50 protein-coding genes and 1 pseudogene (2 of these 51 cut by a window edge) are annotated in these 57,671 nt (G+C 68.0%); 22 read left to right on the top strand and 29 right to left on the bottom strand.

Annotated elements, in window-relative coordinates:
• On the bottom strand, nt 1–897 hold the 5' portion of the coding sequence (locus tag HF886_RS14485; RefSeq protein WP_169652657.1) for a hypothetical protein. 303 nt of this gene lie to the left of the window's left edge; only the first 897 of its 1,200 coding nucleotides appear in the window; its start codon is at nt 895–897; its stop codon lies beyond the left edge, outside the window.
• Between the two features lie 770 nt (nt 898–1,667).
• On the opposite strand from HF886_RS14485, the gene HF886_RS14480 reads away from it, so the two are divergent.
• Nucleotides 1,668–7,145: a carboxyl transferase domain-containing protein gene (locus HF886_RS14480; RefSeq protein ID WP_169652692.1), complete on the top strand. Its 5,478-nt coding sequence runs from the start codon at nt 1,668–1,670 to the stop codon at nt 7,143–7,145.
• A 191-nt stretch (nt 7,146–7,336) separates the two neighbouring features.
• On the top strand, nt 7,337–7,813 hold the full coding sequence (locus HF886_RS14475; RefSeq protein ID WP_169652656.1) for a hypothetical protein: 477 nt from the start codon (nt 7,337–7,339) through the stop codon (nt 7,811–7,813).
• 161 nt (nt 7,814–7,974) lie between these two features.
• Here HF886_RS14475 and HF886_RS14470 read toward each other — a convergent pair whose 3' ends face one another.
• The 4 genes from HF886_RS14470 to HF886_RS14455 all read right to left on the bottom strand — a co-directional run bounded on the left by HF886_RS14470 (nt 7,975) and on the right by HF886_RS14455 (nt 11,529).
• On the bottom strand, nt 7,975–8,688 hold the full coding sequence (locus HF886_RS14470; RefSeq protein WP_169622674.1) for a maleylpyruvate isomerase family mycothiol-dependent enzyme: 714 nt from the start codon (nt 8,686–8,688) through the stop codon (nt 7,975–7,977).
• A 13-nt stretch (nt 8,689–8,701) separates the two neighbouring features.
• A complete protein-coding gene (locus tag HF886_RS14465) occupies nt 8,702–9,523 on the bottom strand; it encodes a fumarylacetoacetate hydrolase family protein (protein ID WP_169652655.1) in 822 nt (273 codons plus the stop codon).
• Between the two features lie 6 nt (nt 9,524–9,529).
• Nucleotides 9,530–10,591, bottom strand: a complete 1,062-nt coding sequence (locus HF886_RS14460) for a cupin domain-containing protein (protein ID WP_169652654.1) — start codon at nt 10,589–10,591, stop codon at nt 9,530–9,532.
• Between the two features lie 107 nt (nt 10,592–10,698).
• Entirely contained in the window at nt 10,699–11,529 is an 831-nt protein-coding gene (locus tag HF886_RS14455) for an IclR family transcriptional regulator (RefSeq protein WP_169622671.1), read from the bottom strand.
• A gap of 99 nt (nt 11,530–11,628) precedes the next feature.
• Between HF886_RS14455 and HF886_RS14450 the strand changes: the two genes are divergently transcribed.
• Complete coding sequence (locus HF886_RS14450) at nt 11,629–12,834, top strand: aromatic acid/H+ symport family MFS transporter (protein ID WP_240952712.1); 1,206 nt, start codon at nt 11,629–11,631, stop codon at nt 12,832–12,834.
• Between the two features lie 31 nt (nt 12,835–12,865).
• Nucleotides 12,866–14,062, top strand: coding sequence for an FAD-dependent monooxygenase (locus HF886_RS14445; protein ID WP_169622669.1), 1,197 nt, complete (start codon nt 12,866–12,868; stop codon nt 14,060–14,062).
• Nucleotides 14,063–14,142: 80 nt separating this feature from the next.
• Here the strand turns inward: HF886_RS14445 and HF886_RS14440 are convergent, their stop codons facing one another.
• Nucleotides 14,143–14,484 carry a winged helix-turn-helix domain-containing protein gene (locus tag HF886_RS14440; RefSeq protein ID WP_169652653.1) on the bottom strand — a complete coding sequence of 114 codons (342 nt, stop codon included), beginning with the start codon at nt 14,482–14,484 and terminating at the stop codon, nt 14,143–14,145.
• A 92-nt stretch (nt 14,485–14,576) separates the two neighbouring features.
• On the opposite strand from HF886_RS14440, the pseudogene HF886_RS14435 reads away from it, so the two are divergent.
• The 5 genes and pseudogenes from HF886_RS14435 to HF886_RS14415 form a co-directional block, all read left to right on the top strand.
• Nucleotides 14,577–14,753 (top strand): annotated as a pseudogene (locus HF886_RS14435) (L-2-hydroxyglutarate oxidase); the annotation flags it as partial.
• Between the two features lie 76 nt (nt 14,754–14,829).
• The gene (locus HF886_RS14430; RefSeq protein WP_169622667.1) at nt 14,830–15,489 is read left to right on the top strand and encodes an SDR family oxidoreductase; all 660 of its coding nucleotides are present in this window, start codon (nt 14,830–14,832) and stop codon (nt 15,487–15,489) included.
• A gap of 81 nt (nt 15,490–15,570) precedes the next feature.
• Nucleotides 15,571–16,104, top strand: coding sequence for a DUF1772 domain-containing protein (locus HF886_RS14425; protein WP_169622666.1), 534 nt, complete (start codon nt 15,571–15,573; stop codon nt 16,102–16,104).
• A gap of 167 nt (nt 16,105–16,271) precedes the next feature.
• On the top strand, nt 16,272–17,495 hold the full coding sequence (locus HF886_RS21425) for a sensor histidine kinase (RefSeq protein ID WP_169622665.1): 1,224 nt from the start codon (nt 16,272–16,274) through the stop codon (nt 17,493–17,495).
• Complete coding sequence (locus HF886_RS14415; RefSeq protein ID WP_169622664.1) at nt 17,492–18,151, top strand: response regulator transcription factor; 660 nt, start codon at nt 17,492–17,494, stop codon at nt 18,149–18,151. The genes HF886_RS21425 and HF886_RS14415 overlap by 4 nt, the downstream gene beginning before the upstream one ends.
• A 10-nt stretch (nt 18,152–18,161) precedes the next feature.
• On the opposite strand, the gene HF886_RS14410 is transcribed toward HF886_RS14415, so the two are convergent.
• The 3 genes from HF886_RS14410 to HF886_RS14400 all read right to left on the bottom strand — a co-directional run bounded on the left by HF886_RS14410 (nt 18,162) and on the right by HF886_RS14400 (nt 20,845).
• A complete protein-coding gene (locus HF886_RS14410; RefSeq protein WP_169652652.1) occupies nt 18,162–19,508 on the bottom strand; it encodes a permease prefix domain 1-containing protein in 1,347 nt (448 codons plus the stop codon).
• The gene (locus HF886_RS14405) at nt 19,508–19,864 is read right to left on the bottom strand and encodes a PadR family transcriptional regulator (protein WP_169652651.1); all 357 of its coding nucleotides are present in this window, start codon (nt 19,862–19,864) and stop codon (nt 19,508–19,510) included. Before HF886_RS14405 ends, HF886_RS14410 begins: the two co-directional genes overlap by 1 nt.
• Nucleotides 19,865–19,939: 75 nt before the next feature.
• Complete coding sequence (locus HF886_RS14400) at nt 19,940–20,845, bottom strand: hypothetical protein (RefSeq protein WP_206038788.1); 906 nt, start codon at nt 20,843–20,845, stop codon at nt 19,940–19,942.
• A gap of 178 nt (nt 20,846–21,023) precedes the next feature.
• On the opposite strand from HF886_RS14400, the gene HF886_RS14395 reads away from it, so the two are divergent.
• A complete protein-coding gene (locus tag HF886_RS14395) occupies nt 21,024–22,388 on the top strand; it encodes a wax ester/triacylglycerol synthase domain-containing protein (RefSeq protein ID WP_346765372.1) in 1,365 nt (454 codons plus the stop codon).
• A 27-nt stretch (nt 22,389–22,415) separates the two neighbouring features.
• Here the strand turns inward: HF886_RS14395 and HF886_RS14390 are convergent, their stop codons facing one another.
• A complete protein-coding gene (locus tag HF886_RS14390; RefSeq protein ID WP_346765371.1) occupies nt 22,416–24,560 on the bottom strand; it encodes a hypothetical protein in 2,145 nt (714 codons plus the stop codon).
• A gap of 109 nt (nt 24,561–24,669) precedes the next feature.
• Nucleotides 24,670–24,867 carry a hypothetical protein gene (locus HF886_RS14385; protein WP_169652649.1) on the bottom strand — a complete coding sequence of 66 codons (198 nt, stop codon included), beginning with the start codon at nt 24,865–24,867 and terminating at the stop codon, nt 24,670–24,672.
• Between the two features lie 162 nt (nt 24,868–25,029).
• Here HF886_RS14385 and HF886_RS14380 point away from each other — a divergent pair, with 162 nt between their 5' ends.
• Both HF886_RS14380 and HF886_RS14375 read left to right on the top strand, forming a co-directional pair.
• Nucleotides 25,030–25,977 carry a hydroxymethylglutaryl-CoA lyase gene (locus HF886_RS14380; protein ID WP_277351045.1) on the top strand — a complete coding sequence of 316 codons (948 nt, stop codon included), beginning with the start codon at nt 25,030–25,032 and terminating at the stop codon, nt 25,975–25,977.
• Between the two features lie 34 nt (nt 25,978–26,011).
• Entirely contained in the window at nt 26,012–26,968 is a 957-nt protein-coding gene (locus HF886_RS14375) for a glycerate kinase (RefSeq protein WP_169652648.1), read from the top strand.
• Nucleotides 26,969–26,982: 14 nt separating this feature from the next.
• Here the strand turns inward: HF886_RS14375 and HF886_RS14370 are convergent, their stop codons facing one another.
• The 6 genes from HF886_RS14370 to HF886_RS14345 form a co-directional block, all read right to left on the bottom strand.
• The gene (locus HF886_RS14370) at nt 26,983–28,080 is read right to left on the bottom strand and encodes a hypothetical protein (RefSeq protein ID WP_240955136.1); all 1,098 of its coding nucleotides are present in this window, start codon (nt 28,078–28,080) and stop codon (nt 26,983–26,985) included.
• Between the two features lie 102 nt (nt 28,081–28,182).
• Nucleotides 28,183–28,671 carry an LppA family lipoprotein gene (locus HF886_RS14365; protein WP_169652647.1) on the bottom strand — a complete coding sequence of 163 codons (489 nt, stop codon included), beginning with the start codon at nt 28,669–28,671 and terminating at the stop codon, nt 28,183–28,185.
• Nucleotides 28,668–30,272 carry an alpha/beta hydrolase gene (locus HF886_RS14360; protein ID WP_240955135.1) on the bottom strand — a complete coding sequence of 535 codons (1,605 nt, stop codon included), beginning with the start codon at nt 30,270–30,272 and terminating at the stop codon, nt 28,668–28,670. Before HF886_RS14360 ends, HF886_RS14365 begins: the two co-directional genes overlap by 4 nt.
• A gap of 117 nt (nt 30,273–30,389) precedes the next feature.
• Nucleotides 30,390–32,915 (bottom strand): FtsX-like permease family protein, encoded by a 2,526-nt coding sequence (locus tag HF886_RS14355; protein ID WP_169652645.1) that lies wholly within the window; start codon nt 32,913–32,915, stop codon nt 30,390–30,392.
• 13 nt (nt 32,916–32,928) lie between these two features.
• Nucleotides 32,929–33,690, bottom strand: coding sequence for an ABC transporter ATP-binding protein (locus HF886_RS14350; protein ID WP_169652644.1), 762 nt, complete (start codon nt 33,688–33,690; stop codon nt 32,929–32,931).
• 108 nt (nt 33,691–33,798) lie between these two features.
• Nucleotides 33,799–34,560 (bottom strand): SDR family oxidoreductase, encoded by a 762-nt coding sequence (locus tag HF886_RS14345; protein ID WP_169652643.1) that lies wholly within the window; start codon nt 34,558–34,560, stop codon nt 33,799–33,801.
• 147 nt (nt 34,561–34,707) lie between these two features.
• Between HF886_RS14345 and HF886_RS14340 the strand changes: the two genes are divergently transcribed.
• Nucleotides 34,708–35,478 carry a deoxyribonuclease IV gene (locus HF886_RS14340; RefSeq protein ID WP_169652642.1) on the top strand — a complete coding sequence of 257 codons (771 nt, stop codon included), beginning with the start codon at nt 34,708–34,710 and terminating at the stop codon, nt 35,476–35,478.
• A 160-nt stretch (nt 35,479–35,638) separates the two neighbouring features.
• Here the strand turns inward: HF886_RS14340 and HF886_RS14335 are convergent, their stop codons facing one another.
• The 3 genes from HF886_RS14335 to HF886_RS14325 are packed head-to-tail and all read right to left on the bottom strand — an operon-like array spanning nt 35,639 to nt 37,718.
• Nucleotides 35,639–36,232 (bottom strand): TetR family transcriptional regulator, encoded by a 594-nt coding sequence (locus HF886_RS14335; protein ID WP_169622653.1) that lies wholly within the window; start codon nt 36,230–36,232, stop codon nt 35,639–35,641.
• Complete coding sequence (locus tag HF886_RS14330) at nt 36,229–36,984, bottom strand: ABC transporter permease (protein WP_169622652.1); 756 nt, start codon at nt 36,982–36,984, stop codon at nt 36,229–36,231. The genes HF886_RS14335 and HF886_RS14330 overlap by 4 nt, the downstream gene beginning before the upstream one ends.
• A complete protein-coding gene (locus HF886_RS14325; protein WP_169652641.1) occupies nt 36,981–37,718 on the bottom strand; it encodes an ABC transporter ATP-binding protein in 738 nt (245 codons plus the stop codon). The genes HF886_RS14330 and HF886_RS14325 overlap by 4 nt, the downstream gene beginning before the upstream one ends.
• 123 nt (nt 37,719–37,841) lie before the next feature.
• Here HF886_RS14325 and HF886_RS14320 point away from each other — a divergent pair, with 123 nt between their 5' ends.
• From HF886_RS14320 to HF886_RS14310, 3 genes are all read left to right on the top strand, one after another.
• The gene (locus tag HF886_RS14320; RefSeq protein WP_169652640.1) at nt 37,842–38,429 is read left to right on the top strand and encodes a hypothetical protein; all 588 of its coding nucleotides are present in this window, start codon (nt 37,842–37,844) and stop codon (nt 38,427–38,429) included.
• Nucleotides 38,430–38,537: 108 nt separating this feature from the next.
• Complete coding sequence (locus tag HF886_RS14315; protein ID WP_169652639.1) at nt 38,538–40,439, top strand: ABC transporter ATP-binding protein; 1,902 nt, start codon at nt 38,538–38,540, stop codon at nt 40,437–40,439.
• On the top strand, nt 40,436–40,951 hold the full coding sequence (locus HF886_RS14310) for a DUF664 domain-containing protein (RefSeq protein WP_169621696.1): 516 nt from the start codon (nt 40,436–40,438) through the stop codon (nt 40,949–40,951). Before HF886_RS14315 ends, HF886_RS14310 begins: the two co-directional genes overlap by 4 nt.
• An 8-nt stretch (nt 40,952–40,959) precedes the next feature.
• Here the strand turns inward: HF886_RS14310 and HF886_RS14305 are convergent, their stop codons facing one another.
• Nucleotides 40,960–42,798 (bottom strand): DEAD/DEAH box helicase, encoded by a 1,839-nt coding sequence (locus HF886_RS14305; RefSeq protein WP_169652638.1) that lies wholly within the window; start codon nt 42,796–42,798, stop codon nt 40,960–40,962.
• Between the two features lie 143 nt (nt 42,799–42,941).
• On the opposite strand from HF886_RS14305, the gene HF886_RS14300 reads away from it, so the two are divergent.
• From HF886_RS14300 to HF886_RS14290, 3 genes are all read left to right on the top strand, one after another.
• On the top strand, nt 42,942–44,216 hold the full coding sequence (locus HF886_RS14300; RefSeq protein ID WP_169652637.1) for a TrpB-like pyridoxal phosphate-dependent enzyme: 1,275 nt from the start codon (nt 42,942–42,944) through the stop codon (nt 44,214–44,216).
• A gap of 69 nt (nt 44,217–44,285) precedes the next feature.
• A complete protein-coding gene (locus HF886_RS14295) occupies nt 44,286–44,924 on the top strand; it encodes a phosphoribosyltransferase family protein (RefSeq protein ID WP_169652636.1) in 639 nt (212 codons plus the stop codon).
• Nucleotides 44,925–45,097: 173 nt separating this feature from the next.
• Nucleotides 45,098–46,900, top strand: coding sequence for a long-chain fatty acid--CoA ligase (locus tag HF886_RS14290; RefSeq protein WP_169652635.1), 1,803 nt, complete (start codon nt 45,098–45,100; stop codon nt 46,898–46,900).
• 115 nt (nt 46,901–47,015) lie between these two features.
• Here the strand turns inward: HF886_RS14290 and HF886_RS14285 are convergent, their stop codons facing one another.
• Genes HF886_RS14285 through HF886_RS14275 form a run of 3 tightly spaced genes read right to left on the bottom strand, consistent with a single transcriptional unit; the run spans nt 47,016 to nt 49,553 of the window.
• Complete coding sequence (locus HF886_RS14285; RefSeq protein WP_169652634.1) at nt 47,016–47,630, bottom strand: alpha/beta fold hydrolase; 615 nt, start codon at nt 47,628–47,630, stop codon at nt 47,016–47,018.
• 34 nt (nt 47,631–47,664) lie between these two features.
• Complete coding sequence (locus tag HF886_RS14280) at nt 47,665–48,840, bottom strand: amino acid deaminase/aldolase (RefSeq protein ID WP_169652633.1); 1,176 nt, start codon at nt 48,838–48,840, stop codon at nt 47,665–47,667.
• Between the two features lie 44 nt (nt 48,841–48,884).
• A complete protein-coding gene (locus tag HF886_RS14275; protein ID WP_169652632.1) occupies nt 48,885–49,553 on the bottom strand; it encodes a TetR/AcrR family transcriptional regulator in 669 nt (222 codons plus the stop codon).
• Between the two features lie 75 nt (nt 49,554–49,628).
• Between HF886_RS14275 and HF886_RS14270 the strand changes: the two genes are divergently transcribed.
• Entirely contained in the window at nt 49,629–50,936 is a 1,308-nt protein-coding gene (locus HF886_RS14270) for a D-arabinono-1,4-lactone oxidase (protein WP_169621688.1), read from the top strand.
• A 15-nt stretch (nt 50,937–50,951) separates the two neighbouring features.
• On the opposite strand, the gene HF886_RS14265 is transcribed toward HF886_RS14270, so the two are convergent.
• The 4 genes from HF886_RS14265 to HF886_RS14250 all read right to left on the bottom strand — a co-directional run bounded on the left by HF886_RS14265 (nt 50,952) and on the right by HF886_RS14250 (nt 55,512).
• Nucleotides 50,952–51,929: an adenosine deaminase gene (locus tag HF886_RS14265; protein ID WP_346765156.1), complete on the bottom strand. Its 978-nt coding sequence runs from the start codon at nt 51,927–51,929 to the stop codon at nt 50,952–50,954.
• A 43-nt stretch (nt 51,930–51,972) separates the two neighbouring features.
• The gene (locus HF886_RS14260) at nt 51,973–52,734 is read right to left on the bottom strand and encodes a crotonase/enoyl-CoA hydratase family protein (protein ID WP_169652631.1); all 762 of its coding nucleotides are present in this window, start codon (nt 52,732–52,734) and stop codon (nt 51,973–51,975) included.
• Between the two features lie 113 nt (nt 52,735–52,847).
• Nucleotides 52,848–53,906 carry an AMP-binding protein gene (locus HF886_RS14255; protein ID WP_206037057.1) on the bottom strand — a complete coding sequence of 353 codons (1,059 nt, stop codon included), beginning with the start codon at nt 53,904–53,906 and terminating at the stop codon, nt 52,848–52,850.
• Between the two features lie 94 nt (nt 53,907–54,000).
• On the bottom strand, nt 54,001–55,512 hold the full coding sequence (locus HF886_RS14250) for an MFS transporter (RefSeq protein ID WP_346765370.1): 1,512 nt from the start codon (nt 55,510–55,512) through the stop codon (nt 54,001–54,003).
• Between the two features lie 38 nt (nt 55,513–55,550).
• Here HF886_RS14250 and HF886_RS14245 point away from each other — a divergent pair, with 38 nt between their 5' ends.
• A complete protein-coding gene (locus HF886_RS14245; protein ID WP_169652629.1) occupies nt 55,551–56,243 on the top strand; it encodes a GNAT family N-acetyltransferase in 693 nt (230 codons plus the stop codon).
• A 33-nt stretch (nt 56,244–56,276) separates the two neighbouring features.
• On the top strand, nt 56,277–57,335 hold the full coding sequence (locus HF886_RS14240) for a glutathione S-transferase C-terminal domain-containing protein (RefSeq protein WP_169621683.1): 1,059 nt from the start codon (nt 56,277–56,279) through the stop codon (nt 57,333–57,335).
• On the opposite strand, the gene HF886_RS14235 is transcribed toward HF886_RS14240, so the two are convergent.
• Nucleotides 57,317–57,671, bottom strand: the 3' portion of a protein-coding gene (locus tag HF886_RS14235; protein WP_169652628.1) for a VOC family protein. It continues 95 nt past the right edge of the window; only the last 355 of its 450 coding nucleotides appear in the window; its start codon lies beyond the right edge, outside the window; it ends in the stop codon at nt 57,317–57,319. The two genes, HF886_RS14240 and HF886_RS14235, sit on opposite strands and share 19 nt — an antisense overlap.

Genomic DNA, 57,671 nt, shown 5'->3' with positions numbered 1-57,671 from the left:
CAGCGCAGCCCGTGCGCCGGCGCCCCGTTCGCCCGGGATACTCCCGATCGCGGCGCCCAATTCCGCGAGCAGTCCGCGCAACGACACCGTATCGACGGCGATCTGAGTGATTTCCTCGGCCAGATCGAGCTGGGCCCGCTGTACCGCGAAGTACTCGGAGCGCCACGCCGCCGACGACTCGATCCGGTCGTAGAGGGAGCCCGCCAGGAACAACAGGGTGTCGTACCGGTCGACGAACCGGTCGTCGTCCTCCGGCATCCGGCGCGCGAGGAGATCGGCCGCTCGACGGCCGGCGTCTGCGGCGGGGGTGCGCTCCGACCACCGCGACACACGGTCCACCGCCACGGACAGGGCGGCACCTCGGGCCTGTTCGGCGGGCGCGACCGGCAGCGGCGCCGGAGTCTGCCGCAACGCCGCGAACAACGCTTCTCGCTGATCGAGTTCGAGGTGGAGCCCATCGCGGCGATCCCTGCGAACCGCACGCACACCCTGCGCGTAGTGCGACGGCGAATGCACGATGGTCTGCTCGGCAGCGCGGAGGCGCTTGGCGAGTTCGTTCGCGCGGTATTCGAGGACCAGGCGGGCGGCCCCGGGACGCTGCTTGCCCAGGCGGGCCACGAGATGAGCATGCTCGTCGGAGAGAAGGCGCAACGCTCCGAAACCGTCGACGGTGGGGAATCGCCGACCGGCACGCCGCCGGTTCGCGAGGACCGTGCGTGCCGATTCGTCGAGATGACCCGCGGCCAGCGCGAGTGCCGCCGCATCCGAGAGCGGGCCGTGCCTGCCGTCGATGGCACACCGGTCGCACCAGCGGCGCACCTGTCCCGCGATGCGTTTCCGTCGCAGGCCGGGCGTTTCGAACTCGTCGGATACTTCGGGTCGGTCTGAGCCGGGCATCGGGGCCTCCTCGTCGCCTTACTGTCTTCCACTGTCCCAGAAAACCGCGGTCTTCGATCGGCCCGGCGACGGACCTCGCACTGCCCGGACGAGACTTCGGCACGCGCGTGCGGGCGCATCAGTTCGATTGAGCGGACGCCGTATTCACCATTCGTGATCGATGTCACAGAAAGAGCCGGGCACGATCCTCCATCGGTCCACATGCGCTCGTGGATTGTCAAAATCGTTGCGGCACAAACGCCTACCCGGCGGTACGACGAGGGCAGTCGGCCCCGCTGCAAGTTACCCACCGGTGTTACCGCGCGGTACGAGCGAACGAGCCCACCGCAGCCGGCCTTCTTTCCCGCGGACGACCCCCGAAAAGCCCTGTACGGCAACGTTCGAGACCCGAAAAAGGAACGGTTTCCGCAGGTCACGCCGATTCGGGAAGCCAAACGTGACAAAGCCTCATGTTTCGGCCATGCTGTTACCCGTACGGGGCGTTTCCATCCGCACGGGGGTGTGTGTCGTCGATGGCGACGGCCACCGGATGAGGACAGGGGCGCGTTCGCACCGCCTTGACGATTCGGTTCGACAGAACCACAGCGTCGGCGATCGACACACGCATGCCCACCACACAGCACGAGGAGCCGACCGATCGATGTTCCCGCTCACGTTTACCGATCCGTGACGTAGGAACCGAAGACCGGATAAATTGTCTTCCTCATCGGGGTGGAGCTTTCGACGCGCGGCACCCACGCGCACAACCATGGAGAACGGTGGCAACGAGTATGTTCAAGCGGATCGCAGTGGTCAACCGGGGTGAGGCGGCAGTCCGCCTCATCCGGGCAGTCCGGGAGCTCAACTCCGAACACGGCTACGGCATCAAGACGATCGCTCTGCACACGGACGCCGAACGCCGTGCCATGTTCGTCCGTCAGGCCGACGAAGGCGTCACCCTTCGCCCTTCGACGACGGCCGCGACTTCCTACCTCGATCACGCAGAACTCGAGCGCGCACTCCTCGAAGCGAAAGCCGACGCAGTCTGGGTCGGCTGGGGATTCGTGGCGGAAGATCCCGTCTTCGCCGACCTGTGCGCGCGGCTGAACATCACATTCATCGGTCCGTCCGCGGATGCGATGCGTCTCCTCGGTGACAAGGTCGAAGCCAAACTGCTCGCCGAGAAGGTCGGGGTGCCGGTCGCCCCGTGGTCCGGCGGACCCGTGGAGTCCCGCGCCGATGCGCGTCGTCATGCCCAGGCCATCGGTTACCCGCTCATCATCAAAGCGCGCTCCGGCGGCGGCGGTCGCGGCATCCGCAAGGTCTACGCCGAAGACGAACTCGAACTGGCACTCGAGCGCACGCAGGGCGAAGCCGAACGGTCCTTCGGCGACCCCGTGGTCTTCATCGAACGCCTCGTCACCGACGCGCGCCACGTCGAGGTGCAGGTCATCGCCGACACGCACGGCAACGTGTGGGCTCCCGGCGTGCGTGACTGCTCCATCCAGCGCAAGAACCAGAAGGTCATCGAGGAATCGGCTTCCCCGCTGCTCACCGCGGAACAGTCCGACCACCTGCGCTCGGTGTCCGCCGACCTCGTCCGGGCCGCGGGATACTGCGGCGCCGGAACCGTCGAGTACCTCTACCAGCCGCACTTGAAGACGTTCACCTTCCTCGAGGTCAACACCCGCCTGCAGGTCGAACACCCCATCACCGAGGTCACCACCGGCATCGACCTCGTCAAACTCCAGATCCTCGTCGCCTCCGGAGAGCCCCTCGTGGGTGACTGCCCGCCGGAATTCGGCCACGCGGTCGAGGCACGGCTCAACGCCGAGGATGCCGCCAACGGCTTCGCGCCCGCGCCCGGCACGGTGCAACTGCTCAAATTCCCGCTGGGGTCCGGCCTGCGGGTGGACACGGGCATCGCGCAGGGAGACGTGATTCCTCCCGACTACGACTCGATGGTCGCCAAGGTCATCGCTTGGGGACGGAACCGCGGCGAAGCGCTCGCACGCCTGCGCACCGCCCTGCGAGAAACCACGGTCGTCCTCGACGGAGGCACCACGACCAAATCGTTCCTGCTCGACCTGCTCGACCGCCCGGAGGTCGTCGACGCGTCCGCCGACACCGGCTGGCTCGACCGCTCCGGTGCCGGCAGCGAGTCCGGGCCGACGCGAGTCGCCGACATCGCACTCGTCGCAACCGCCGTCGATGTCTACAACGCCGACGAAGCCCGCGAGCGCACCGCGTTCCTCGCGTCCGCACGCGGCGGCCGGCCACGCGCCGGACATGCCGTCGGCCGCAAGATCGAACTGAGCTACCAGGGTCAGGCGTACGAACTCGTGGTCGGCCAGGTCGGACCGCACCGCTACCGGCTCGACACCGGAGTGACCGAGTTCGACGTCGAACTCGAACGTCTCGGAGACTACGAATCGCGGCTCACGCTCGACGGTCGCCGCCACCACGTCGTCTCGATAGCCGGGCCCGCCCATTTCCTCGTCGAGGTCGACGGGATCAGCCACCAGATCAGCCAGGACGAGGCCGGAGTCGTCCGCACTCCGGCGCCCGCTGTCGTCGTTGCCGTCCCCGTCGCGGTCGGCGACGAGGTCGAAGCCGGGCAGACGCTCGTCGTTCTCGAGTCGATGAAGATGGAGACCGCGGTCCGCGCTCCGTTCGCCGGTAAGGTCCGCGAGATCCTCGCCGTCGTCAACGCCCAGGTGGACGCCGGCGCCCCGCTGCTGCGCGTCGACCAGATCGTCGAAGAAGTCGTCACCGAAGCCGTCGAGCGCGTGGAGTTCCCCACCCCCGGACCGGCGCTCAGCGACGATCTCGCTGCGGATGCGCTGGCGCGGCTCGATTCGCTCGGAGCGCTCATCACCGGGTACGACGTCTCGGCCAAACGGACCGCGGCGCTTCTCGCCGAGTACGAGCGTCTCTCGGCAGGTGTGCGGTCGTGTGATCTCGTGCGCGCCGAACTCGCTCTGCTGACCACGTTCGCAGACGTCTGCGACCTTTCGCGCAACCGTCCGACCGACGAAGAGCGGAACACCGAAGACCGCGTGCACAGCCCCCGCGAGTTCTTCCACGGCTATCTGCAGTCGCTCGACGTCGAAGTAGGCGGTCTGCCCGACAGCTTCCGTGCTCGCCTCTCGCGCGCGTTGCGCCATTACGACGTGACCGACCTCGCGCGCACCCCCGACCTCGAAGACGCCGTATACCGGCTGTTCCTCGCGCTCGAACGTATCGAGACGCACGTGCCGGTCGTCACCGCACTGCTCGAGCGCTGGACCGACCGCCACGACACGGAGGCCGGCGTCTCCCACGAACTCAACGAAGTCCTCGACCGGTTGATCGTCGCGACGCAGGTCCGCTTCCCGGTCATCGGCGACACCGCACGCAACTTGCGCTACAGCTACTTCGAAGAGCCGATGATCCGGAAGGCGCGCGAGCAGGTGTACGACGGGGTGCGCGGTTCGCTCGCCTACCTCGCCGAGCACCCGCAGGCTGCCGACTACTCGCAGCGCATCGAGTCCCTCGTCACCACGCCCGAACCTCTCATCGACCTTCTCGCCCAGCAGATTTCACGCCCCGGCACCGTCCCCGGTCCGCTGCTCGAAGTCATCACGCGACGCGCCTACAAGATCCGGACCCTCGAGGACGTGCGGTCGTGCGTCGTCGACGGGCGCCAATTCGTCACCGGTAACTTCGATCTGCGGGGTACCCGGCTGTACCTGATCTCCGCGGAGACATCGCATTCCGGCCTCACCTCGGTACTCGACGCAATCGAGCAATCGGCGTCGACGCTGCCCGGTGTCGAGAACCTGGTGATCGACCTGTACGTCGCCTGGGAGGACGCGCCGGCCGACGCGGACGCTCAGGCCGCGGCGCTGTCCTCGGTCCTGTCCACCCGCGAGATCATCGCGCGCGCACGACGCGTGACGGTGACGGTGTGCCACACCGATATCGCCGAAGAGCACGTATTCACCTTCCGCGCCTACGAATCCGGGTACGCCGAGGAAAGCAATATCCGCGACATCCACCCGTTGACGGGGCAGCGTCTCGATCTGTGGCGACTGAAGAACTTCGACGGCACGCGCCTGCCCTCCAACCCGGACACGTACCTCTATCACATTGTCGCGCGGGACAATCCGTCCGACGAGCGCTTCATCGCCCTCACCGAGGTGCGGGATCTGACCCAGCAGCGCGACGACAGCGGCCGGATCGTGAGCCTGCCCGCCTTCGAACGTGCCCTCGCGAGTTCGCTCGACGGCATGCGCCGCGCCCAGGCCGCACGCGGTGGACGACGCCTCGATACGAACCGTGTGGTCCTCTACGTCTGGCCCGTCGTCGACCTCGACGTGAAGGATCTGCGCCGGATCGCCCGCAGTGCCGCACCGTTGACCGTGGGTGCGGGCCTCGAGGAGATCACCGTCATCGGATGGTTGCGCGAGAACCCGGGTCAGCCCGCGCGTGAAGTCGCGTTGCGCTTCTCGTACCGCTCCGGCGCCGGTGTCGTCGTGCGGGTCACCGAGCCGCCCAAGGAACCGCTCAAGCCGCTCGACGAGTACACCCAGAAGGTGCAGCGCTCGCGGGCCCGCGGAACCGTGTACCCCTACGAGCTGATTCCGCTGCTGACCGGCAGCGACGGTACGTTCGTCGAGTACGACTTCGACGAGCAGGGACAGTTCGGCGCCGTCGACCGCCCGTACGGCCGCAACACCGCCGGCCTCATCGTCGGCATCGTGGACACTCCGACGCCCCGCTATCCCGAGGGCATGACCCGGGTTGCTCTGTTCGGAGATCCCACCAAGGCACTGGGCACCGTCGCCGAAGCCGAGTGCTCGCGCCTGGTGGCCGCGATCGACCTTGCCGAGAGTCTCGGTGCGCCGGTCGAGTGGTTCGCGTTGTCGTCGGGTGCCACGATCTCGATGGACTCGGGTACCGAGAACATGGACTGGGTGTCGCGGGGTCTGCGCCGCATCATCACGTTCACCCAGAACGGCGGCGAGATCAACATCGTCGTGACCGGTATCAACGTCGGGGCGCAGCCGTACTGGAACGCCGAGGCGACGATGCTCATGCACACCAAGGGCATTCTCGTCATGACCCCGGACAGCGCGATGGTGCTCACCGGTAAGCAGTCGCTCGACTACTCCGGTGGAGTGTCCGCGGAGGACAACTTCGGTATCGGCGGATACGACCGCGTGATGGGTCCGAACGGCCAGGCCCAGTACTGGGCGCCGAATCTCCGAGTAGCGGTCGAAACCCTCTTTGCGCACTACGCGCACGCCTATGTCGCTCCCGGCGAGCGCTTCCCGCGCAAAGCCGACTCCGCCGACCCGGTCGATCGCGACGTGCGCCTCTACCCGCACGTCCACCCGTCGAGCGACTTCACCACGGTCGGCGAGATCTTCTCGTCCGACACCAATCCGGATCGCAAAAAGCCGTTCGACATCCGCACCGTGATGCGCTCGGTCGTCGACCAGGACCACGCCGTGCTCGAACGGTGGGCCGACATGGCCGACGCCGACACCTCGGTGGTCTTCGACGCGCACCTGGGCGGTACCCCGGTCAGCGTGATCGGGATCGAGTCGCGCGCCATCCCCCGCAAGGGCTGGTTCCCGACAGACGGGCCGGACCAATGGACGTCCGGGACGTTGTTCCCGAAGTCGTCGAAGAAGACGGCCCGCGCCATCAATGCCGCAAGCGGAAACAGGCCGCTCGTGGTGCTCGCGAATCTGTCGGGCTTCGACGGATCACCCGAGTCGCTGCGCAACCTGCAGCTCGAGTACGGCGCCGAAATCGGCCGGGCCATCGTCAATTTCGACGGTCCCATCGTCTTCGTGGTGGTGTCCCGGTACCACGGCGGAGCATTCGTCGTGTTCTCGGGCGCACTGAACGAAAACATGGAAGTACTTGCGGTCGAAGGCTCGTTCGCGTCCGTTCTCGGCGGCGCTCCCGCTGCCGCGGTGGTCTTCACCCGGGACGTCAACAAGCGCACGGCGAGCGATCCCCGCATCACGGAGATCGAGTCACGTCTGGCGGCAGCCGAAGACGGGGAGAAGTCCCGTCTCGGTGTCGAACTGGGCGCCTTGCGCGTCGCGGTACGGTCCGAAAAGCTCGGCGAGGTCGCTGCGGAGTTCGAGGCGATCCACAACATCCAGCGTGCCCAGCGGATGGGCTCGGTGCACCGGATCGTTCCCGCCGCCGAACTGCGCCCGCAGATCATCGCTGCCGTGCAGCGAGGAATGGCGAAATCGCTCGCCTGACACGGCCGAGCACAGGGGGCCCGCACCGATCGGTGCGGGCCCCCTGTGTGTGTGCCTCCGGACACAAGACCCTGTGCAGCACAACCCATCCGGTCCGAAATGCACGTCGATTTCTGACTTCTTTCTCAGGAATGTTTCATGTCCCGCTCCTACCTTCGGTACTGAGGACCAGTAAGGAAAGGGGTGCGGAAATGCGCATCGACAAGCGATGGCTCATCGCGGGTGTCGCGGCAGTGGCCGTGGCAGCCGGTTCGGTGGGGATCGCAACCGCAGTGGACTCCAACGAGCCCACAGGTCCGGGCCAGGTGACGGCACAGACCCAGGACGGCACGCAGGAAGCGGAGGACGGCCAGGACACCCACGACTCCACCGATCGGGGCCGCGAACGTCCGGACTCGGCGACGGCTCCGGACGCGCAGCGTGATGTCGAACGCGAACCGGGTGACCGCACGCGCCACGGCGGAGAGCGGCCCGACGGACCGCGAGGACCGCATTCGGACCGCGAGACCGGACCCGAGGAGGGTGGCGGACCTCGTGCAGAGCGCGGACCGGGCGACGGCTTGCGCGACGAGCGCGGACCCGGTGCCCACCATCGTGAGCACGACCGGGAGCACCCGGACCACGACTCCGGACCTCAGGACACCGAGCAGGACGGTACGCACACCTAGGCCCCTGCTCGCCGTCCGGCGAGGTGGACCACCGGAACGAAGAGCCCTTCCGCGCGTGCGCGGAGGGCTCTTCGTGCCTCGGTCGCTGTCGACCGGTTAGGTCACACCATGGCGAAGGCCCCTTCCATCTCGGATGGAAGGGGCCTTTCGTCTCGATCGGATCAGAGCCAGCGCGGGGGCGTCAGGTCTCCGGCTTCGACGCCGACGGCGCCGCGTCCGGCAGCCCACCGCACCACTGAGGGAAGCGAACCGCGCACCACGTGGATGGCTTCCGCGTCCGGCGTCACGGCGATCGTGCTGCCGCCGTCGACCTCGAGTGCGATACCCGCGCCGAGTTCCTTCTTCCGCCACATGCCGACGATGTCGTCGAGCAGCGACTCGAGGACCACCTTCGGGAAATCACCGAAGCGTCCGCCGTTGTCGAGATCCACCGCGTGGATCCAGACCTCACGCGTGCGCATCCAGACAGTTTCCTCGGCAGGAACCAAGCGGCCCTGTGCGGTCCGGACCTGCGCCTGCCACGCGGACTCCGGCAGGTGACGCCACTTCTCGTCGAGCCGGGCCACGGTGTGAGCGAACAGGTTACGAAGCGCGGCGGGACTCAGCGTGGCGCCCTCGGCGATCTCCTGCGCCCGCTGCTCGGTGGAGGCGTACATCGGGGTCTCCACACCGGTGGCAGCCCAATCCATCAACCGGCACAGTGCGGCCGCGTTGTACCCGATATGCGCCGTCAGGTGCTGGCGGGTCCACCCGTCGAGGAGGGTGGGTCCGGCGAGTTCGTCGTCGGTCAGTTCCGCGAGCCGCTGCGACAGGTACGCCGTGCCGCGCCGTGCGATGAGCAGGCGTTCGGAGAGTTCGAGATCGTTGAATCCCACGGTCTTCCTTCTCCTACTTGATGATCGTCTTGTTCTTGACGGACCCGAGGCCCTCGATGGTGACCTCGCAGACGTTGCCGTCCTGGATGTAGCGTGCCGGCTTGCGGGCATGGCCCACGCCACCTGTGGTGCCGGTGATGATGACGTCGCCCGGCTGCAGCGTGACGATGTGCGAGATGTAGTCCACCAGCTTGGCCGGGGTGAACACCAGATCGTTGGTGTTCGACGACTGCATGACCTCACCCTCGAGGCGGGTTTCGATCTTGGTGCCGAGCTTGTAGTCGGTGTCGAGGACGGGGCCGAAGCCGCTGGTCTTCTCGAAGGTCTTGCCCTGGTCCCACTGCAGCGTGCGGTACTGGTAGTCGCGCATCGTGTAGTCGTTGATGACCGAGTAACCCGCGATGTACTCCTCGGCGTCGGCCTCGGACACCTGGTACGCCTGCTTGCCGATGACCACGGCGAGTTCGGCTTCCCAGTCGAGCTGCGAACCGGCGTACGCCGGGACGATCACGTCGTCGTACGGGCCGGTGAGGGCCTCCTTGAACTTCGAGAACAGCGTCGGGAACTCGGGGAGTTCGCGACCCATCTCCTGGATGTGGGTGGCGTAGTTGAGTCCGACGCACACGATCTTGCCGGGGCTGGGGACGACGGGTGCGTAGTCGGCATCGGCGAGGTCGACGGTCTTGCCCGTTGCCTTCTCGGCGACGGCCTTCCAGTCTGCGTCGTTCAGCAGTTCGGACAGATCGGCGTAGCCGTCGATCACGGTGGCGGTGGAGTCGTCGTCGACACGCACCGCAGCGGTTGCGCCGTCGAGTCGGAGAGTTGCAAGTCGCATGGTGGGTCAGGCTCCTTCGGAGATGATGGTGCGGTTGAAGTGCAGACGCTCCACGATGGGTGCGTCCGAGAACGCGAACAGGTCGACGCCCTCATCGGTTTCGAGCGACCACTCGACCCAGGACGGGACGACGATCATGTCGCCCTTGGCAACTTCGTGCGGGGTTCCGCCGAGATCGAAGCGACCCTGGCCTTCGAACACCTGGAAGACGAGCGACCCCACGTCGCGACGGGGCCGGGTGTGCGCACCGGCGCGAAGACGGTGGAACTCGGCGCGGATCGTCGGCATGACGTCGCCGCCGGTGGTCGGGTTGGTGTAGCGGATCGCGGCGTGGCCCGGCTCGGGCGTCGCGGCGTAACCCTCGTCCTCGAGCGCAAGCTGCTCGGTGAGGGCGCGATCGGTGTGCTCCCAGCGGTAGCAGGCGATGGGCGAGCTGGTCTTGCGGTCGAGCCCGACGAGCGGACGCAGACCGGGATGGACCCACAGTCGCTCGGAGCGTGAGATGTCCGGCGTTCCCTCGTCGGTCACGCCGTCCGAACCGAACTCGAAGAATCCGGTGTCGGTGTAGTGAACGAACGGAATGTCGAGACCGTCGATCCACGCCATCGGCTGATCGGTCTCGTTGTGGTGGCCGTGGAAATTCCACCCGGGCGTGAGCAGGAAGTCACCGCGGCGCATCGCGACGGGGTCACCGTTGACGACGGTCCACACGCCTTCACCCTCGACGACGAATCGGAAGGCGTTCTGGGAGTGGCGGTGCTCCGGTGCGGTTTCCTTCGGGCCGAGGTACTGGATCGCTGCCCACAGGGTGGGCGTGATGTACGGGACTCCGCCGAGGCCGGGGTTCGCCAGGGCGATCGCACGGCGTTCACCACCGCGCCCGACGGGCACGAGGTCGCCCGCGCGCTGCGCGAGCGGGTAGAGCGTCGACCACTTCCAGACGAACGGAACCGCCTTGGAGGTCGGCGCCATCGGCATGAGGTCCCCGAGCTGCGTCCACAACGGATCGAGATGCTCGGCCTCGAAATCGTCGTAGAGCTTCTGCAGTTCCGGGTCGTGCTCGGTCATGATTTCTCCTCGCGAAACGACACACACGTTGGGCGTTGATCACAACCTATGCCGCACCGTCCGCCAGAGCACACAATATTCTTCCCTGTGGAATCTTGACGTAAATCTCATCCTTCGATGTGTGCGACGTCCACCTCGAGGCCCCGGATCGCCGCCCGCATCTGCTGCACCAGTTGCCCGTGCAGGTGCTGCCGGTACCGGGTCGCGGGTACCGCTGCGGTGAGCGCCGCGATCGCGTGCCCACGACCGTTCCGCACCGCGACCCCGAATGCCGCGACGCCCTGTTCGGTCTGCTCGACGTTGACGGCGAATCCCACGCGCCGGGCCGCTTCGAGTTCACTGACGAAGATCTCGAACTCACCGGGAGCGAGCCGCCGGTCCGTCTCGGATGCGGTCGGGCCCTGGCTGATGGTCGGCGGGCCCGCCGGTCGGAGGTACAGCTGTTCGAGCGTGCGCCGGGGGAGTTCGGCGAGCAGGATGCGCCCGCCCGCGGTGAGTTCCGCCGGGAGTACCTGGCCTTGCCTGTCCCCCACACGCAGCATCGTTGCCGCTTCTGCCGTGTACAGGAAACGTGCCTGCGACCCGATCCGGAGAACCAGGTTGATGGTCTCGCCCGTCATCATCGCGAGCGCCTCCATGTGCGGACGCGCGATATCGGCAAGCTCTCTGGTCCATCCGTGCTTCGCCGGCCCGGCCCCCATCGCGGGACCGGGGTGGTAGCGGCGCTTCTCGTCCTGCACGGCGAAGCCCCGGTAGACGAGCATCGCCAGGAGCCGATGCGCGGTCGACGGCGCGGTGCCGAGCGCCTCCGCCGCGTCCTTCACCCGCAGTGCTCCGACGTCGCGGAGCAACTGCAGCAGGTGCAGCGCGTTGTCCACGGACTCGAGCGAGTACGACGGCTTCGTGATGCGTTTGCCTGGTTTCGGCGCATTCTGCATAGAAGAACTTTATTGCACCGAGCACGTGAGCGCATCAACGTTGGATTCATGCACATCTCCCCAGGGGCCACCGTCGCCTCCGGTGCACGCCGTCTGCCCATGGCTCCCGGCAGCATCGCAGCAGTCGTCGTCTGCTGGCTGTTCGTCGTATTCGACGGATACGACCTCATCGTCTACGGCAACGTGATCCCCAGCCTGCAGGACGAATGGGGAATCAGTTCCTCGACGGCCGGCACACTCGGCAGCCTGGCATTCCTGGGCATGATGATCGGCGCCGTTCTCGCGGGCCGGCTGTCCGACGCGATCGGACGCAAACAGGCGGTGGTCGGCTGCGTTGTCGTCCTCTCCGTGTTCACCGCGTTGTGTGCCGTCGCTCCCGGACCTGCGGTCTTCGGCATCCTGCGCCTGATCGCCGGAATCGGCCTCGGCGGACTGGTGCCGACGTCCAACGCCCTGGCTGCCGAACTGGTGCCGAACAAGTGGCGCGCCGCCGTCGCGACGATGATGATGTCCGGCGTGCCGATCGGCGGTTCGATCGCGGCCCTCGTGGGCATCCCGGTGATTCCCCACTGGGGCTGGCGCCCGATGTTCCTCTTCGCGCTGATCCCGCTCTTCATTCTCGTTCCGCTGGCGATCAAGGTGCTGCCCAAGCACGCCCCCGATGCCCATCCCGGCAACGCCGCGGGCGGCTTCAAGGAACTGCTCGGTACCCGTTTCCGCGCCGTGAGCATCATGTTCGCGGCGGTGACCGTGGTGACCCTGCTCTCGTGGTACGGCCTCGGCACCTGGCTTCCCAAGCTCATGCAAGGTGAGGGCACCGACCTGGGCAACGCGCTGACTTTCGCGCTGGCGCTCAACCTCGGCGCCGTCGTCGGCTCGTTCGTCACCGCCTGGGGCGGCGTGCGCTGGGGTTCGGTGCCGACGAGCATCGTCGCCGCGCTGATGGCCGGTGTCGCGCTGCTGACCCTGCTGCTCGATCCGCCGGTCGCCGCGGTGTACCTGATCTTCGTGATCGCCGGTGTCGGTACCCACGGCACCCAGGCACTGATCATCGCGGCCGTCGCGTCGTACTACCCCGACCACCTGCGGGGCACGGCGCTCGGCTGGGCTCTCGGCGTCGGCCGGATCGGTGCCGTTGCCGCCCCACAGATCGGTGGATGGCTGCTCGCCGCCGGACTCGGCGCCCACTCGAACTTCATCCTCTTCGGCGTCAGCGCCTTGATCTCGGCGCTGTTGCTCACGGTGATCTGGCAGAAGTTCCCCGTCCGCCACGACGCGCCGCGCGGCCCGATCCTCACTCACTGATCTCACAATTCCCCCCACCCGAAGGAGTGTCATGTCCGATCTGAAGGACGCGCGAGTACTGATTGCCGGCGGCGGCATCGGTGGCGTCGCCAACGCCCTCGCTCTCGCCTTGAAGGGTGCGAACGTCACGCTCTTCGAGCGCGCCGCCGAGTTCGGTGAGGTGGGCGCCGGACTCCAGATCGGACCGCACGGCTCGCGCATCCTCCAGTCGCTCGGCGTCTACGACGAGGTGATCGCCAAGGGTGTGCTGCCCAAGAACCTCGTCTTCCGCGACGCTGTGACCGCCGAAATCCTCACCAAGGTAAACCTCGGCCGCGACTACCAGGAGCACTACGGCGGCGTGTACTTCGTGGTACACCGCTCCGACCTGCACTCGGTACTCGTTGCCGCTGCACGTCGCGCGGGAGCCGACCTCCGCACCGATTCGACGGTGACCGATGTCGTCACCGAGGGCGACACCGTGCGCGTCATCCTCGAGAACGGCGAAGAGCACATCGGTGACATCGCGCTCGGGATGGACGGGCTGCACTCGCGCCTGCGTCCCAAGCTGTCCGACGACAAGCCCGTCGGCTCCGGCTACGTCGCGTTCCGCGGCACCTTCCCGATGAACGAAGTCCCCCTCGAAGAGGACATCGAGGACGTGGTGGGCTACATCGGCCCGCGCTGCCACTTCATCCAGTACCCGCTTCGCCAGGGCGAGATGCTCAACCAAGTCGCCGTCTTCCAGTCGCCGGCGTTCCTGCGCGGCGAGGAGAAGTGGGGCAGCCCCGAGGAACTCGCGCACGCCTACGACCACTGCCACGAAAGTGTCCGCTCCGCCCTGAAGTACCTGTGGACGGACCGCTGGTGGCCGATGTTCGACCGCAATCCGATCGACAACTGGGTCGACGGCCGCATGCTCCTTCTCGGCGATGCCGCACATCCGCCGCTGCAGTACCTCGCGTCGGGCGCCGTAATGGCCCTCGAGGATGCCAAGTGCCTCGCCGACTACGCGTCCGAGGACTACAAGGGCGACAACGCGAACTGGCCGAAGATCCTGCAGGACGTCAACGCCGAGCGCGCGCCGCGCTGCAACCGCATCCTCACCACCGGCCGGATGTGGGGCGACCTGTGGCACCTCGACGGTGCCGGCCGCGAAGCTCGCAACGAGTTGTTCCGCATCCGCGACACCTCGAGCTACAAGTACACGGACTGGCTGTGGGGTTACTCCTCGGACCGTAACCGCTGAGCCGGGACACCCCCGCGCGACGATCACGCCTGTGGCCCGCAGATCCGGAAGATCTGCGGGCCACAGGCCTGTCACGCGTCCTACACGACTGTTTCGCTCAGCTCCGCGAGTCGGCGTTCCGCGCGCACCACCGCGTCGCGGGCCTCGGCAAGATCCGCCCGGATCGCCTCGAGGTGCCGTCGGATGCCGAGCGTCATGTCCCCCGGTTCCGGGATCGAGACGACGAAGGAGCCCCTCCCCTGCCGCGTCTCGATGAACCCCTCCTTCCGCAGCACTTCCTGCGCGTCCTTCACGACGGACGGGGACACGGCGTAGTGAGCCGCGAGCTCGTGGATCCCCGGGAGCTGGTCGCCGACTGCCCATTCGTTCCACGTCATCCGGTGCTGGAGATCGGTTGCGACGGCTTCGTACTTGTAGGCCATACCGCACACCGTAACACTTTTACGTAACACCGGAACGGTATTGTCGCCGGTGCTGCTCTTGGACCGGCCACAACAGCGGTGTCGTGCACGCCGGACCGCGCGGTGTCCGGGTGCAGGCGATGAACGCCGACGGCAGCCTCGAAGACGATTTCGTCATCGCCGGACAGGGACGCCTCGTTCACCTGTGCAACGCCCCGTCACCCGGCGCCACGTCGTCCCTCGCCATTGCCGAACACCTCGTCGCGACGGCCCTCGAACGCGTGCGCTGAGGACACCCACGCGTAGAGACGACCGGATACGGGCATGCTCACCGGAAGGACTTCCCACGACGCTAGGAGCATCGACATGGCACGTATCGCGGTTTTCGGCGGACACGGCAAGGTGGCGCTCCACCTCGAACGTCTCCTCTCCGACGCCGGCCACGAGGTCAGCGCGGTCATCCGCAATCCCGACCACGCCGACGACGTGCGCGCCGCCGGCGGCACGCCGGTGGTTGCCGACGTCGAACAACTCGATGCGCTCGCGTTCAACGAGTTGCTGCAGGGTCACGATGCGGTCGTGTGGTCCGCAGGCGCAGGCGGGGGCAGCGCGCTCCGCACATACGCCGTGGATCGCGACGCCGCCATCGCATCGATGACGGCGGCGCAGCAGGCGGGTGTCCGGCGGTATGTGATGATCTCCTACTACGGGTCGCGTCCGGATCACGGTGTGCCGGAGGACAACAGTTTCTACGCCTACGCCGAGGCGAAGGCCGCGGCCGACACGCATCTGCGGGCCGCCGAGTTGGACTGGACGATCCTCGGGCCGAGCAAACTCACGCTGGATCCGCCCACGGGCCGCATCGACATCGCGGGTCACGGCGCGACCGAACCGGGCGAAGTGTCGCGTGCAGATGTGGCAGCCGTCGCCGCCGCGGTACTCGAGCGACCCGAAACCGCCGGTCTCACCATCGAATTCAACAACGGCGACACGCCGATCGGCGAGGCGCTGGACGCACTCCGGTAATCCGGCCTACGTCGGAAGTCGTACTGCGGTTACGTCGCCGGACGGACGACGGTGACACGCCGGAAAACTAGCGTCGTCACCATGACACACAACACTTTCTCGCCCCGTACCGCGGTGATCGTGGCCTACAGCTGGGTCACGCTCATCGCGTTCGGTGCAATCCTCACCGAAACAGTCATCCTCTACCCCAACGTTTTCCACGATCCCCCGGCGTCTCTGGATCTGACCGTCGAGTTCATGTCGGAAGCCGGTCCGTCGGACTTCTTCCCGCCTCTGGGTGCGCTGACGGTAGCCCTCGCAGTGGCGTCCGTGTTCCTGCTCCGGCGCGACAAGAAGGTCCGGCCGTGGGCGGTGGCGAGCCTGATCTCGCTGGTCTTCGGCGAGTTCGCGTTCTCGGCCTTCTACTTCTGGCCACGGAACACGATCATGTTCGACGAAGGGGCCGCCGTGCATTCTGTCGAGGTTCTCCGACAGACCGCGGTCGAGTTCGAGACAGGCCACTGGGTTCGTCTGACCATGAGCGGCGTGACTGCCGTCCTGGCCTTCGTCGCGTTGTTCAAGGTGCTCGCGGCTCGCACGTCCACGCCTGTGCCGGTCGAGGCTAGGGTCGGGTGACACGCCCGGTAGTTCCGCTCACGGGCGTACGGCGAGGTGACGACCCCTCGCCGTACGCGCATTTCTGGTCCGGGTCCAGGCGGCCGCCGGTAATCTCGCCGACGTAGCGCCGATCGCCACACGTGCGGGCGGGATCGCCGGGTACTCCGTCACTGCCGCCCGGAACGGTGATCACACGCACGACCGGAGGAAAGGCACCGACCATCTCCGCGCAGACCAGCCCAGCAGCCGGAAATATGTTCCGGCAGGACCGCACGACCGATGCGCTCCTCGCCGGGGGATTGTTCGCGATCATCTGCATCGCGATCGCCGCCGATCTCGGGGGCGGCGAGCAGGGGCCACCTGCGCTCGCCTTCCTGTTCGGCGCGTTGTTCGCCGCACCGGTCTTCTTCCGCCGGCAGCGCCCGGTCACCGTTCTGCTCGTCACGGCCGCCGTCCTGGTGGCGTATTACGCCCTGGGGTTCCCGCCCATCGGCTTGGCCCTCCCGCTTGCGGTGGCGCTGTACTCGGCCGCGGAGTCCGGGCACCTGCGATGGGCGATCGCCGTTTCGGGCGCGCTGGTGATCCTCTCGACAGCGGTCAGGATGTTCCAGGGCGATGATCTTGCCTACCTGCTCGGATTCGAATCGGCGGGGTCGGTGGGTCTGATGGCGGCGGTGATCGCACTGGGCGACAGCGTGCGGTCCAGACGCGCACTCGGCCGAGAACTGGTCCGCAGGGAACACGCGGCCCGCCTCGAGCGCGAACGCGAGGCCGCCCGTCGCGTCGAACGCGAACGGCTGCAGATCGCACGCGATCTCCACGACCTGCTCGCGCACACCGTGTCCGTGATCTCGCTGCACACCGACGTGGCTGCCGAGTCCCTCGACGACGATCCCGCCCTCGCACGCCGATCGCTGGTGGCCGTTCGCGACTCGTGTTCGCGCGCGGTGTCCGAACTGCATGCCACGGTCGAGGCACTCCGCTCCCCCGCCGGCACCACAGCACGCGGGGACCACTCGCCTACACCCGGACTCGCCGAGATCCCTCGACTCGTCGACACCGTCTCCGACGCAGGCGTAGCGGTGCACATCGAATCCCGGGGCACCCCGGCAACACTGCCCGCCGTGGTGGACGCGACCGCGTACCGGGTGATCCAGGAGGCTCTGAGCAACGTCCTCCGTCATTCCGATGCGACGAGAGTCGTTGTCGCCCTGGACCACCACAACGATGTACTGCGAGTCTGCGTGAGTGACAACGGCCGCGGGTCGCGGGGTGGCCGCACCACCGGATGGGGCCTGACCGGCATGCGCGAACGCGTCGCGTTGCTGGGCGGGACCGTCGACACCGGCACTCCGGACGGCGGAGGATTCGTCGTCGATGCCCGCATTCCCGCAGGAGGTCCGTCATGATCCGGGTCGTGCTCGTCGACGATCAGGCTCTTGTGCGTGAAGGACTGCGCGCATTGCTCGAGCGCACGGACGACATCGTGGTGGCGGGCGAGGCGGACGACGGGGACGCAGGCGTGCGCGTGGTCACCGAGACGCGTCCCGATGTGGTGCTGATGGATATTCGGATGCCCGGGACCGACGGAATCGCCGCGACCCGCCGGATCATCGGCGATCCGGCGCTTTCCCACGTGCACGTGGTGGTACTCACGACATTCGACACCGACGACAACGTGCTCGACGCGATCCGTGCGGGTGCCGTCGGCTTCCTCGTGAAGGACACCGCACCCGGAGATCTCCGCAACGCGATCCGCACCGTGGCGGGCGGGGACGCCATGCTCTCGCCGACTGTCACCCGGCGCGTGATGCAGGCCGCCGCACGCGGGGCGGGCGCGCGCGACACCGGGCAACTCGACGGACTCACGAACCGGGAACGCGAGATCCTTGCCGAGGTCGGCCTGGGTCTGTCGAACGAGGGGATCGGCTCGAAGCTGTTCATCAGTCCCGCAACGGTCCGCACGCATGTCACCCGCATCCTCACCAAACTGCGTGCGCGCGACCGCGCCGGACTCGTCGCGATCGCCTTCCGTACCGGCCTCGTCACGCCGGAGGATCGGTAGACCCCGGTCGTTACCCGAACCCGAACAGCGGCGGGATGACGACGACCGCAACCGCGGCCCACACGCCGTAGACGGGCAGGTACCGCGTCTGCCAGCGTTCCACGGCGTCGAAACCGCAACGGCGTCGCAAGAAGCGGACGCCGAACCATCCGGCCCCGACCAGGTTGACCAGCAGGACCAGGTTCAGCCCGAGCGCCGTCACCTTGTTGGCGGTGAATCCGAACTCGGCGATCCGCGTAAGCATCGCGGCGAGCATGAGTGCGTCGACGGCCAGCGCTGCGGCGACCAGAACGACCTGAAGAGTGTCGAACACGTCCGGAGGCGCGTGCGGGTCGCGGGCGGAGATGGAATACAGCAACAGCCCGAGCACCAGCACCAGGATCAGATCCATGAGGATGAGCAGTTCGCGATCGACGCCCAGGATGCTGCGCGATGCCACGGACGCGACGAACAGCGCAAGCAGCATCGCGACGGTGAGCGGCGTGAACACCCGGGTGAGGACGGGAGCGATGTTCTCGATCACCTCCTGTTTGGCCTCGACGAGCCAGGCCGCCGCGATCATCGCCCCGGGGGGCGCGAAGGGCACGACCCATTGTTCGAGGAACCACTCGACGTCGACGCCCAGCGCACCGAAGGCCCCGAGCGTGAGTCCGACGAGGACCGCGCCGCCGAGCGCGAGCAAGGTCAGATAGACGACCCACTCTCCGGTGAACCTCACGAAGTCCATCCGCCGCCGTTGGGATCGCCACTCGCCTCCCACGTACGCGACTCCCACGACGAGCCACAACAGAATGGGGGCGTGGATCGCCGCGATGATTTCGGTGGAGCCGACGGCGACGAACGGAAAAAGGTTCAGCGCCGACGCCGTGAGCAGGAACGGAATCGCCAGGGCCGCCGCGGCGCGCACCGGCATGTCGCGCTTCCAGGCGAAGTATGCGACGAGGAACGGCAACACGAACAGCGAGGCATTGCGTACCAGTGCCTGCTCCGGGAGCCACTCCAGTCCGGCTTTGACGGCCACCCCCGCGCAGGCCGCGAGCGCGATCACCACGCCCATCTCACGCGGATGCCGGCCGGAGGCGGACTCGGTGCCTGCCGGAACGAGCACGAGTTGCTTCCACAGGCGGTCGGAATGTTCGCGGGCGAACTCGCGAGAAATCTCGTCCACGCTGCCCATGCGTCCCACCGCGACCAGGAACGCTTCGCTCGACGTCAGCCCGGCAGCCGAGAGATCCTCGACCTGATCCCGCAGGTGGCCTTCCATCTCGTCGACGTCGAGCGGGGAAATCACCCGGTGACCGGAGACGTAGCCGCGCCAGCGGGCGATCTGGGATTCGAGTTGGGCGTCGGCGTCCATCACGTCAACCCTTCTGCCGCCGGGGGCAGCGCGGACTGCCACACCTTCTCGAGGGCCGCGGCGACGACCGACCATTGCGCCGCGCGTTCGACGAGGATCTCGGTGCCGGCATCGGTGAGTGTGTAGTGCTTGCGCCGACGGCCGTTCTCGGCGATATGCCAGCTCGCAACCACATAGCCCGCGCGCTCGAGGCGATGCAGCAGGGGGTAGAGCATTCCGTCGGTCCATTGGATGCGACCGCCGGACAGCTCGTTGACCCGCTTGAGGATTGCGTATCCGTAGGACTCGCCCTCGGCGAGTATGCCGAGTACCAGGGGCGTCGCCGAGGCTGCGACCAGATCCTTGTCGATGAACACGAACCCTCCATACCTAGAGCATCTAGGGAGATAAAGCGAACCTAGCAGCTCGAGGTATCCGTGGGCTAGAGGGCGTTACGCCCGGTCGGGATCCGCGGCAGATCCCCTGTCCTCGTCTGCTCTGTCCCCGTCTGCCCTGTCCCCGTCGTCGCGGCTCAACGTTTCCGTCACCCGGGCACGACCGCGCTCGAGGACGTCGCCGAGCGCTCCGCCGACCGCCTTGAGGGGACTGTCGATGGAGTCGAGTGCCTCGGCGACATCCGGATCTTCGTCCGCGAGCCAGCCGGCGTCATCGGCCCGGAAGGCCGCGCGGTAGTCGTCGAGATCGCGCCGCAGTGTCGACAGTGCGCGTGTGGTGCGGCTCGAGGACAGCCGGCGAACCACCTCCAGCGGCGATCCCTCCGCGAACCGCGCGAGGGTCCTGCGCGCCCGTCGCAACAGGTCGGCGTCCCCCTCGAAGTGCCGCGCGAGCGCGGACCGGGCAGCCGCGACGACCCCCGGATCGGAACCCTCCCGGGCGATGCGAACGCGATGCCACAGAAACAGACAGTCCTCGACCAGCACGAGCAACTGGAGTGTCTCGCCCAGTCGTTCCTCGACCGCGATCGTGTGCAGGTATTCCAGGTGCTCCGGCACCGGCCTGTCCGCGTCGGCTCCGTCGAGCAGGGCCGACGCGTGAGCCTGCACGCGCGCGACGGTCTCGTCGAGCCGCGACCCGAGTTCGGCCAGCGGCGTCCAATCTGCGTCGGGCAGCGTGCCGCGGTGGTCGACTATCGCGGCAGCCCTGGTCAGGGCGTTGTGGCGCGTGACGATATCGCCCAGGGCGGGCGCCCCTACGGATGCGAGCACGCTTTCCACGGTGTCCGGAGCCGCGTCTTCGCCCTCGAGACGGACAATGGCCGCTTCCACGGACGCCACGGCCCCGCGCAGCGCGTCCACGACGGAATCGGTGGCGGTGGGTTCGGTGCTCGCGTCGGTCATTGCTCCATCGTGCTACGGACGAGAACCGATCGCATCAGGTGCCCTCGATCGTGGGCGGCAGCCGGCGGCGGCGCAGAGTCACCTTTACCGGACCCCCTGGGTTCTGTGTCCGGGCCGAGTCCGGCTCGCCCGGTCCGGTGCACCCATGGCAGAGAGCGATACCTGCGATCCTGGAGGGGTGGCGGACCCGAGTCGGATAGAGCGCATCGGTCCCGGCGACCTGACCGAACTCGTCTCGGATGTCGGGCCGGCGCCCCTCCACGTCGGTGCCGTGATCTTCCTCGCCGGTGGCGTCGAGCCGGACCCGGTGGCGCTGCAGGCCGCGCTCACCGAACGACTGACCGGGATTCGGCGACTGCGGCAGTGCCTGTCCGAACCTGCGCTCGGGCTCGGCCGACCCTACTGGCTGGACGACGAGCACTTCGACGTCGATGCTCACCTGTCGCAGGTGCGATGCCCGGTTCCCGGCAGCCGGGATGCCGCCATGGCCCTCGCGGTGGACGCACTTACCCGGCCGCTGCCGCGGTCGCGGCCGCTGTGGCGCGCGATTCTCGTCACCGACATCGCGGATCCGCACGGGAACACAGCACTGGTGATGGTGATGCATCATGTGCTGGCCGACGGGATCGGAGGACTGGCCGTGCTGGCGCATCTGGTCGACGGAGCAGACGTCTCGGACGAGCTGGGCCGCTCGATTCCGCCCGACCGGCACCGGGCCTGTCCGAAGCCGAGGACGAGAGAATTGCTCGCCGACAACGTGATCGAACGGCTTCGCAGCCTGCGCCGAGTTCCACAGTCCGTCGCGGGTCTTCCTGCGGCGTGGGCGGAACTCGGACGGGGCACCGGTGGACGTGCCCCCCGATGTTCGTTCAATGCGCCCACGGGTGTTCGACGTGCGGTCGGGAGGGTCGAGGTGGATCTGGACGCGACCCGTGTGGAGGGGCGGCGATGGGGCGCGACTGTCAACGATGTGCTGCTGGTCGCCACCTCCGGTGCGCTTGCCGACATCCTGCGCACGCGTGGCGAGTCCCCGTCCGAGTTGGTGATCTCGGTTCCGGTCTCTGCTCGCGGTGCGAACACGGACGGGGAATTGGGCAATCAGGTCGGCGTCATGCCTGTCCGGGTACCACTGGCCGGAACTCCGGCGCAGCGGTTGGTTTCCGTTTCTCGCAGCACCCGTGCACAGAAATCGAGCGTGCGAGGGCGGTCGGCGACCCTGCTCGGCCCGCTGTTCCGCGGCCTGGCAGCCATCCGGATCTTCCGTTGGTTCGTGGCTCGGCAGCACCTGGTCAATTCGTTTCTGTCCAACCTGCCGGGCCCGTCGTCACCGCTGAGGGTCGCCGGAGCCAGGGTCACCGCGATTGTGCCGCTGATCGTCAATACGGGAAACGTGGGCGTCGCCTTCGTGGCACTGTCGTATGCCGGCACCCTGACAGTGACGATCATCGTCGATCCCGACCTCGTTCCCGAGGTTCGCGAACTCACAGAAGCCCTGCACGAACAGTTCCAGGCGATCACAGTCGGCGGCACGTCGGCGCAGTAGCCGCGACCGATCGTCCGGTGAGCGTGCTCAGCTCCGCACGCGTATCCACGCTTCTTCGAGGAGGGCGACCACGTCGGTCTCCCGTCGGGCCCGGTAGGCGGACAGAATTCGACGAGGCCGGGTTTCCGCACCCAGGCCCAGGGCCGTCGCGAACGCCTCGGCCATTCGGTCCTCGGGGACTACCTCAGGAGTCGTGTGCCCGACCAGCGCGAGCGCCTTGCGCAACGGTTCGGCGTTGTCGGCGACCGTGCGCAGCGGCAGCACGTCGAAATGGCCGTCGGCGCGGAAATCGAGGAAGAGTTCCCCGTCCGCATCCACCCCGAGGTCCTCGAGGAATCTGCGGATCGACCCGAGTAGCGGTGCGGGCCCGGCCCAGCGCAGCGTCTGCCCTCCCAGGCGCGAAGGCAGAACGATCTCGCTCCCCGGATCGCACCCGACGATCGCGGCAACCGCCGACGGCACAGCACACTCGGCACCACGCACGTGATCACGCGTGACCGGAATGCGCAGGCGCCAGCCGTCGTCGAGCCGGTAGAGCCGACGGGTCCGCTCGGGTTTCGACACCGGCACGTGGGCACGCGGCCGGCGTCGCACGCGACCGTCGACCACCTCGAATTCGCCCCCGGCAGCGAAGGTACGGGCCGAATCGCCGGAGATCCCGAACCGCTCCACCAGCGCGGTCTCGACGACGTCGGCCGGAGCGCTGCCGTGTCGATCGTCGACGAGACGCGCGATGCGGTTGCGGATCGCGGTCACCACATCGGTGTCCCACTCCACGAGCGACCACCGGTCGTCGGCGACCGCAAAACGCTCGTCGTCGGACAGTTCCGCGAAAAGAGTGTGCACGTCGGCGTTCACGCCCATGCGGGCGACGAGTTCATCGGCGGTGTGCGGATCACCCAGCACTTCGAGCACCTGGGCGGCGCGGCCGGGGAGGTCGTCGCGCGGCGCGAGGAGCCTGCCCTCGAACATCGCGGTCCCGCAGTACTCCGTCCACGCGGCGAACTCGTCCGGCGGCAGCGTCCAGGTCGCCTGCACCGCGGCGGGTTCGACGACCCCGTTGCCGGATTCGAATTCCGCGAGCAGTGCCCGGGTCTGTTTCTCCGCGTCGGGCAGATCGGGAACCGCCACCCATCCGTCGGCCACCTCGAATCGGTCGTCGAGGCGGTGCAATACCTTCCACAACGGGGCGTCGAGCGCCGGGACCGGACGGGTGAGGACCGGAAAGTCGCGCAGGATCCGGTCGAACGAGGCGACCGGCCGCACCCGCACGCGCAACGCCGCGAGCAGATCACCGACCGCCGTGCCGAACGGGAACGTCGACGGTGCCGCCGGGTCGTCGACGCCGTCCCGGACCCGTCGTCGCAGCGCCTGACGTTCCGGTTCGGGCAGCGCCTCGATGTAGTCGCCGAGCTCGGCAATGGGGTCGCCCGGCGGGGCGACCGGGAGATCGAGGGCGGTCAGCGCACGGATACGCGCTGCCACGGTCCGGACCTCCTCGGGCGCTCCCTCGTCGAGTTCCACACGCAGCAAGGGACTCTCGTGGTCGCCGCTGAGCATGCGCCAGCGCGCCAGCTGCGCGAGGTCCTCGAGGAGCAGGTCGAGCGCCGGAACATCTGTCCTCGAACCCGCAGACATCTCGGCGGTCCCGGGCGCGGAAGCAGCGGAGTCCGAGTCCCGCAGCACCGTCGCGACGAGGACCGCACACACGATCTCGTCGACGGTTTCGCGGTCGGAACCACGCATCACGAACAGGTCCGCCGGACTGCGGCTGAACAACTCGGCGGTGGTGGGCGCGTGCGGAAGACGCGCGATCACCGTTGCCGCAGCGGCATCGAGGTCGAGCGCGGAGACCGGCACCTCCACCTCGCGACGCAACGCATCCGCGAAGCGCAGGTCCGGGTGATCGGTGACGTAGATCCGGGCCAGTTCCGCGCACATCTCGGGGATGCCCGCCTCGTGCGCGGTGTCGGCGGGCGACTGGACCTCCCACCAGCGGGCGGTGGGAGCGAGCGCCGAGAGCGCGACAGTACGCGCCGACCCGTACCGATCGAGCCACGGCATCAGCTCACTCCACGGCCGGTCCTCGAGTTCCTCGACCGACAATGCCCGCGACCACAGCGACACGACCTGTTGCTCCTCTTCCACGACCGAGGGGACGGCCGCGGACACCGTTTCCGCGACCGACGCCCTGATCAGGACACCCGGCCGCCAAGCATACATTTCGGCCTGTCGGCGGGCCTTCCGCCGACGCGTGCACGCTCAGCGGGACGAGCTCGCATCACGTCGCGGCGGCATCACGTTCGGTGTCGCTCTGAGCTTCCGACCGCAAACGCAGCAACACCAGCCCCGCAACCGAGGCCACGATGAGCGAGCCCACCGCGCCGTGGACATGGAGGGCGTACACGGCGATGCCGGCTCCGACCAGACCGATGAGCAGCGCGAACCAGAGCAGCGCTTTCCCTACGAACACACTCATTTCCCCGTACCTTCCGGCAAGTCTCCATCCGATCCGAAGGATAGTGTCACTTGTCACAGATCCTTCGCCGGGCACGCGGTGTGTCCACGAATCGTGCTCGTCTTGCCGCGCGACCATACTGGGTCCGACGAGAACGATGCGCGAGAGGGTGGAGGCACGAGGTTGACCGATCCGAAGACCGGCAACGATCCTCAGGCGGACGTGGCGATCCTGCGGGACGTGACGCTGCGTGACGGCCTGCAGCTCACCGGGAAGATGCTGTCCACCGAACGCAAGGTCGAGGTGGTGCGGGCCCTGTTCGCCGCAGGGGTACCGGAACTGGAGATCGGGTCGCTCGCCCGCCCCGATCTCGTTCCTCCGATGGCCAACACCCTCGAACTGGTGTCGGCACTCACCCCGGAAGAACTCGATCGGTGCTGGGTGTGGGTCGCGACCCCACGGCACGTGGAGAAGGCGATCGCGGCAGGCGTACGCCGCTTCCAATACTGCTTCTCGGTGTCGGACGCTCACAACCGAGCCAACATCGGCCGCGACACCGACGCGAGCCTCGAGGCGATGCCGGCTGCCGTGGACCAAGCACACGCCGTGGGGGGCAGCATCCAACTGTGTCTCGCCACGGCGTTCACCTGCCCGTTCGACGGTCCGGTCGACCCCGACCGGGTGCTGGAGATCGCGAACGACCCGCGTACCGACGGCGCGGCGGACATCGTCCTCGCCGACACCCTGGGTCAGGCGGTACCCGGTCAGGTATCGGCACTGGTGACCCGGGTGCGCACGGAATCACCGCAGCGGCGCATCGTCTACCACGGCCACGACACCTGGGGCCTCGGTGTCGCGAACAGTCTCGCAGCGGTGGCGGCCGGGGCGAGCGTGGTCGACGGCGCGCTCGCTGGACTCGGCGGTTGCCCGTTCGCGCCGGGAGCAAGCGGCAACACCGCGAGCGAAGACCTGCTGTTCGCGACACGTCCGTCGTGGCTGACACCGGCCGGTCTCGGTGCGCTCGTGCACCTCGGCGAGGACCTCGTCACCGAATTGGGCGAACCGAATCGCTCCCGGGCGCGTCAGGGCGCGCGCTCCGACGCGCAGGCCTTCGAGTGGGTACTGCGGTGACGGCGCACCGTCCGGCGACCGATCGGCGGGTGCCGTGCGGATTCTGATCGCACCCGACAGTTTCAAGGGCACGTACGGCGCGGCCGACGTTGCCGAGGCCGTGGCCACCGGCGCCGAGTCCGCAGGACACCGTGCGGTGCGCATGCCCGTCGCCGACGGTGGTGAAGGCACCCTCGACGCACTGCTCGGCCCCCTCGGTCTCGAGCGCGTCGAGGCCGCCGCGGTGAATCCGTGGCGGGTGCCGTGCCGGGCTGTCTTCGGCATCGGCCCGGACGGCACCGCCGTCGTAGAACTCGCCGCGGCGAGCGGCATCACCACGCCACACGACGGCCCGCGCGACGCGGTCACGGCGGACACCTACGGCACCGGAATGCTCATGGCCACAGCGGCGCAGCGCGGTGCCCGGCACATCGTCGTGGCGGCAGGCGGATCTGCGACCACGGACGGTGGACTCGGCGCCATCGCCGCGATCGACGACGCCGGCGGCCTCGGTGGCGCACGAGTGACGGTCCTGACGGACGTCACGACCCGGTACACCGATGCGGCGCGGGTGTTCGGACCGCAGAAGGGCGCCGATCCCGCGACAGTCGAGGCCCTGACCCGCCGCCTCGAGGACACTGCCCTGTCGCTCCCCCGCGACCCGCGAGAGGTCGCCGGAACCGGTGCCGCGGGTGGGTTTTCCGGTGGCATGTGGGCACGGTTCGGGGCGGAACTGCGCTCCGGTGCCGACTTCGTGCTCGACTCCGTGGGTTTCGACGCTGCCGTGCGCGATGCGGACCTGGTGGTCGTGGGCGAGGGCAGGCTCGACGGGCAGTCGCGCGCGGGCAAGATCGTCTCGGCGATTCTCGCGCGCTGTGACGGCGTGCCCGTGGTCGCGGTCGTGGGCTCGGTCGGCGACGATCTCGGCGACTATCGCACCCGCTTCACCGATGTCGTGGTCGCGTCGGACACCGACGCGATGGTTCGGGCGGGCGCGGGACTGCGCCTCTGACACGGCGTTCGGCGTCAGGGCACGACGGGGCGCTCCGGTGCGCAGGGATCCGGCTCTGCGGGTACGGCACCGTCGGGACCGACGGCGCCGGGGCCGGTGATACCGGGGCCGCGATCCGTTCCGGAGGGGACGGGTAGGTCGGGGTCGGACGCGCGGGCGGGCCACGACACCGGCCGCGCTGCTTCGCACGGGTCCGGTGTCACCGCGACAGGCGTTTCCGGTACCGGCACCGCCACCGACGCCGGTTCCTGCGCGGGTGCAGGTTCCTGCGCGGGTGCAGAGGGTGACATCGAGGTGCCCGGATCGTCCGGCGTGGAACCGTTCGTCTGCGCGATTCCGCCGACGGCTACGGCGAGGCCGCCACCGAGAATCGCGACCAGTGCGACGAGAGCGGCGAGGAGGGCCGCTCCCCTGCCCCGGCCGGATGCAGGCGCGGCGGCGGCCACCGGTTCGGTCCGTTTCGCCGCGACGAGCGATGCACCGGTCGCGCGATGCCAGGGCACGCCGTGCGGAGTGACGAACGGGACGCCCAGGATCGTTGCCAGTTCCCTCGCCGGTCCGGCGTCGCCGGGCTGCAGGTCGAGGAACACCAGGGCTTGCGGCGTCCGTCCCGCGCGGGCGATCGCTTCGTCCATCGCCTCCGGCAGCGATTCGGAGTACCCGCCGAACACATCGCCGGACGGAGAGACCGACGCGAGCACGGCACGCGACCCCGTGTCGACGATCGAGGCGGATTCGACGCCTCCGGTGCGGGTGTGGACTGCGAGCACCGGGGTCGACGAGAGTTCCGGAGCACCGGCGAGGTACGCCAGCCGCGCGTCGTCGAGGTCGACGACCTGGACGGCGCTGTCGGTGACAGCCCCGATCGCGGCAGCGATGTCCTGGGTCTCGTCGGCGCCGCCGGGCGTCACCGTCAGCCCGATCGCCTGGATCGCCAACGAGGCCGTCGCGGCTCGCTCCGTCATTGCGACGACGGCTCGCGCCGCGGTGTCTGCAGCGGCCGCACCGCGTTCCGGAACCAGCCGCTGAGAGTCGAACGGTCCGAGCGAAGGCACGTCGGCGTCGACGAGTACCGCGCACACCTCACCGTCGTCCACGGCAATGCCGAGCATCGGACGCATATCCTGTCCCCTCGCCGACTCGCAGGTTTCAGCACGGAAAGCACGAGCGTAGCCGACGGCCCGGAGACAATCGGGGACAACTCGCCACCGGGGTCACTGCCGGTAGCAGCCGGTGGTGAGTGCGACCGTCGACGCGACGTAGCTCCCGAACGTGATGTACGAACCGTCCGCGGCGAACATCCGGAACGCGAATCCCACATCCGGCGGCATGACGAGCGGTTCGTGGAATCCCGAACGTGCCGCGACCTTCTCGACGACGGCAGCGGCCCGGCTCAGCGCGTCGGCGGGCACCGGCACCTCCGATCCGTAGATGGGCAGGTGCACGAGGACGCCGACGGCGCCGTCGGGCAGCGTGCACGCCGTCGCCGTGCGCGCGAACCGCGGCGTGAAGTGCAGGTCCGGAAATTCTGCGGACAGCGCGGTGAGGACGGTGCGCTGCGCGCCGGTGTAGAACGCGACGGCACCTCTGCTCGTCGATGCCACCGGTTCCGGCTTCGCGACGGGGACCGGACGTGGACCGCAGGCCGGTAGGGCAACGAGAACAGCGAGCAGTACCGCGGCGCGGATCACCGCGCGCCTCATGCTGCACCTCGTCCCGCAGCACCGGAGACGACCGCGGCGACCTGGTAGGAACTCGTCGAACCGGGTTGGAGATAGGAACTGTGCCCGGTGATCGCGGTGAGTGGTTCTCCGGTGGCCGACGCGCCCGCACCCGAGGGCAGGTGCGTCAGCCCGTCGAGGAAGCTCGGGTCGCCGCCGAACGTTCCCACGTCGGCGAACGCATCCCACCTGGCCTCCACCAGATATGCTGCACCCTCGGACAATCCGAGATCGCGCACGTCGTCCGTGCCGATCCCCGGCGCGCCCAGGAACACCGCGGCGTCGGCGTCGGCACCCTGCTGGAGCGCGAGACCCGCGACGACGGCGCCGTAGGAATGCCCCACCACGGTGATGTCGGGGGTGTCGGCCCTCGATGCCCCGAGACCGTCCAGGAAACCCGACAGGCGTGGTGCCGCGATCTGCGCCGCGAGATCGGAGACGGGGCTGCGCTCGGTGTACGCCAGCCCCCAACCCCATTGCGGCGCCTGATAGTTCAGCCACGTGACTGCGGCGACCCTGCCGCCGTTCTCCGCGGCGTCACCGAGGTGCTGATGTGCTTGGTCGCGTAACGCCGAGACCTGCGTGTCGTACCCGCCGAGACTGCCCTGGAGCGTGGAGCCCGCACCCGGCACGAATACAGCCACCCGGTCGGCGTCGTCGACATTCCCGACCGCGACCGCGGCCATCGCCTCCCGGCCCGTCAGATCGAGGGCCAGGAGATGCCGGTCCCCTCGTGCCAGCACCTCGTCGAGCGCGTCGATCGCCGCGAGTTTCTTGGCCGTCTGCTCGAGTCCGGCGTCCGCGTCGATGAACAGGCCGCCGAACACGGTGCCGCCGAGTTCAGCCTGCAACTGCGCCGCGACTCCTTCGAGTCGCCGGCGTTCGATGCCGAGGAGCGCGCGGTTGGCGGCGTCGCGCGCGCCGGCCGGAATTCCGTCCAGCGCTCCGATCAGCGCGGGGTGCCCGGAGAGCAGGGCGGTGCGGTCGCGCTCGTCCAGCCCGGCCCACCAGCGCGCGACCACGTCGGGTGGGGTACCCGGCGCGGGAGGACCGGGCAGGTCGGGCACCTCCGTGCGGGTGCCACCGAATCGCAAGGATGTCGCGTTCTCGGCGCGGCCGGGCTCGTCGAGTTCCCGCGAGAGCATCTGCGCCGCCTCGCGGTCGAGTTCGGCGGCGTGCGCGAGCAGCGCGGCGACCCGACCCTGGACTCCGGCACGGACGGCGGTGACCGGCGACGCGCCCGGCGCCGGACGCACGGTGCCGTCGTCGGCGACCACGACACCGTCCGCGGCGGCGTCGGACCGTATCGCCTCGAGCTCGGCGCGGAGCGTCCGCAGTCTCGGTGCGACCAGGAGCGCGCAGTCCCGCACCCGGAGAAGCGAATCCGACCGGGCCGCAAGCGCCTCGGTGCACAGGGCGACCTGCCGGCCGGCAGCATCGTGCGCGTCACCGCCCCAGCGGCCTTCACACCGCGCCCGCATAGTCACCGCCTCGCGCACGTGCTCCACATCGGCAGCACATCGCCCCAGGGTTTCCTCGAAGTCGCTCAGCGCGTCCGGGTCCCACCGGATCAGATCGTGCATTCTCATGCTCCACCCCCTGCCGCGGCAGCGTAGGGGCAGAAAACGTCCGGCCCGGCGGAGTGTCTCCGCCGGGCCGGACGCTGTGGATGAAAAGGAAGACTGTGGATCGTCTCCCCGTCAGAGGTCCGAGATCGCCTCCAGCGGAGGGGTCTTCGCGGCACGATTACCGGGCCACAACGCGGCCAGCACGCCGATCACTCCGGAGGCCAGCAGCATTCCCACGACCTGCGACCACGGCACCGAGATGATGTCGAGTCCCTGGTCGGCGAGAGTCCGTACGAACGCCCAGCCGAAGGACAGGCCGAGGATCACCCCGACGATCGCACCGAACACCGCGATCAGCAGGGACTCGAGATAGATGGTGCGCCGTACCTGGTTGCGTTGCATCCCCACCGCGCGCAGCATCCCGATCTCACGTCGGCGTTCGACCACCGACAGCGCCAGCGTGTTGACGATGCCGAGGATCGCGATGACCACGGCGAGAGCGAGCAACCCGTACAGGATGGCGAGCAGAGTATCGATCTGCTGTGCCTGCTGACCCTTGAACTGCTCACGGTCGAGAACCTGGACGATCACGTATTCCTTGGTGGCGGCCTCGAGGCCCGACCGCACGGCACTCGGGTCCGCCCCGTCCGCGACGTTCATCAGCACGACGATCGCCGACCGGGTCGCCGGGGGTGTGAACTGCTCGTAGATCTGCTGGGACATCACCCAGGGGCCGATGATCTGACTGTCGGTGTAGACACCGGCCACGGTCGCGTCCACGGTGTTGCCGTCACGGCTCGTGACCGGGACCGTCGAGCCGACCGTCCAGCCCTTCTCACTCGCGGTGCTCTGGTTCACGAGCATTTCGTTGCCCGTGGCCTCCGGCACGCCTTCCACCATCTGCAGATCGATCACGTCGTCGAGCACGCCCGTCACCGCCGTGCCGAAACCGTCCTCTCCGTCGAGGTTCGCCCGGACACCGTGGACCGGCACCACTTCCACCACACCGTCGACCCCTTGCGCCGCGTCGGCCGCCGGGAGCGGAACTCCGAACATCTGCGGTCCGGTGAGCATGAAGTCTGCTTGGACACCGTTGTCGACGGCAGCGTCCACACTGGCCTTCGCCGACGAGCCGAAGACACCGATCACGGACACGAGCATCAGGCCCAGGGTGAGAGCGAATGCGGTGGCTGCGGTGCGCCGCGGGTTGCGGGTCGCGTTGGTACGCGCCAGTCGGCCGACGGCGCCGAACGGGCGGGCGAACACCGCACCGAGAGCACCCACGACGGGCCGCGACAGCGCCGGTGAGGCAAGCATGACCGCGACGACGAGCAGGAACGCCCCACCGCCCACGGCGGAGGCCGCCCCTCCACCGGTGCCCTGCGCGCCGAACACGACGAGCACGACACCCACGACCGCCGCGACAATGCCCACGATCGTCCGTACCCGGAGGCCTTCGACGGTCCCGGTGGACTCCTCCCGCATCGCGGCGACAGGCGGCACCCGGGTCGCGCGGCGTGCCGGGGCATACGCGCTGATCGCGGTGACAACGACCCCGACGATCAGGGCCACGAGGACCGTGCGCGGCGCCAGTTGCAGCGGACCGGACGGCAATCCGAGGTCCGCGGCGTTCAGTGCGGCACGCAGGCCGTACGCGAGCGCGACACCCGCGGCGATACCGATGACGCTGCCGATCAGTCCGACGACGAGCGCCTCGAGCGTCACGGAGCGGCCGACCTGTTTCCGGCTCGCGCCGATGGCCCGGAGCAACGCGAGTTCGCGGAGTCGCTGCGCGACGATCATCGAGAAGGTGTTGTAGATGATGAACGTCCCCACCAGCAATGCGATCGCACCGAAGGCGAGCAGGAAGTAGTTGAGGAAGTTCAGTGCTTCCGAGACCTCCGACTTGGTCTCTTCGGTGACCTCTGCCCCGGTCTGCACCTTCATGCCCGGCACAGCCGCCGCGACCTCGTCCCGCAGTTCGTCCGGGGACAGGGAGCCGTCTCCCGCAATGTTGAGGTATCCGACGTGCCGGCCATCGGTGAACAGCGACGACGCCTGCGATTCGGTGAACATCGCCCCGACGTACCCGCCGGTGTCGGTCTCGAGGTTGTAGATGCCGCTCACCGTCACGGGAACCATGCCCTGCGCGATGGACAGGATCGACGTCTGATCTCCGACGGCGAGGTCACCGCGTTCGGCGGCGCTGGCGTTGAGCGCGATCTGGCCGTCTTCGAGTGGCGGGGTGCCCTCGATGAACTCCTGTGATTCTCCGACGAATTCCTCGGGCGGGAAGTAGGCGTAACCCTCCACAGGGGCGCCCCCGGTCTGGATCGCGGCACCGTCGGAGCCGAGGAGGACGAGCGCGCCGCCGATGTACGGGGTGGTTCGCTCGACCGCGGGCAGCGCCTCGACCGTCGCGATGTCCTCGACAGGCACGCCGGTCGAACCGGATTCCTCCGTGCTGACGCGAACATCGACTCCCTGCGCGACGTCGCCGAAGATCCCGTCGAACGTGCGCTGCAACGTATCGGTGAAGACGAACGAACCGGTGATGAAGGCCGTGCCCAGCACGACCGACAGCACGGTCAGCGCGAGCCGCACCTTGTGGGCGGCAAGGTTGCGCAGCGCCACCTTGCGGATGGGATTTCCACTCATGCTCGGAACGCTCCTACTTCGCCAGAGGTGACATGGCGGCGGGATCGAACTGCTTCATGCGATCCAGAACCGAGTCGGCGGTCGGGTCGCGCATTTCGTCGACAACGCTGCCGTCCGAGAGGAACACGACGCGATCGGCGTATGCGGCGGCACGCGGGTCGTGCGTGACGATCACGACCGTCTGCCCGAACTCGTCCACCGAGGCGCGCAGGATGGACATCACCTCCCCGGACGAACGCGAGTCCAGGTTGCCGGTCGGCTCGTCACCGAAGATGATCTCGGGACGGCCGACCAGTGCGCGGGCACACGCGACGCGCTGCTGCTGCCCACCCGACAACTCACCCGGCCGGTGACCGAGCCGGTCGCCGAGGCCGAGGCGCCCGACGACCGTGTCCAGCCATTCCTGATCGACCTTCCGGCCGGCGATGTCGACGGGCAGCGTGATGTTCTCGAGCGCGGTGAGCGTGGGAACGAGATTGAACGCCTGGAAGACGAAGCCGACGCGGTCGCGCCGCAACTGCGTCATCTCCTTGTCGGACAGGCTGGTCAGATCGGTGTCGCCGATGAATACCTGTCCGGAGGTCGCGCTGTCGAGGCCGGCCAGGCAATGCATGAGTGTCGACTTGCCCGATCCGGACGGGCCCATGATGGCGGTGAACTCGCCGGCGGCGAATTCCACCGTGACACCGTCGAGTGCGTGAACGGCGGTGTCGCCGGTTCCGTAGATTTTCTTGAGATCCTGGGATCGGGCTGCGGGAGCCGAGTGCGATGGCATGTGACCATCTTCCTCGGCTCCCCCGTCTTGCACCATCGGGGAGGACCCTGATCCCCTTTTCAGGGAATCGCCGGGTGGGCAGCCACTACGACAGTCGAATGCTGCGGGTCATGCCCAGCGTGCCTGGCCGCCGTCGAGCGGGACCGTCGCGCCGGTCAGGTAGCGGGCGTCGTCGCTGCAGATCCACGCGACAGCACGGCCGATGTCTTCCTCGCAGTCGCCGATGCGCCGCAGCGGGATGGTCGCGACGAACTCCGCGGCCTCCTCGGGGCGGTTCTCCGTCCACCACGCCAATCCCGGCGACATGGCGTGGGGGGCGACGGCGTTGACCCGGATTCCGTCGACACCCCATTCGGATGCGGCGGCCCGGGTCAACGACCTCAATGCCTCCTTGACCGAGGCGTACCCGCCGTATCCGGACATGTCCCAGCGCACGGCCGCGGATGTGACCATGTTGACGATCGAGCCTCCGCCGCGCGCCTTCATGATGGGGTGGACCGTCTGCATCGCGTGCAGCGCCGCGATCGGCCCGGTGCGATAGGCGTTCTCCATCAGCTTCGCGGTCAGGTCGAGGACCGGTCCGAGCGGGTTGAGACTGGCGTTGTTGACGAGGATGTCGACGCCGCCGAGCAGCTCCGAGGTCCGCTCCACCGTGGCTGTGATCTGGTCGAGGTCGGCGATGTCGCACGTGAGAGGCTCTGCGGTGCCCCCGATCTCCCGTATCTGCCGGACCGTGTCGTCGAGCTTGCTCTCGGTGCGGCCGGTCACCGCGATCGCCGCTCCTTCGCGGGCCATCGCCAGCGCGACGCCCTGACCGATTCCTTGCCCGGCACCCGTGATCAGCGCGACCTTGCCGTCCAGCTTCCCCATGAGATCTCCCGTCGTCGGCGACAGGTCGGATTCGTCGAAGGCGCTGCTGCCCCTCGGCGGTCGCCGGTCGCCCCGAATCAAGCAGATCCCGCGACCCGACGCGGCATTGCGGTCCCGGTGACCGGGAAGCTCCCCTACGCTTGGTCCATGCGGATAGGCGCGCACGTCCGTCAGGACGACGACCCCATCGGGCAGGGTGAGCGGCTCGGCGCCGACCTGGTGCAGCTGTTCCTCTCGGATCCGCAGAAATGGGACACCCCGGGTGAGCACCCGCGGAAGGATCAGATTCTCGCCTCCGACATCGACGTGGTGGTGCATTCGCCGTACGTGGTCAACGTGGCGAGCCTCAACAACCGGTTGCGGATGCCGTCCCGGAAGGCCGTCGCCGAACATGCCGACGCCGCATCGAAGATCGGGGCGTTCGGGCTGGTGGTGCACGGTGGGCACGTGCGCGACGGCGAGAATGTCGCGGCGGGCGTCGAGAACTGGCGGAAGCTGTTCGAACGGCAGGAGGACAAGGGCGGGTTCGCCGTTCCGATCCTCGTCGAGAACACGGCGGGTGGCGATTTCGCGATGGCCCGATACGTCGACGCGATCGGCCGGTTGTGGGACGCGATCGGCGACTACGGCGCCGGCTTCTGTCTCGACACGTGCCATGCCTGGGCAGCAGGCGAAGATCTCGCCGATGTCGTCGATCGGGTCAAGGCCGTCACCGGGCGGATCGACTTGGTGCATCTGAACAATTCGCGGGACGAATTCGATTCGGCACGCGACCGGCACGCGAATCTCGCGGACGGCACCATCGATCCGCAGTTGCTCGCCGAGATCGCCGTGGCGTCCGGTGCGCCCGTCGTCCTGGAGACGCCCGGCGCCGGTATCGCCGACGACATCGCGTACCTGCGCGAGCACACCGCGTAGGGCTCAGGAGGTCGCGGCGTCGCTGCGCCACTGTCCGATGCCCACCACTCTCAGCAAGGCGAGGGCTTCCGCAGCGGGTGTATCGGCGCCGCCGAGTAGACCAGCACGGGCTGGTCCGCGTCGGGTATTTTCGTCGATCCCTTCGGGCGAGTGCGGTCGGTCAGCCCGGCAGGTCGCCGGTGAGGTAGCGCTGAAGCGTCGGAGCGACGATCTCCACGATCCGTCCCGACGGCAGCGACGCGAGCGGTTCGAAGGCGAGGATGTACCGCACGAGCATGATCCCGGTCATCTGGGTCGCCACGAGTTCCGCCCGAAGTCGTCCCGTTCCGGCGGGGTGGTCGATCCGGGCGAGCAGCGGTTCGAGCGCGACCTCGAGCAGCAGGGTCCGGATCAGACTGCCCTCGCCACCCGCGATCTCCGAGCGGAACATCGCGACAGCGGCGTCGCGGTGCTCGGAGTCCCACAGCCCGATGACAGCGGCGGCGAGAGCGTGTCCGAGGCCCTCGAGGGGCGACGCGTACACCGGCGCAAGGACGTCGTGCGGATCGACGGGCAGTGCGATCGACGCGGTGAACAGATCGACCTTGGAGCCGAAGTAATGATGCACGAGGGCCGGGTCGACATCCGCTTTCGCGGCGACCGCACGAATCGTGGTCTTCTCGAACCCGTTGGCGGCGAAGAGTTCCCGTGCGGCGTCGAGGATGGTCTCACGCGCGCCGGACGTTCCCGGCCGCCGTCCCGACCGCGGGCTCACTGCGTGCGACGACGCAGTGTCGCCGCCCCCAGCGCCAGCGCCACCGCGATAAACCCCACGACGACGACGAGATTGCGGAGCATCGGACCCGTCGTTCCCTGCCGACTCGCGACCTCCTGCAACGCTTCGACCGCGTAACTGAGCGGAAGGACATTGCTGATCCAGCGCAGCCAGTCCGGGAGATCCTCGCGCGCCACGAGCAGGCCGCACAGCAGGAATTGCGGAATCACGAGTACCGGCATGAACTGCACAGCCTGGAACTCGGTGCGGGCGAACGCACTACACAACAATCCCAGCGAGACGCCGAGAACTGCCACCAGGATCGCGATCACGAGAACCCATGCGACCGGACCCTCGGCGGCGACACCGAGCAGGCCGAACGCGACGACACATGCCAGGCCGGCCTGCACGACCGCCGCCGCGGAGAACGCGCTCCCGTATCCGGCGAGGAGATCGAGTTTCGCGAGCGGGGTGGCGAGAATCCGCTCCAGAGTTCCGGAGACTCGTTCGCGTTGCATCGCAATGGAAGTCACGAGAAACATGACTACGAACGGCAGTATCCCGAGCATGACGATCGCGATACGGTCGAACAGGGTCCGGCCGTCTGGGCCGGCCGGGGTGTTCTGGTACATGAAGTACAGCAGGATCATCAGAAGGCTCGGTACCAGGGCGATCATCACGACGGTGCGGTGATCCGCCTTCAACTGCCGCAGGATTCGTTCGGTGGTCGCCGCATACGCAACCGCATTCATGACGGTGCCTCCGTGCTCGTACGGATCAACCGGAGAAACGCGTCCTCGAGGCGGGTTTCGCCGGTCCGGTCGCGCAACTGCGCAGGGGTGAGTTGACCGACGAGTCGGCCTTCGCGCAACAACAGCAGGTCGTCGCAGCGGTCGGCCTCGTCCATCACATGACTGGATACGAGCACGGTGACGCCACGTCGCGCGAGTGAGCGGAAGTGTTCCCACAGTTCGACTCTCAGCAGCGGGTCGAGCCCTACGGTCGGTTCGTCGAGCACCAGGAGTTCGGGATCCCCGACGAGCGCGCACGCGAGCGACACGCGTCCGAGTTGCCCACCGGACAGCGCGTCGGCGCGGGTACGGGCGTGGCTTCCGAGCCCGACTGCCTCGATCGTCTCGTGGACGGTGGAGCGAGGTCTGCCGTAGAGGGAGGCGAAGTAGGCGACGTTGTCGGTGACAGTCAGGTCCGGGTAGACGCTCGCCGACTGGGTGACGTACCCGACGCGACGGCGGAGTTCGACTGTCCCGGCGGGGAGACCGAGCACGGTCACCGTGCCGGATTCGACGATCTGCCCGCCCACGATCGAGCGCATGAGCGTGGTCTTGCCACAGCCCGACGGGCCGAGCAACCCGGTGATCGAGCCGCGCGTGACCTGAAGAGAGACCTCGTCGAGGGCGAGATGGGGACCGCGGCGAACGCGAAGATCGTGCACATCCACGGCGAGGGAGTTCGGTGGAGTATTCATCGCGACTCAATTCATCGAGCGTTGAAATATGCGTTACGGCTACTGTCCGCCGTGATGTGATCGACGTCAATGCCTCCGAGCGCCTTCCCGGATTCCCGAGTCGCGCGCCGTACCATGTGCCCCATGATTCGCACCCGTATCGGCCTCGCCGTCTCCGCCGCCGCGTTGGTTCTCGCGGGTTGCTCCGCTTCGGACAACGATCCGGCACCCTCGCCGGCCGTGTCGGTGAACACGCCGACCACGCAAGCGCCCGAGCCGGACTCCTCGAACACCCCCACCGATGCGGCCGACAAGGTCTCCCCCGCGGGTGCGGGAGCGAAACTCACGGTCACGGACATCCGGACCGGCGTGCACGAGGGCTTCGACCGCGTGGTGTACGAACTCGACGGCGAAGGCACTCCCGGATGGCGGGTCGGCTACGTGGCCGAGGCCGTCCAGGACGGGAGCGGCAACGAGGTCACCGTCGCCGGCGATGCCGTCCTGCAGGTCCTGATCGACGGATCCGCCTACCCGTTCGACAGCGGTGTCGAGCCGTACGCGGGGCCCGATCCCGTCCTCGCCGCACCGGGCGGTTCGGTGGTCGAGGTCACCGGCTCCGGCGTCTTCGAAGGCGTCACCCAGTCGTTCGTCGGCGTCTCCGAATCCGGCACCCCGTTCGCGGTCTATTCGCTCAGTGACCCGCAGCGCGTGGTGATCGACGTCGCCCGCTGAGGCGGAGAGAGCAAAAACGGTTGGGTCCCGGAGCGCCCGGAACCCTAGGCTTGACCTCTAGCGCACTCGAGGTTCTACCGTCGGGTGCGAGCTGAGGAGGCCCCGTCCATGAGTATGGAAATCACCGCGTGGAACGCGATGTACAACGCGATGCACGCAGAGAGCGATCGACGCCCGTTCTCGCGCGCCACGCTGAAGCGGATCGCCGCGTTCGCCGGTCCGCACCGGCGGAACATCACCATCTACCTCCTCCTGAGCGTCGCGATCGCCGCGCTCGGCGTCGCGACACCGGTCCTCGCCGGCCGCGTGGTCGATGCGATCGTGGACAACGCCGCAGTATCGGTGGTGGTGTGGCTCGCCGTGATCATCGCCGCACTCGCACTCGTCGAGGCCGGCCTCGGCATCGCCAACCGGTGGTTGTCCTCGAGCATCGGCGAAGACCTGATCCTGGATCTGCGCACCACGGTGTTCGACCACGTACAGCGGATGCCCGTCGCGTTCTTCACGCGCACGCGCACCGGCGCACTCGTCTCTCGTCTGAACAACGACGTGATCGGCGCGCAGCGCGCCTTCAGCGACACCCTGTCCGGGGTGGTCGGCAACCTTGTCACCCTCGTCATCACCCTCGTGGTGATGCTCGGGATCTCCTGGCAGATCACCCTGCTCGCACTGCTGCTGCTCCCCATCTTCATCGTGCCCGCCCGCCACATGGGGACTCGGCTCGCGCAACTGAGCCGCGAAGCGGCGAACCACAACTCGGTGATGAACACCCAGATGACCGAACGGTTCTCGGCGCCCGGCGCCACGTTGATCAAGCTGTTCGGCCGGCCGTCCCAGGAATCCACCGAGTTCGCCGTCCGCGCGCGCCGGGTGCGCAACATCGGCGTGCGTACCGCGATGCTCCAGAGCGTCTTCGTCACGGCGCTGACGCTGGTGTCCGCGCTCGCGCTCGCGCTCGTCTACGGGCTCGGCGGCTTCTACGCGCTGCGCGACCAACTGGACCCCGGGTCGGTGGTCGCGATGGCCATGCTGCTCACCCGCCTCTATGCCCCGCTCACCGCGCTGGCCAGTGCCCGCATGGACGTGATGAGCGCGATGGTGAGCTTCGAGCGGGTCTTCGAGATTCTCGATCTCGAACCGCTCATCAAGCAGTCCCCCGACGCCCGCGACGTGCCCAAAGGCCCGGTATCGGTGGAGTTCCGAGACGTGAGCTTCGCGTATCCCTCTGCCGACAAGGTGTCGCTCGCGTCGCTCGAGGAAGTCGCGGTGCTCGATTCCCGCGGCGGTGAGACGGTGCTGCACGATCTGTCGTTCCGGGTGGAGCCGGGGCACATGGTTGCCCTCGTCGGATCGTCCGGTGCCGGTAAATCGACTGTTGCACAATTGATTCCGCGTCTCTACGACGTGGACACCGGCTCCGTGTCGCTGGGCGGGGTCGACGTGCGCGACCTGAGCACGGATTCGATCCGCAGCACCGTGGGACTGGTGACCCAGGACGGACATCTGTTCCACGACAGTGTGCGAGCGAATCTGCTCCTCGCCCGGCCCGGCGCCACCGAAGACGAACTGTTCGACGCCCTGCGCCGCGCGCGACTGGCCGACCTGATCGGGTCACTGCCCAACGGACTCGACACCGTGGTGGGCGAACGGGGCTACCGCCTGTCCGGCGGCGAACGCCAGCGGCTCACCATTGCGCGTCTGCTGCTCGCCCATCCGCAGGTCGTGATTCTCGACGAGGCCACCGCGCACCTGGACTCGACGTCCGAAGCCGCGGTGCAGGAAGCACTCACCGAAGCACTCGCGGGACGGACATCGGTGGTCATCGCGCACAGACTGTCCACCATCCGGGCCGCCGACCAGATCCTGGTGGTCGAGGACGGCCGAATCGTCGAGCGCGGCACCCACGCCGAACTCCTCGCGGCGGGGGGCCGCTACGAAGAACTCCACCGAACCCAGTTCGCCGATTCAGGACCGAAGTCGTCCGCGTTGGTTCCCACACTGGGGTCATGACTACGAACGAATCGGAACTGATCCTCTCACTGCTCGACAACCAGTACTCGGCGCTTCGCAATGCGGTGTCGGACCTGACCGAGGAACAGGCACGTTCTGTGCCGAGCGCGTCGTCGCTCAGCCTCGCGTCACTGCACAACCATCTCGTGCAAGGGCATGCCGCTGCCGCCGACCGGATCGCGGGCACGGTGAACCCGGACCGCGATCCCGTCGAGGACTGGCAGTCGGCGTGGCTGGTCGACGACACCGACAGCGCGGCAGGCCGGCTCGCACGACTCGACGCCGTCGCCGAACAGTTCGCCGCGGTGCTGCGTGCCGAGCCCGACCTCGACCGTGTCGTCGACCTGCCGGCGGATGTCGCCCGGTGGCTGATACACGACGGCCCACTCACCGTCCGGTTTCTTGCTCTACACCAGATCGAGGAGTGGGCTCGTCATGCCGGTCATGCCGACGTCATTCGTGAATCGATCGACGGCGCGACCGCCGCTACGCTCAGCGGTGCGACGTGGTGACCTGACGGTCAGTCGCGGCCACGGAATCCGCCGCCGCTCTGCTCGCGACGGTCGCCGCGGTCCTTGCGGTGGGTGAAGTCTCCGCTGCCGCGGCGCTCGCCACCGCTTCGCCGGTCGCCGCCGCGGTCGTCGCGACCACGGTAGTTGCTGCTCGGCCGGCCTCCGGGTGCACCCGAATCGGGCTGCAACTGGATGAGCACACCCGAGATGCGGGTTGCCCGCAGCGCGTCGAGCGTCTGCGCCGGCAGATCCTTCGGGAGTTCCACCAGGCTGTGGTCGGCGCGGATGCTGATGTGTCCGAAGTCGCCGCGGCGGAGGCCACCCTCGTTGGCGATGGCACCGACGATCGCACCCGGCTGCACGCGGTGCCGCTTGCCCACCGAAATCCGGTAGGTAGCCATCTCCTGGCCGTCGCGACCGACCTTCGGACCGTCGTCGAATCGACGCGCGGGGCGCTCGCGCGGGTCGCGTTCACGGCGCGGAGCGGCGACGGGTTCGGGCTCGTGCTCCAGGAGGAACGACTCGCCGTCGCGCGACATCAGGGCCAGAGCGGCCGCGATGTCCGCGAGCGGTACGTCGTGCTCGCGCTCGTAGTCCTCGATGAAGGTGCGGAACAACTGGAGGTTCTCGGACGCGAGCGCCTCGGTGATCGCGTCGTAGAACTTCGACACACGCTGCGCATTGACATCGTCGATGCTCGGCAACTGCATTTCGGCGACCGGCTGGCGGGTGGCCCGCTCGATCGACTTGAGGAGATGCCGTTCACGCGGGGTCACGAACAGCAGCGCGTCACCGGTGCGTCCGGCGCGACCGGTACGGCCGATGCGGTGCACGTACGACTCGGTGTCGTGCGGGATGTCGTAGTTGACCACGTGGCTGATGCGGTCGACGTCGAGGCCACGTGCCGCGACGTCGGTCGCCACGAGGATGTCGAGCGCACCGCTCTTGAGCTGGCCGATGGTGCGCTCACGCTGCGCCTGCACGATGTCGCCGTTGATCGCGGCGGCGGAGAACCCACGGGCGCGCAGCTTCTCTGCCAGATCCTCGGTGGCTTGCTTCGTGCGGACGAAGATGATCATGGCCTCGAACGACTCGACCTCGAGGATCCGGGTGAGGGCGTCGAGCTTGCGCTGATGGGATACCGACACCCAGCGCTGGGTGGTGTTCGCAGAGGTCGTCGTCTTCGACTTGACGGTGATTTCCTGCGGGTCCTTCAGGTACTTCTTCGACAGACGGCGGATCGCGCCCGGCATGGTCGCCGAGAACAACGCGACCTGCTTGGTCTCCGGGGTGTCGGCGAGGATCCGCTCGACGTCTTCCTGGAAGCCCATCGTCAGCATCTCGTCGGCCTCGTCGAGGACGAGGTATTCGAGTTCCGAGATGTCGAGGGTGCCCTTGGCAAGGTGATCGATCACACGTCCGGGGGTACCGACGATGACCTGTGCGCCGCGGCGCAATCCGGCCAGCTGAACGCCGTAGGCCTGGCCGCCGTAGATGGGCAGCACATGCAGCCCGGGGATGTGTGTGGAGTACTTGCCGAAAGCTTCCGCGACCTGCAGTGCAAGCTCGCGGGTCGGCGCAAGGACCAGCGCCTGCGGCCGCTTCTTCGTGGTGTCGATCCGCGAGAGGATCGGCACCGCGAATGCGGCAGTCTTGCCAGTGCCGGTCTGAGCGAGACCGACGACGTCCCGTCCCTCCAGCAGTGGTGGTATGGTCGCCGCCTGAATCGGCGACGGGGTCTCGTAACCCACGTCCGAAAGGGCCTGCAGCACACGGGGGTCGATGTCGAGATCGGCAAACGTGATAGCTGCGGTCTCCTGGTTGGGGGCGTCTTCGATTTCACTCATTTGACCAGCAGTTTATCGGATCGGTGCGGCTTGCCGCGCCATACCCCGGCTATGAGAGTGCTTTCACCTCCCTGCCAGGGCGTGTTCGCTCACACCTTAGGGCACGCGACCACGCCTTCCCCGACAACGAGAGGACCGCCGCTGTGCCGGACTCCCAGGCCATCCCCACCCACTGGTACAACATCGCCGGAGATCTGGACGTCGCGCCTCCTCCACACCTGCATCCCGGCACCCGCGAACCGGTGACCGCCGACGATCTCGCACCACTGTTCGCGACAGGCTTGATCGAACAGGAGTTGTCCACCGAGACGGACATCGCGATCCCGGACCCCGTCCGCGAGGCGTATGCGAACTACCGCACCACGCCGTTGATCCGCGCCCGCTCGTTCGAGAAGGCACTGGGGACCCCGGCCCGCATCTACGTCAAGTACGAAGGGGTCAGCCCTGTAGGCAGTCACAAAGTCAACTCCGCCGTCGCGCAGGCCTACTACAACTCCCTCGACGGGGTCACCCGGCTGACCACCGAGACCGGCGCCGGGCAGTGGGGCTCGGCACTGGCGTTCGCGTGCGCCAAGTTCGGTATCGACCTCGAGGTGTGGCAGGTGCGCGCCTCGTACGACTCCAAGCCCTACCGGCGCTTCCTGATCGAGACCTACGGCGGCACGGTCCACGCGAGCCCGTCGGAATTGACCGAGGCGGGGCGTGCGGTGCTCGCCCGGGACCCCGACACCCCGGGCTCGCTCGGCATCGCCGTGTCCGAAGCCGTCGAGGTCGCGGTGAAGGACCCGCACGCCCGGTACACGCTCGGCAGCGTGCTCAACCACGTCGTGCTCCACCAGACGGTGATCGGGCTGGAAGCGGTCGAACAGCTACGCGCAGCGGGCGAGGACAACGCCGACGTCGTGTTCGGCTGTGCCGGTGGCGGTTCCAACCTCGCCGGCCTGGCGTTCCCCTTCATCCGGGAAGTGATCCACGGTCGAGCGAGAACGCGTGTCGTGGCCGTCGAGCCGACCGCGTGCCCCTCGATCACGCAGGGTGAGTACCGGTACGACCACGGCGACATCGCCGGACTGACGCCGCTGCTGAAGATGCACACCCTCGGACAGGACTTCATTCCCGATCCGATCCACGCGGGTGGGCTCCGGTACCACGGCATGGCGCCGCTGCTGAGCCACACCGTCGAACTCGGATACGTCGAAGGCCGCGCGGTCCGTCAGACCGACGCCTTCGCCGCCGCGGTCGAGTTCGCGCGGAACGAGGGAATCGTTCCCGCCCCCGAGGCGTCCCACGCGATCGCGGCAGCCGCCGACTACGCCCGGGGGCTCACCGAGCCCGAGGTCATCGTGATCGGCCTGTCCGGACACGGCCAGCTCGACCTGCCCGCCTACGACGCCTATCTCTCCGGGCGCCTGACTTAGCCGATCCGGGCGGTAGCCGATCCGGGCGGCACGCGGTCCACGACGTGCCGTCCGGCCCATACTGGAGAGGTGCCGTATGCCTCTCGAGAGGACGCCGGGCGGAAGCTCGCCCGCGCGGCAAGGCACCTGCGCGACACTCGGGATCCCGTGGTGCTGGCTCTGCCGCGCGGGGGGATCCCCGTCGCGCGGGAAGTCGCCCTCGCTCTGAGCGCACCGCTCGACGTTCTGGTGGTGCGCAAACTCGGGGTGCCGTGGCATCCCGAGCTTGCGATGGGAGCCATCGCGGAGGGCGGGTTCCGCGTCCTCAACGAGGACGTCGTCCGGGTGAGCCGGATCGACGACGACACGATCGATGCAGTCGAAGCGCGAGAGCGCACGGAACTCGAGCGGCGGGCCACCCTGCTCCGCGCCGGGCACGCGCGACTCGAGTTGTCGGCCCGCACCGCATTGATCGTCGACGACGGGATGGCTACCGGCGCCACGGTCGCGGTGGCGTGCCTGGCGGCGCGTGCGAGCGGCGCCGTCGTCGTGATCGTGGCCGTGCCCGTCGCCTCCCCCGAGGCTGCCCGCCGGGTTGCCCGGGTCGCCGACGAGGTGCTCTGCCCGTGGATTCCGCGCGATACGAACAGCGTGGGTGCCGCGTACGACGACTTCCATCAGCTCGAGGACGACGAGGCCGTCCGGATCCTTCGCAGCACTCGGTTGTGATCTGCAACTCATAGACCATGTAGCATCGTGCCCATTACCCGGCGGTAGGTTGTGTTGTGCACATCACGCTTATCGGACTGTAAATTATTCGCAATTCGGACGCCCGGGTGATGCAAATCCCAATGAACTGTGATGCAATGCACACCGCAGATTCAAAAAGATGGAGGGTCGCAGTGAGTGAGATTGCCGTACCACAGTCGTTCTCGATTCCGGAGAACGTCTCGATGGCCGATTCGGTGTTCCGGCACGAGAAGGAATCCCCGGAGTTCGTAGCGTTCGAGCGGCCCATGGACGGCAAGTGGGTGAAGGTCTCCGCACGAGAGTTCGCCGACCAGGTCCGCAGTGTCGCCAAGGGCCTGATGGCCTCGGGCGTCGAGTTCGGTGACCGCGTCGCGATCCTCTCCGGGACCCGCTACGAGTGGGTCCTGCTGGACTACGCGATCTGGACCGCGGGTGGCGTCACGGTGGCCATCTACGAGACCTCCGCCGCCGATCAGTCCAAGTGGATCCTCGAAGACTCGGGCACCTCGATTCTCGTGGTGGAGAAGGACGAGTACGCCGACGTCGTGCGCGAGGTCGCCGACGCCGCACCCGCCCTTCGCGAAATGCTCACGATCGAGCCCGGCTCCGGCGGCAAGAGCGCCGTCGAGGAACTCATCGCCCGCGGCGCGGCGATCACCGACGAGCAGGTCGAGGAACGCCGGGCTCAGGTCGTCGCGGAATCCGGCGCGACCCTCATCTACACCTCGGGCACGACGGGCCGCCCCAAGGGTGTTCTGCTCAAGCATCGTCACCTCTACGCCGAGTCGACGGCGTGCGCCATCGCCCTGCCCGAGAGCATGCAAGCCGGCCGTCGCACGCTGCTCTTCCTGCCACTCGCGCACGTCTTCGCACGTCTGATCTCGTTCTCGGCCTTCGACAGCCGGGTGACGGTCGCGCACACCTCGGATCTGACGACCCTGCTCGACAAGTTCGCCGAGTTCCAGCCCGACTTCATCCTGTCGGTGCCCCGGGTCTTCGAGAAGGTCTACAACTCCGCGAAGCAGAAGGCCTACGACGGCGGCAAGGGCAAGATCTTCGAGAAGGCCTCCGACGTCGCGATCCAGTACAGCCAGTCGCTCGAGACGGGCGGACCGGGCCTGGGCCTGAAGATCAAGCACGCGGTCTTCGACCGGCTCGTCTACGGCAAGCTGCGTGCTGCTCTCGGCGGCAAGGCGAGCATGGCCGTCGCCGGCGGTGCCGCACTGGGCGCGCGCCTCGGACACTTCTTCCGCGGAGTCGGCGTCAACGTGCTCGAGGGCTACGGCCTGACCGAGACCACCGGCGGCATCATCATGAACACCCCCGCCGCACAGAAGATCGGCAGTGTCGGCAAGCCGTTCAACGGCTGCGCCGCGAAGATCGCCGAAGACGGCGAACTGCTGCTCAAGGGCCCACAGGTCTTCGAGGGTTACTGGCAGAACGACGAAGCCACCAAGGACGCGATCCGCGAGGGCTGGTTCCACACCGGCGACATCGGTGCGATCGACGAGAACGGTTTCGTCTCGATCACGGGCCGCAAGAAGGAACTCATCGTCACCGCGGGCGGCAAGAACGTCGCTCCGGCGATCCTCGAGGATTCGCTGCGTGCGCACCCGCTGATCAGCCAGGTGCTCGTCGTCGGTGATTCGAAGCCCTTCATCGGCGCACTGATCACCATCGATCAGGAGGCGCTGCCGGGCTGGCTCGAGCGCCACAGCCTGCCGGCCGGGACTCCCGTCGCCGACCTGATCAAGAACGCGGACCTGATCGCCGAGATCGACACTGCGGTCGCCGACACCAACAAGAAGGTGTCCAAGGCCGAAGCGATCAAGAAGTACCGGATTCTCGATACCGACTTCAGCATCGAGACAGGCGAATTGACGCCGACGCTCAAGCTCAAGCGGAACATCATCCACGAGAAGCACGGCTCGGAGATCGCCTCGATCTACAACTGATCGAGACAGCTTCGTAGCAACACTGCGCACTGTGCCCCTCGCCCGACCGGCGAGGGGCACAGTGCGTTTCACACCAGCTGGGTCACACCATCGGGCACGCCGCCGCCCGGCGCGTTCACGACACCTCGAGCACGAAGCCGGCGACCTCGTCCGTCACGAGCCGGTGTCCGGGCTCGTGCAGCAGGTCGTGCCCGGCATCGGCAAAGTCCCGCCAGCGCAGGGTGGGGATCGACGCGGCCCACTCGCGCACGGGTCCGACGGGAGCCAGCCTGTCGTCGAGGCCGTGCAGTGCGAGGGCCGCCAGGCCGGTCGCGGAGAGCAGAGCCGCGGTCTCCGGAACCGCAGCCCGGCGCGGCGTGCCGCACAGCACCACACCGCGGAACCGTGCGGCATCGGAGCGCAGAAGTGCCAGAGACGACGCCGCGCCGAGCGAATGGCCCATGAGCACGAGCGGCACTCCACTCGGTTCGGCGACAGCGGTGAGTGTCGCCAGATCCGCGGCATGGTCCGCTGTGTCTCCGGCCTGCCCCGGTTGCCCTTCCGACAATCCGTGGCCCGCCAGATCGAGGCCCCAAAGTGCGATACCGTGCGCGGCGAGTCCCCCGGCGAATCGGTGGTAGTGACCGGTGTGCTGCCCCATCCCGTGCGCGAAGACCACTCCGGCGCGGGGTTCGTCGACGGACCAGTGCCGCCAATGCATCCGGCCGGTGCTTCCCGGGAAGAAAGGCATGGGCGCATCCTTCCATCCGGTCACCGCCGGCCGTTCACCAGCAATGACCCTCGCCACGGTAAGTGGGTACCTCGACGCGGGTCTCGCCGTCCACGACGTACAAACGGTCGAAACGCTCACACAGTTCACCGGCCTTCGCGTGCCGAAACCAGACCCGGTCGCCGATCGGGATGTCCCGTGCCGCACGACCCGTCACCGGTGTCTGCACCTCGCCGGCACCCTCGTTACGGAGCAATCTCAGTCCCGCAGGGCGCACGGGGCGCGGCACCCGCGAGGTGGAGGCCGGTCCCGAGGCGATGTACCCGCCGCCGAACAAGGTCGTGATCGCCGCTGCGGGTTTCCGCACCGCGGGCAACGCGAAGAAGAGCGACGGCTGGGGCGTGAACGCGCGGTAGTGGTCGAACAGGGTGGGGACGTAGAGTCCCGATCCGGCGGTGACCTCGGTGACGACCGCATCGGCGGAGCTGACCTCGAGAGAACCCGTTCCACCGCTGTTGACGATCTCGAGGTCGCCGACGACGGCACGCACCGCGTCGACCACGGCGCCGCGCCGGGTGGCGAGTTCGGCAGCGGACGCGCGCTTGACCCAGCGGACCGGAGCCGAAGAGTCCGGGAGACCGGCGATCTGGGCTTCGTAGAACATCACTCCGACTACGGCGAAGCCGGCGGAGTCTGCACGGTGCGCCAGCGCGGCCACCTGGTCCGGGGTGCGCAGCGGCGAACGCCGCACCCCCAGGTGCACCGGTCCGACGCGAAGCGATGCGTCGACATCCACGCACACCCGCGGCCGTACACGCGCCTCCCCCATGGCATTACGGATGATGCTCAGGTGCGCGTCCGAGTCGATCATCAACGTGATGGAGTCGAGCGCGGCAGGGCGGGAAGCCAATTCGGCCAGTGCGCCCCGGTCGACGGTCGGGTAGCCCATCAGTACGTCGCGCGCTCCTTGTTCCACGAGCCACAACGCCTCCCGCAGGGAGTACGCCATGATCCCCCGAAATCCCTCACGCTCCGTCAGTCCGGGGCCGAGAACCTCCTCGAGGACCGCGCGGCACCGCACCGATTTGCTCGCGACCCGGACGGGCGTGCCTCCCGCACGCCGGACCAAGTCCCGCGCATTGCCGCGCAGGGTCTGCAGGTCGAGTGCGGCGAAAGGCGGATCGAGCTCGGTGGTGGCGGCGTCGAGTCGGTCGAGGGCAGCGTGGAGCAAGGCACATCCATCCGGTTGTCGGTCGGAAACGTCGGTCGGGTCGATCACGGTCGTTCGATGGCGCGGGAGGCGATGATCTCCGCCAGGTTGTCCAGTTCGATGGTCACCGCGTCGTCGTCCTGATCGACGAGCCAGCGGAGCACAAGCCCGTCGAGTAACGCCAGAGCAAGTCGCGCGAGGCTCGGGACGGGTTCGATCCATTCGGTGCCGGATCGGTCGGCGCACGCCAGCAGGAAGCGGCCGGCATGGTCGTCCATCCGCTGGTACTGCAGTGCCGCGATGTCGCCGCTTGCAACGGGCGAACCCGCACCGGTGGGCGCGATCCCGGCGGGCCGGTGCCGCAACGAGTACGCGGTGATCTCGTAGGTGAGCAGCTGGCGTCCGGCCGTGAACTCGAGAGCGGGCCACATCGCGGTGAGGCCCGCGTGCAGAAGCTGACGGAGTCCGCCCAGCCCCTCCGGGCCGGGCACGTCGTCGGGAATGTCGAAGGCCGCGTTCATGGCCTCTCCCAGCTGGTCGATGAGCGTTTCCGCCATCGCGACGACGAGCGCTTCCTTGTTCTCGAAGCAGTAGTGCACGACGCCGAGGGATACGCCGGCCTTCTCGGCGACCGCACGGACGGTCACCGCGCCCACTCCTCCCTGCTCGGCGAGCGCGAGCGCCGACTCGACGAGTTGTGTCCGGCGCTCATCCGCGGGCAACCGATTCAGCATGGTCCGATCGTAGATCCCGGCGTCACTCCGGTGTGGCTATTGACCTGAACGCTTGTCCAAGATCATGATTGTGTGATGGCAACCTGGCACAACTGGGCGCGGACCGAAGCGGCGTCACCCCGGCGTTTCGACACCCCCCGCACGATCGACGACCTCGTCGCCGTGGTTGCGCGCGCGTCCCGGCGCGGCGAGCACGTCAAGGCGGTGGGCGCGGGCCATTCGTTCACAGGCGTCGCCGTCACCGACGGCACGCTGGTGTCGCTCGGCGCTCTCTCGGGGATCCTCTCGACGGAACAGACCCCCACCGGAGCCCTCGTGACCGTGTCCGCCGGCACGCGCCTGCGCGACCTGAGTGCGATGCTGTGGGAGATGGGACTGGCGGTACCCAACCTCGGCGACATCGACGTCCAAACCATCGCGGGCGCCATCTCGACCGGAACACACGGCACCGGAACGGGTTTCACGGGCCTCGCGGCTTCGGTGCAGGGATTGACCGTCGTCCTCGCCGACGGAAGCGTGGCGGAATGTTCACCCGAGCACGACCCGGCGCTGTTCGAAGCCGCACGGCTGGGCCTCGGCGCACTGGGTATCCTCGCAACGGTCACCCTCGACTGCGTGCCGGCGTTCCGGTTGCGCGCACACGAAGCGCCGTCGTCCTTGCACGAGACACTCGAAGACATCGAGTCGCTGCGGACCGGCGTGGACCACTTCGAGTTCTACTGGTTTCCCCACACCGACGGTGTGCTGACCAAACACAACACCCGACTCGACGGCGCCGCGCCCACCCAGCCGGTCGGACGGTTCAGAGGACTGCTCGACGACGAGGTCCTCTCCAACGGCGTCTTCGGAGCCTTCCAGCACGTCGGCACCCGCGCTCCCGGCGCCATCCCGCAGCTCAACCGGATCGCCTCGCGTGCCCTGTCCGCCCGCACCTTCGTCGACCGCAGCTACCGGGTGTTCGCGTCCCCGCGCCGGGTCCGCTTCCGCGAGATGGAATACGCCGTCCCGGTCGAGGCCCTGCCGGAGGTGCTCCACGAGATCGACTCCTGGCTGGAGGCAAGCGGCACCCGGATCGGGTTCCCCGTGGAGGTGCGCTTCGCCGCACGGGACGACGTCTGGTTGTCGACCGCGTACGGCCGCGAGACCGCGTACGTCGCAGTGCACCAGTATCACCGGCGCGATCACCGCGCGTACTTCGATGCGGTCGAGTCGATCATGCGCGCGGTGGACGGCCGTCCGCACTGGGGAAAGATGCACGGACGCGCCGCCGCCGACCTGCGTGCGGCCTACCCACGATTCGACGATTTCCTGGCTGTCCGCGATCGCGTGGACCCCGCCCGCATGTTCGCCAATCCGTATCTCGACCGAGTGCTCGGCGCATGACCGGCGCCGCCGCGCTCAGGTGAACGCGGCTCGGATCGAATTGCGCGCGAGGAGCTTCCGCTCCTCTTCGGTGAGACCGAGCTCGTCGTGCAAGGCAGCGAACACGTCGTCGACGTAACCGCCGAAGTACGCGGGATCATCGGAGTTGATGGTCACCGCCAAGCCTGCATCGAGCATCCGGTGCAACGGGTGCACTGACAGCGACTCGACGACGTGCAACCTCACGTTCGACAACGGGCAGGTGGTGAGCGGGATCTGCTCCTCGACGAGGCGCTCGACGAGAGCAGGGTCTTCCAGCGAACGAATCCCGTGGTCGATGCGTTCGGCCCCGAGCAGATCGAGTGCCTGCCACACGTACTCGGGCGGCCCCTCTTCGCCGGCGTGCACAGTGATGTGCAAACCCTCCGCCCGGGCGCGCGCGAAGACGTCTTCGAAGAGTGACGGCGGGTACCCGACCTCCGCCGAATCGAGGCCGAGCGCGACGATCGGGGCCTGAAGCCGCATCAGCTCGCCGAACATCGCGTGGGCGTCCGGTACCGGATGGTCGCGCACGATCGAGGCGATCATGGCCGCGTCGACACCGAACTCCCGGCGGGACACCGCGACGGCATCGGACAGTCCCTCCACCACGTCCTCGAGCGGGACTCCGCGCACCACATGCGCCTGCGGATCGAAGAAGAACTCGGCGTGGGTGATCCCGGCGCGTGCAGCGCGCGCAAGGTAGCCGCGCGCGAGATCGGAGAAGTCCTCGGCGGTACGGAGAACCTCCATGTTCGCGTAGTACAGATCGAGAAACGACTGCAACCCCGAGAACTCGTGCCCGGACAGAAGGTAGTCGACGTCTCCGTGCGGCAACGTCACGTGGTTGCGTTCGGCCAGTTCGAGCATCAGTTCCGGCTCGAGCGTGCCCTCGATGTGCACGTGCAGTTCGGCCAGTGCATCTTCCGGCGACGCGTGCCGATCCACGTCGCCGAGATCGTCTCTCGATGTCACGGGCGTGTCCTCTCTGTCGGCTCTTCCGGCCCTGCTCAGGGCACTAGCGGCCCTGCCACACGGGTGGCCGCTTTTCCGCGAATGCCGTCGCACCTTCGCGCGCATCTTCGGAGACGAACACGGGAGCGGCCAGCTCCATCTGCTTCGAGAACGCTTCGTCCGCCGCCCAGTCCACCGACTTGGCGATGATCTCCTTGGTCACCGCCACCGCCAGCGGGCCGTTGGCGGTGATGCGCTCGGCAAGCGCGAGGGCGCCGTCGAGTGCCGCGCCGGGCTCGGTCAGGGTGTTGACGAAACCGAAGCCGTGGGCTTCTTCCGCGGTGAAGGAGTCGCCGGTCAGAGCCAGTTCCATCGCCTTCTGGTACGGAATGCGGGACGGAAGCCGCAGCAGGCCACCGCCTGCCGCGACCAGACCTCGTTTGACCTCGGGAATGCCGAACTTCGCGTTCTTCCCGGCGACCACCAGATCGGTCGCGAGAACCAGTTCGGTGCCGCCGGCGAGCGCGAAACCTTCGACTGCCGCGATGAGCGGCTTGCGGGGCGGGGCTTCGGTGAAGCCGAGTCCCTTGCCGGGGATCGCAACGTTCTCACCCGCGACGAATGCCTTGAGGTCCATGCCGGCGCAGAAGTTCCCGCCGGCGCCGGTCAGCACACCGACCGAGAGTCCGGCGTCCTCGTCGAGGGTGTCGACCGCGTCGGCGAGACCGCGACTGACCGCCGCGTTGACCGCGTTTCGGGCGTCGGGCCGGTTGATGGTGATGACGAGGACTCGGCCACGACGCTCGAGCAGGACTTCGTCGGACATGAAAACATCCTTCTGTTGTGGGGTGCGGACCGTCCCCGCTCGCTCGGCCGGAGAATTCGGTTACCCGGTGTATACCGGACGCCGGCGGTCGCGAGAATGCCGTGTCCCACCGCTCACGCCACCCGCACGGCCACCGGATAGACGAACCCCTCGTCGTCGATGTACACCTGGTCGCCGGTACGGAACCACCCGTCGTCGGAGAACGTGTCGGCCGTCCCTACCGGGTCGTTCCAATAGCGTCTCGCGACGCTGGGGCCCCGGCACAGCAACTCACCTACACCGCTTTCGGCACCGGGACCGAGGAGACCCACCTCGATTCCCCCGAACGGGACACCCACACTGCGGGGATGCTGCTTGCGGTACTCGGACGGCAGTAACAGCCCGATGCCGCCCGTCTCGGCCACTCCCCACCCGCGGACGCATCGCGCGGAGGGGAACGACGCACGAGGATGCCGCCACGGCACCCTGATTCCGCGCGAACCCGACGCGACCACCGTGCCGCCGAACGCCAAGGTGGGCAGCAACTGCACACTGCACCCGACCGACGTCGACAGCGGCGCGGTGATGACCGTGCGGGCACTCTCGCCCGCCAGATTCATCGCGCGCGCAACTGCTTCGATCGTCGACAGCACGTTGGTGTTGGTCAGTTCGACCCCGTGCATGCCTCCGCCCCATCTGCGCACGTAGTACAGCAGCGCGAGTTCGTCCGGCGACGCTCCGCCGTCGAGGAACGCGATGCCGTCGGGCGGCGGGCCCTGGAGGCAGAGCACCGCACCGCTGTCGGCCACGATCCACTCGAGTTCGGCTTCGCTGCATGCCGGATCGGGCAGAACGGGTACGGCACCGGCGAGTACGACGCCGAGAAACGCTCGCAGCCACTCGAAGCCGTTGCAGTAGTCCACGACCACCCGGTCTGCCGGTCCGACACCTTGGTCGAGCAACCCGCCCGCCACCCTGGCGGCAGCCGACCACAGCTCGCGGTAGGTCAGGGTGTGTCCCGAACGATCAACCGCCGCAACATTGTTCGAGAATCTGAGCGCACTGCGGTCGAGGAGTTCCGCCAGGCACGGTTCGAGCCCTTCGTACTGGAGGATGCCTCCGGAACGGCGCGTGACACGCTCGTCCCTCAACCACCCGGCCCCAGCGGGAATCTCCACCACCGCCAATGACATGCCACCTCCCACGGCTGCGCGTGGTTGAACTATATGGCGCGCGTCACACTCGGGGGGCGTGAACGACAAAGCGGCGTAGAACGCACACGCCGGGTCACAGTGCGGCGCTCTCGGCGGCAGTCTGCGCGCCCGCCTCGCGGCGCAGTCTCTGGCTCCGCGGACGTTCGAACGCCAGCGACGCGACGAGCCCCACCAGCAGGACTGCCGTCGGCAGCCACATGGACTGGGCCATCGCCGCCGCGAACGGTTCGTGCAAGGAGACCGGCATCTCGAGGGCATCCATCTCGGACGCACCACCACTGCCCAAGCCGTTCGCCGACAGTCGCGCGGCCATGAGCGATCCCAGTGCCGCGCTGCCGAGTACCGCCCCGACCTGCCGGGTGGTGTTGTACACGCCGGAACCCGCACCGGCCAGGGCCCGCGAGAGGTGGTGGGTGGCGGTCGCCGACAACGGCGACCAGATAGCGGCGCTCGCGACACCCATCAGCCCGATCGGCAGCAACAACTGCAGACTGGACGTGTCCGGCGTCATGACCAGCGACAGCCACGCGAACGCGACGGCGAGGAGGGCGAACCCGGCGGACGCGATCACCCTCGGATGCACCCGGTCGACCAGACGGCCCACGCCCGGCGCGAGCACCCCGCTCAGCACGGCCATCGGAATCATGAGCACTGCCGCGCCGGTCGGGCTCAGTCCCCGCACCGCCTGGGCGTAGAACATGAACGGCAGCATCACGGACGTGATCGCGAAGCCGATCGAGGCGATTCCCACGTTCGCCAGGCAGAAGTTTCGGTCGCGGAACAACACGAGCGGCACGAGTGGCTCGCCGCGGGTGACCGCCTGATACCGGACGAACACCACCAGCAACGCGATGCCGGCACCGATCAGCAACCACACCCGCGCGGACCAGTCGTACGAGTTGGCTTCCTGGATGCCGAACACGAGACAGAACAAGCCCAGTCCGCTCAGGATCACGCCTGGAATGTCGAGGCGGTGGGCGTGAGTCGGCAGAACCGGCACATACCGTACGGCGAGGAGGAAACCGACGATGCCGACGGGGACGTTCACGAAGAAGATCCACTCCCACCCCAGGGTGTCCACCAGAACGCCCCCGGCGAGGGGACCCGCCAACGTCGCGATGCCTGCCACCGCGCCCCACAACCCCATGGCACTGCCACGACGGTCGGGCGGAAAAATCCTGGTGATCACGGTCATCGTCTGCGGGGACATCATCGCCGCGCCGAACCCCTGGAACACGCGCGCCACGATGAGCATCTCGACCGTCGACGACATGCCGCACCACAGCGACGCTCCCGTGAACACGACGAGACCGCCCAGGTACATCCGCCGGGGGCCGAAACGATCACCCAGGCGTCCGGTGACCAGTAGCGGCACCGCATACGCGAGCAGGTAGGCGCTGGTGACCCAGACGACGCTGTCGATGTCGGTGTCGAACGCACGCAGGATTGCCGGGTTCGCCACGGCGACGATGGTGCTGTCCACCAGGATCATGAAGAACCCGAGGCACAGCGCGGCCAAGGCCGCCCATTGCCCGCCGGCCCCCTCCGGTGTGGCCGTACCGCTCCCCTCGGTGACACCGCTCACGAAAACCCCTCCGCTCCTCGAAGGTCTACGGTATCCCGGTGGACCCGCATCTCTCGAGCATCGCCACCTTGGCATGGTGCCGTGCGCTCGGACTCGCCGACAACGCACTCACCACGCCGGGTGCGGTACTGCGCGTGGACGCGACGACGCGCACCCTTCGCATCCTGCGGGTGGGCGAGGCCGTCGCGGTGGTCGGTCCCGAATCGGCCGTGTCGGCGATCGCGGAACTCACGCCCGACCGAATCGACGAGACCGCGGTACGCGACGCCACCGGCGGGCGCGCGGTACGCATCGAGGACCTGGGACTGTGCGCCGATTGGGTGGACGCGACGCGCGTACGCGACCCCCTCGTCTCCCACGAGGCCGAGGACCTCGCCGAACTCTTGCGCCACTGCCCTCCCGACGACGTGACCGAAACCGATCTGCCGCTCGCGTGGCCGAGCCGATCGTTCGTTCTGCTCGACGACGATCGCCGGCCCCTCGCCGGAGCGGGCTACCGCGAACTGCATTCGCTGCTCGCCGACGTGCGTGTGATCTCCGCACCCGAGTACCGGCGGATCGGACTCGCCGCGACCGTGACAACGCTCGCGACCCACGACGCGCTCGACACAGGCCTGATCCCCATGTCCCGTGTGCGGCGGGGCAACGCCGCCGCGCGTGGACTCGCTGCGGTGTCGGGGTACACCGAATGGGGAACACAGATGACCGTGCGACTACCCGCCGACCCCTAATACGCGTCGGCACGAGACAGAGCGAGGTGCGCCGTGGCCGAGAACCGCGGATCAGACAAGAAGACCGGCGGCACCTACGTCGAGCCGGGTTCCGGCTTCACCCGTGACACCCGGTACATCGACACCCGCATCACCGCCGACGGCCGCGACGGCTATCCCGTCGAGCCCGGGCGTTACCGGCTCGTCGCGGCACGGGCGTGCCCGTGGGCGAACCGCGCCGTGATCGTGCGGCGACTGCTCGGACTCGAAGACGCGCTGTCGCTCGGCTTGTGCGGTCCCACACACGACGAACGCAGCTGGACCTTCGACCTCGATCCCGGCGGTGTCGACCCGGTACTCGGCATCCCGCGGCTCCAGGACGCCTACTTCGCCCGGTTCCCCGGGTACGACCGGGGGATCACCGTTCCCGCGATCGTCGAGGTCCCGACCGGCGAAGTCGTCACCAACGACTACGCGCAGATGACGCTCGACTTCTCCACCGAGTGGACGCGGTATCACCGCGACGGTGCACCCGAGTTGTATCCGGAGAGGTTGCGGGACGAGATCGACGAGGTGTCCGACGCCGTGTACCGCGATGTGAACAACGGCGTGTACCGGTGCGGGTTCGCAGGTTCGCAGGCGTCGTACGACCAGGCGTTCGACCGGCTGTTCGCGCGACTCGATCAGCTCGAGGAACGACTGGGCACCCGTCGTTACCTCGTGGGCGAGTCGATCACCGAGGCCGACGTGCGGCTGTTCACGACTCTGGTGCGCTTCGATCCGGTCTATCACGGCCACTTCAAGTGCAACCGGAATCCGCTCACGGCGTTTCCCGCGTTGTGGGGATACGCCCGAGACCTGTTCCAGACGCCCGGTTTCGGCGACACCGTCGATTTCGTGCAGATCAAACAGCACTACTACCTGGTGCACACCGATATCAACCCGAGCCGGATCGTTCCGCGGGGACCCGATCTGGCGAATTGGCTCAGCCCGCACGGACGCGACGTCCTGGGCGGGAGGCCGTTCGGCGACGGCACTCCGCCACCGCCGCCGCGCGTGGCCGAGAGTGTTCCTCCCGACCACGCGCCGCGTCGTCACTCTCCGAATCCGTGACCGGGGTAGGTGCCGATGCTGAAGTACACGCCGTGCGGGTCGCGGCAGGTGAACCCGTGTGATCCGTAGTCCTCGTCACGGAGTCCGACGGTGATGGTCGCCCCCGCGTCGACAACCTTCCGGTACAGGTCGTCGGCTATGGAGTCCTCGGGAACGACGAGATACACCGAGCCGTCGTCGGGGTGCTGGCTCAACTCGGTCTCACGCTTGACGGACCCGAGCATGAGTCCGCCGCCGTACGGCCACGTCAGTTCGGCGTGGTCGACGCGGTCCCCCTCCCCGTAGACGGCGCTTTCGGCGAATCCGAGGGTATCGACGAGGAACCGGATCGCGGCC

This window comes from Rhodococcus sp. 105337, from assembly GCF_012844225.1.
Lineage (GTDB): Bacteria > Actinomycetota > Actinomycetes > Mycobacteriales > Mycobacteriaceae > Rhodococcus.
The sequence above is the reverse complement of the archived record's forward strand: the minus strand, read 5'-3'. Positions and strand labels throughout refer to the sequence as shown.

Coding starts and splice junctions, on each gene's coding strand:
- HF886_RS14260 (WP_169652631.1), bottom strand. CDS start 52,734: ATGTCCGACGAAGTCCTGCTCGAGCGTCGTGGCCGAGTCCTCGTCATC.
- HF886_RS14370 (WP_240955136.1), bottom strand. CDS start 28,080: ATGCTCGGCATTGCCGTGGACGACGGTGAGGTGTGCGCGGTACTCGTC.
- HF886_RS14400 (WP_206038788.1), bottom strand. CDS start 20,845: ATGACCGACGCGAGCACCGAACCCACCGCCACCGATTCCGTCGTGGAC.
- HF886_RS14465 (WP_169652655.1), bottom strand. CDS start 9,523: ATGCGACTTGCAACTCTCCGACTCGACGGCGCAACCGCTGCGGTGCGT.
- HF886_RS14425 (WP_169622666.1), top strand. CDS start 15,571: ATGACACACAACACTTTCTCGCCCCGTACCGCGGTGATCGTGGCCTAC.
- HF886_RS14450 (WP_240952712.1), top strand. CDS start 11,629: ATGGCTCCCGGCAGCATCGCAGCAGTCGTCGTCTGCTGGCTGTTCGTC.
- HF886_RS14330 (WP_169622652.1), bottom strand. CDS start 36,984: ATGAATGCGGTTGCGTATGCGGCGACCACCGAACGAATCCTGCGGCAG.
- HF886_RS14275 (WP_169652632.1), bottom strand. CDS start 49,553: ATGCTGAATCGGTTGCCCGCGGATGAGCGCCGGACACAACTCGTCGAG.
- HF886_RS14255 (WP_206037057.1), bottom strand. CDS start 53,906: ATGTCATTGGCGGTGGTGGAGATTCCCGCTGGGGCCGGGTGGTTGAGG.
- HF886_RS14440 (WP_169652653.1), bottom strand. CDS start 14,484: ATGGCCTACAAGTACGAAGCCGTCGCAACCGATCTCCAGCACCGGATG.
- HF886_RS14305 (WP_169652638.1), bottom strand. CDS start 42,798: ATGAGTGAAATCGAAGACGCCCCCAACCAGGAGACCGCAGCTATCACG.
- HF886_RS14360 (WP_240955135.1), bottom strand. CDS start 30,272: ATGCACGATCTGATCCGGTGGGACCCGGACGCGCTGAGCGACTTCGAG.
- HF886_RS14355 (WP_169652645.1), bottom strand. CDS start 32,915: ATGAGTGGAAATCCCATCCGCAAGGTGGCGCTGCGCAACCTTGCCGCC.
- HF886_RS14285 (WP_169652634.1), bottom strand. CDS start 47,630: ATGCCTTTCTTCCCGGGAAGCACCGGCCGGATGCATTGGCGGCACTGG.
- HF886_RS14475 (WP_169652656.1), top strand. CDS start 7,337: ATGCGCATCGACAAGCGATGGCTCATCGCGGGTGTCGCGGCAGTGGCC.
- HF886_RS14415 (WP_169622664.1), top strand. CDS start 17,492: ATGATCCGGGTCGTGCTCGTCGACGATCAGGCTCTTGTGCGTGAAGGA.
- HF886_RS14445 (WP_169622669.1), top strand. CDS start 12,866: ATGTCCGATCTGAAGGACGCGCGAGTACTGATTGCCGGCGGCGGCATC.
- HF886_RS14385 (WP_169652649.1), bottom strand. CDS start 24,867: ATGAGTGTGTTCGTAGGGAAAGCGCTGCTCTGGTTCGCGCTGCTCATC.
- HF886_RS14270 (WP_169621688.1), top strand. CDS start 49,629: ATGGCAACCTGGCACAACTGGGCGCGGACCGAAGCGGCGTCACCCCGG.
- HF886_RS14340 (WP_169652642.1), top strand. CDS start 34,708: ATGCGGATAGGCGCGCACGTCCGTCAGGACGACGACCCCATCGGGCAG.
- HF886_RS14320 (WP_169652640.1), top strand. CDS start 37,842: ATGATTCGCACCCGTATCGGCCTCGCCGTCTCCGCCGCCGCGTTGGTT.
- HF886_RS14345 (WP_169652643.1), bottom strand. CDS start 34,560: ATGGGGAAGCTGGACGGCAAGGTCGCGCTGATCACGGGTGCCGGGCAA.
- HF886_RS14455 (WP_169622671.1), bottom strand. CDS start 11,529: ATGCAGAATGCGCCGAAACCAGGCAAACGCATCACGAAGCCGTCGTAC.
- HF886_RS14350 (WP_169652644.1), bottom strand. CDS start 33,690: ATGCCATCGCACTCGGCTCCCGCAGCCCGATCCCAGGATCTCAAGAAA.
- HF886_RS14480 (WP_169652692.1), top strand. CDS start 1,668: ATGTTCAAGCGGATCGCAGTGGTCAACCGGGGTGAGGCGGCAGTCCGC.
- HF886_RS14315 (WP_169652639.1), top strand. CDS start 38,538: ATGAGTATGGAAATCACCGCGTGGAACGCGATGTACAACGCGATGCAC.
- HF886_RS14365 (WP_169652647.1), bottom strand. CDS start 28,671: ATGAGGCGCGCGGTGATCCGCGCCGCGGTACTGCTCGCTGTTCTCGTT.
- HF886_RS14430 (WP_169622667.1), top strand. CDS start 14,830: ATGGCACGTATCGCGGTTTTCGGCGGACACGGCAAGGTGGCGCTCCAC.
- HF886_RS14325 (WP_169652641.1), bottom strand. CDS start 37,718: ATGAATACTCCACCGAACTCCCTCGCCGTGGATGTGCACGATCTTCGC.
- HF886_RS14410 (WP_169652652.1), bottom strand. CDS start 19,508: ATGGACGCCGACGCCCAACTCGAATCCCAGATCGCCCGCTGGCGCGGC.
- HF886_RS14460 (WP_169652654.1), bottom strand. CDS start 10,591: ATGACCGAGCACGACCCGGAACTGCAGAAGCTCTACGACGATTTCGAG.
- HF886_RS14310 (WP_169621696.1), top strand. CDS start 40,436: ATGACTACGAACGAATCGGAACTGATCCTCTCACTGCTCGACAACCAG.